The sequence below is a fragment of the Rhizobium sp. GR12 genome, assembly GCF_036596185.1.
Classification (GTDB): Bacteria; Pseudomonadota; Alphaproteobacteria; order Rhizobiales; family Rhizobiaceae; genus Agrobacterium; species Agrobacterium nepotum.
Window position 1 is genome coordinate 1 of the sequence record NZ_JASXTH010000022.1, and the last position, 49,390, is coordinate 49,390.

Below are 49,390 nucleotides of genomic sequence, written 5' to 3' on the forward strand. Positions count from 1 at the left end.
TTTAACAGTGATGCAGATCGCTCAGTCATGCTGAGTATATTAAATGACTCTCAAACCATTTTCAAGTTTGAAAAATACTCCAGATACTCAACCAAACTGAGCAAAAGCGACAGATGGCAATCCTCTCTCTGAGTGAGGCACAGCAACACCTGCTGCGGTAAGCCATCAAAGGGATCCTGTCGGATCTGGTATTGATGCCGGACAACGGCAAGCTCGCGTTGGCAAACGCCGTGGTGTCAAGGTAGACCGCCTCGGTAAGGCGTAGGGACATGGAAGAACAAGACAGGCCATACGACCCAGACCTCGCCAAAGATGCGGCGGGCGCTTTCATGGTTGTTGACGCCGAAGACCCGCAAGTACGCCTCCATTTTTTATCCCTTCACAGCAAGACGCACTCCTGTCCTGCCGCTCACTTCGGCGCTATGGGGAGCGCGTTCCCGTCAGAACAGGCTGGATCACCGCATCGATCGCTGCAGACGTTCATACAGACCCGTTTCCAATTCCTTGGCGATTGGAATTATCAGCCATGATTATTGGAAGTCCACGCCAAAGAGAGCCAAGGGCCTCCGATACAAGGCTGCGATGCCGAAGCCAGACTGCCTGTTTGTCATTCTTCCCTTTAGACTGGGTCGAACAGGCCGGTGCGCCGCGCCAACTCTGTGGCAATCGCCGCCATAGCTCCCTCGCCAAACGGCATGTGATCGAAACCGACACCTGTGGCTCCGGAGATAAACGATACAAACCCCGCGAGACCACCGCCCAGCGAATGTCCCGTGAGGATTGGCTGCGCACCCGTATCGTCAAACGCAGAGTGCCCCATCACCTGCTTGTAAAAGTCCAGCGCCAGGGTTGCCTGCGAGGCTTCTCCATAACCACCCCCGAGTGTCCATCCGTTCCAGAGGTCGCTAGCGCTATCGAAAATTTCGGTATTGTCCGTACCGCGGTAGGAGATTACCGTCTGCCCATTCAGATTGTATGCAACGGCATAAAATCCAGAATTCTGCCAGCGCTGATAATCATCTGCTGTGACACCGATCGCGCTTCGGTCGACTACTTCTGCCGTGCCAACTTTCTCACCGGAAACTAGCATAACGGCGGCATAGTCGCGACTATAGGCATCCATAGACAGTATTGCTAGCATAAGCTCTTGAGGAATGCTCATTTATATAGCTCCGTCGAAAATGAACTTACTGTCAAATACTGCATGTCTGGATCGGTCGCGTCTTTTCTTAGATACGGAGGATTTGGAAGTAGGGTGGGATTCTTTTCACCCTCTTCTTTTAACCACCCGAGCACATCTTCGATTTTCCCTTCCGTCACCTGTTCCCTGGTAATCGACAAGGTGATCGAGGCAAGCGAAGTGCCTGAACCGAAGAATTCTGCGAGATTGTCGGGATTTACTCTCTTCACTGTCTTTGGATCGTTGATATCGGTGAAGGTCACCAACAGCGGATAGTCAGATTTGGTAAGCGTCGCAGTCGCCGGTTTTGACATACGTTCAAATTTCGGAGCAATGTCGACGGGGGCTTCTCCTGGGAAAAAAAGCGCATAGGGTCTCGGCATATCCTTCAACAGCGCGAAAAGGTACTTCCCTGGAAGAACCTCAAGGACAACCGCCTCCCCTTGCAGCTCAAAAAAAGCACCTCTTGCTTCAGGTAGTGCGAAGGGGCCGTCTCGATCTTCCAAACTGGCCTTCATCACACTGGACGCGGATTTGAGCCCCAACGGGGTCTCAACCGTAACCGTCAGCTTTTGATGCCACGACCAACTGTCATCGCAACCGCCCAGCAACAGCAGAACGAATAAAAACGGAATTTTCCATAGAATTCCAAATAGCTGCATCGGATACCAGTTCCGCAGAATAAATGCTGGCCAACGAAACTCGGCCTCCAAGCCAAACTTCAGATCAAAATAAATGTGGCATTCCCGCAGGTTTTAAAGTCGCGTGAGAACACAAAGAGGCATTCAGAAATCAGTTAACGGGCTGCTCGGTTGGGAGCGTGTTTTTGTCATCGGACTTTGCAATAAGACTATGTAAAACGTCGCTATCAACCAGACGTCCTATGACAGGATGAACCTTTATCTGGTTCTGCTTGGCAACTGTGTGGAAATTCGAAAGCACAGAGGTAGCGAGCTCTCGCGTCGGCGCGATAACATCCAGCAACCACACGATTTCACCACTGTTCCAATCGGCAGGCTTTAAGCGTACTGGAAAAACCCCCGCCTTAACCTGCTCAAGATCTTTGCGTCAACATCTGCACTCACGCTTGCCCAAATCGCGATAGCGCTTGGTGCCAAAGCCGCCTGTTCAGCTCCATCTTCCATTTTTTTCGATACAATTACGATACGATCGTGGCTGATCGGATCGATGACCAAGTGACCGAGATCGGCCAGGTTCTGGCTGCGATAGCGGGGAACGGAACTAAGTGCGAATACGACTTGCCCAAAAACAGAAAAAATTTGCCCTTTTGCTTGTAAAAGTTTTTGGATCACATCGTCGTTTACTGCATCGGATGTAGCCTTCTGCTGAGACTCGTCCTCAAAAAAACCGTCATACTGCCCCCGCAATACCGCCCACAAAGCGTTGATACCCTTCACAACTTCGGAAGCTATCAGATCGAATTTCGATTTCAAGTTGTATGTTTATCACCAAACCGGATTGCAATAATGGGTGTTGATTGAGGCGGTCCGAGTATGGAAGCTTGTAAGTATGCGCGCCTTGAAGAAGATCGAACCGCAGACTGGACGTTTCGAGAACTTATATTTCTGAAATCATAATACTATCGGTGAGAACATCGACGTGCCTGAATAGCGGTAACAGCAAGACACTTCGTCGCTTTAACTCTGCAGAGACGGCGGCTAAAGCGTTTAGCCGGTGACGTGATTGGATATCACCCGCGATGCAGCAGTCCGTCCGAACCGTTTAGTCCTCTCGCTGAACCGCAGCAGAGATTGACGTGATGCGGCAACTTGCCAGCACCACGCCCATATTCTTCAACGCTTCATGTTGCCTATAAGCTTTTCCATCATTGAAGTTTCCTCTGACGACAGATCCTGTAAGGGAGAACGAACCGGGCCGGCGTCGAAGCCCTGCAGGCGTACACCTGCCTTGATGGCCGAGACGGCATATCCCTTGGCACGGTTACGGATCGCCATGAACGGATAGAAGAAGTCGATCAGGATCTTCTCGCACTTGGCACGCTCACCTGCACGCAGTGCCTTATAGAACTCCACAGCGAGACCCGGCCGTGGCGGATGCGAATGACGAACAGCTCTCCAGCCTTCCCTTCAATCCGGCCTGTCGAACAATCGGACTGCCCGTCAGTCAGCAATGGTCTCGAATACGCTGGCCCTCGTCACGGTGCCGAACAGCCCGCTCAGCTCGGGCTCCTTTGACTTGACCCTCCGGAAGTCCTCAAGGGTGCGCTTATCAACGAACAGCACGTCGGTGTAAGCCGCCAACACCGCGAGATGCTGGTCGTGGACGTCGCTGCCCGGCCGAGTGGGGCGCTCCTGCCTGCTACGTTCGAGTCGGACAAGCGTGGCCAGCTACGCTTTTTTTAAGGTCATCAATTCTCCTCTAAAACTTGCAATAGTGTAGTTTATAGACTACGGTACATCTCATGATCGAGCTAAAGCAGACGGCGGTTTTCGCCAGATGGAAACCCGTCTAAGGGACAAACGAGCGAGGACTGTCATTGCGGCGCGATTGATGCGGCTGGCTGAAGGCTTGCCGGGAGACGTCGAGCCGGTTGGTGAAGGCGTCAGTGAATTGCGAATACACTATGGCCCCGGCTATCGCGTCTACTTTCAGAGACGGGGCAATGTTCTCATCGTGCTTTTATGCGGTGGCGACAAAGGATCGCAAGCCCGTGATATTGCCGCCGCGCATAAACTCGCCAGGGAATGGAGCGAAAAAGATGACTGAAAAACTGACCACCTATGATCCTGCTGCCGCTTTGGTCGATGATGAAGAAATTGCCGCGTTCATGGCCGACGCCTTCGAAACCGGCGATGCAGCCTATGTTGCAAAGGCGCTCGGCGTCGTCGCGCGTGCTAAAGGGATGACCGAAATCTCGCGCAAAACAGGCCTGTCTCGCGAACAGCTTTACCGATCGTTCAGCGAGCGCGGTAACCCAACGCTCAAAACGACGTTGGCCGTTATGAGAGCACTCGGTGTTGACGTTACCGCCAAGGCCCATGCCGCGCAGTAACACGGTGGTCCGCATACGTGCGGCAAAAACAAGCTACTGACAAAGCATCCGCTCGCCTGATCCTTCCGCATCGAGCGGCAGGACCAGGCGCAAGGGGTTCCCGGAAACCGAAGTCGGAATACGTCCAGTCCTGCGCCGGCAAGCCGTCACACACCGGAGTGTTCGGCAGAGGGATACGCATGACTGTATTTCAAAAATCAGCCCTGCCAAGGATCGACAACGATCGCGCCGGTACCATCGAAATCCCGTACGTTGTGCGTAACAACGGTCAGGTTGTGAACGAGCGCGGTCGAGGCGATCAAGGCATCGGCCTCGTTGCGACGGTCCGGAATATGCAGATGGGCGCATCGTGTTGCCACTGCATCATCGACGGGAAGAATACGGCCCTCGAATTCAGGGCGGACACGGTCATCCATCCATTTCCGCAGGAGAGCTCCCTGGGACCCATCACGGCGCTGAAGGCTCAATATGCCGCGCTCAATCTCAAGGATCGTGATCGCACAAACAAACAGATCACTCGAATCCTGCGCACTGACCCAGCGGATAACATTTGCGTCCGCCTTGCCGTCGCCGACCTTGCGCAGCTCGGAAACAACGTTCGTGTCGAGCAGGTACTTCAAGACAGATCGATCTCGCGGGTTACGATCTCTGTTCTCGGGGTATTCAGTTCAATCGTGGACAGTCCGGTCATTGACAGGGCATCAACCAGATTGCGGCGCTTTCCGGTGAGGCGCTCGAACTCGCTGTATGTCATCAACACATGCGATGGCTTGCCGCGATCGGTAATGATCACAGGCCCCGCCTGGGCGGCTTTCTTCGCCTTGCTGACGTCATGATTGACCTCGCGGCTGGAAAAACTTGTCATACTCATACGAAGCCTCCATGTAGGTACATGCCTACATATAGCCCGCATCCAGTTTGACTGCAACACTCACATCACCAGGGCATCAGGCGCGTCCGGGTGTTGGTCTCCGTTGCTATCCCGTTGACCGTCACCCTCTTATGGGCGGTAGTGCACCGGACTTCGCTTCTGCACGGGACCGCGGTTCACACGGTAATCCCACCAAGCCCGTAGCGCGAACATCGGTGGTCTGACTGCTGAAGACCTCGCCACCAAAGTCTCTACAAGCCCCCCTGCCTGTCAGAGATCGAAAGCGAAAAAACAGCCTCGCCGTTGCGCGAACATCACCCGGTAATTTATCGGGCGCGGTAAACCTCGCTGGACGACCGACGACGCGCAATAAACTCCCGAAGGACGGGGAGAAAAAAAGCTTTGCTAAACCGCCCAATAGGTGGCTCCAGCTGCAGATAGAAAGAATGCCCGATAACGTCGCTGTTATACTCGTCCAGAATGATCCAAAGCCGCATATCTGCATCAAGACCGGCCCGGCGCTTTTCAATCGCTGGAACCTCAATAGCAAAACGATCAGTTTCCGGCTGCTTTGTCGTGATGGGAAAGAAAAGAACCATGTCGCCGTCCGGACGGGCCAGCCTCACCCCGACAACAACGGGTCGACCCTTCCGACCTTCTGTTTCACCGCGGGAAGCCTCCCGACTCCACAGATAAGGGTAGCGGATTACGACTGCAGTCTCGATCTCATCGAAACCGCTCACCGAACCATCTCTTCCGTTTCCGCATAAGCCTCAACTGCCGCCTCAAACTCGTCCAGCAAAGCGTCAGACATGTTATCAATAGTGCCAACCGCACGCAGATCAGACTGCCGCATCAAACGTTCATAATCCTCAATATTAAGAAGGACCAGACGAGGCTTGTTGCGCTGGGTGATCGTCACCGGATGACGAAGTGCCTCAGCGATAATATCACCGGACTTCCTGGAAAGATCACTCGTCGTGTAAGAATTACCTGAGCTTGCCATCGATCGTACTCCCGTCTTGCGTCGCGACGATAGCACAGCCACATAGAGAAATCCATAAAATACAGCAATCCTGTAAATGCTGTATTGATTGTGACCGCCAGTGACGTACGTATCACCGCATTTATTGAATCTCAGCCTGCGGGTAAGCGACACCGGAAAGGCCGCGCGGCGTGCTTCCCACCCCGCATCGTAGTCCAGTCTCCATTCGCCTTCAAAAGTCAGACGGGCGACAGGCAAGGTCTCGTAAAAGCAAGGTCTCGTAAAAGATGGTCGTCATCGATCAGCACCGAACGTCGGCAGGAAGCTGAGGTCATCGTCCAGCGTGGATGGAGCAGCCTGAACGGTCCTGAGATCGCCGATCTCGATGCCGACGGCGCGCGCTCGGTTTGCCGGATTCAAGCTCGACGATGAAGCGTTCACCCGTTCCGGAACGGGCAGCAAGCCCGGTTTGCGTCCAGCCAAGAGCTTTGCGTTTCTCCCTGATAGCAACGCCGAAATCGCGTGCGGACCTGAACATCGTCAACCTCCATCGAATGACTTACCGTACAGGAAGATTTCCAGAGGATCAGCACATTACTTCCCGATCGGTAAGTTTCCGTCCACATTGCATCAAATCATCCTGATCGGGATGTTTTTGGAACCTCGCGCGTCAGGAAACAACGCCATTGAGATCTTCGTACCGCCTGTGGCCCATCGACCTGATATGCAGATCTGAATTCCCGTCGCAAAACACGATTCAACTCAGAGCCCGTTCTGAAACTCGCTCACCATGCCCATTGGTCATAGCTCATGTCTGACAGAATGTTGTCGATGCCATCAGGAACGACCTTTGCCATCGAGCAACTCTGATGTCGGAAGTGGCAAGTCTGGATGTGCCCGGCATAAGCCGAGGAGGTCTTCTCTCGCATCCGGATAATCCTGAAGCGCTGCGCGACGGTACCATTTGAATGCCTCTGTCAGATTGATCTCGCAGCCTACGCCGTGCTCGTTCAATTGCGCCAGCCTGTACTGCGCACCGGCATGATCCTGATCTGCAGCTTCGCGGTACCATCTAACAGCTTCTATTGGATCAATATCGCAGCCGTCACCGTCCTCTTTCAACAAGCCCAATAGATATTGCGCATCGACATTGCCTTGTTCGGCGGCTTGGCGAATTGCGACCATTTTAGCGGCAGTGATATCAGCGTTGTCCTGATTGCTCATCGGTGCCAATTCCCTCATTTTCATTGGAGAGCCAATTCCAAATTTGGTCGGGTGATCGATTTCTGTGTGACTCCAAAGGGTTTTGGCAAACAAACGAGTGCTGATCAAATTCGTTGGGACCCACAAGGAATACGACCAGATCAACCCGGAGACAGTGTAATGGATAATATTCGCGCAATCAGAAATGATAATGACCTCGCATGGGCGATTGCAGAGGTCAGCCAGTACTTCGATAACCCTCCCGAACCTCTCAGCACCGATGGAATGCGCTTCGATATCCTTTCCGATCTGATCGAAGCATACGAAGACAAGTACTACCCCATCGACGCACCAGAGCCGGTCGAGCTTATCAAGGCCCACATGGAGCTGACAGGGCGCAGCCAGGGAGACCTCGCGACGCTGTTCGGATCTCGCCCCCGCGCATCCGAAGTACTGAACAAAAAGCGCGCCCTCACGGTCGATATGATCCACAGGCTGCATAAGGAATGGGGAATTCCTGCCGATTGCCTCGTTGAGCCTTATCATCTTGCTGCGTCGGAACTTAAACACGCCTGACGGGGCCGACGTGTCTCTCACTGGAAATCGCAGAACAATTCTCTTCCACGGAGGGCATCCTGCCGGCCACGCCAGCTTCTGGCCGCTTGGCCACTTTGGAACCAGACAAGCTACCCTGGACCGTATTGGGCGAAATTTTCAGGACCGGCGGCGGCCTGATCAGGAACGATCAACGGGGGTGAATCAATTATAGTACCATTAAAATGGGTTGATTAACTTGAATATTGGTTTTATTGTCCCATCAAAGGGATCAATAAATGCGTTTTACCATTCAAACCCATTTTGACGACGCGTGGCATCAGGCCGCCACACTCGAACTGCGGGAGGACGCAGCCGGTTATCGTGGTGCGTCAATCGTCGATTACGATCTCGACTACTTTGTAGCACACGCATCAATGGACTACGCAGCCGGAAACGCCGTTCGCGATTATCGCGCCCTTTCCGTCCAGTATCCGGTCGATCTCGAAAGTCGGTACAGAACGACCTGGCCACCATTCCTTCTTGATCTGATGCCGCAGGGACATGCACGCAGGAAGCTGGCCGGACACCTCGGCCTGGGCGAAGACGCTCGCGGCTCGGACCTCCCGCTACTTCTGCGATCAGCTACGGGTGGCATAGGCAATATCCGACTTAAGGAAGCTGCTGACGCGGAAGTGGCACGGCTAAAAGGAGTGCAGCGCCAGGGCGTCACTGAAGCCGAAATTCTTGAACGGTCGGACCACTTCATGGAAGTCGCCGACCGCTTCGCGATGCTCGCCTCGGGTTCGAGCGGCCTGCAGGGCGAATGGCCGAAAGTCTCCATGACCCAGGCGGCCGACGGCCTCTATTATCCCGACAGCTTCGTGACCGACGATGAAGCCGTGCGCCATGTCATCGTCAAGCTCGTGCGCAGCAGTGATCCTTCAGACCGGATGATTCTTGAAGGGGAAGCGCTCTATTCGCGGATCGCTCAGGAGATAGGACTGAATGTCGCCGAACCATCGGTCTACGCCGAGGGGGTGCTGATCATCCCCCGCTTTGACCGGAAGCGGAGCGAAACCGGTAAAACCGTGCGACTGGGCCAGGAAAGCCTGGTGGCAACGATCGGTGTCGCGGAATTCGGTTACATCGGCACGCACGAGGCTTACATCGACAGCCTTCGCAGATATTCTGCCGATCCTTTTGCAGATACAGTTGAATATCTGAAGCGTGACATAGCCAGTCTGGCGCTTGGCGACCCCGACAACCATGGCCGGAATTCGGCCCTGAGCAAACATGAAGACGGCACTGTCCGGCTGTCTCCTCTTTTTGACTTTGCACCCATGAGGCTCGCCAAAGAAGGTATTGTCCGCTCTACCCGCTGGGCAATGATGCGGGATGCTGGCCGCGATCATCTGCCTGATTGGAAAAATATCTGCACCGGTCTTTTTCCGGACATCGATGCGCAGCAAACAGTATCCACTGCGCTTTCCGAATTCGCAGAACGTCTCCGGCAGGCACCCCGTATTGCGAAGAGCATGGGAGCGTCGCCCGAAATCGTTGAACGAGCGATGAGCCGCTGCGCGGAAATCACGCAGAGCGTTCAGACCTCCCTGTCACAAAACTGAGCAAGGGCCACGCCATGTCACGGTGGAAAAAACCTGACAAAGAAGAAATACTGCAAAATCGTCGCGACCTTGCCGAGCGTGCACGCCATGGCGAATTACGCCTTCCTGCCGCAGCGGTGGAGATCCGCAAGGGTCTCGGGATGACACAGGAGGAGTTTGCGACCATGTTGTCATTGACCAGGCGCCAGGTTGCCGAAATCGAAACTGGTGCAGCAAACCCGACACTCGAGACGCTCGAAAAAATCGGGCGGTTGTTTGGGTTCAGCGTCGGATTCGTGCCCCGGGCATGATGGAACCTCAGACCCGCGCCTGCATAACTCCTCATGCCGACAATTGCGCCGGCAATCACAGTTGACCTCATCTTAAACTTTCAAAATCAAGCACAGGATTTTGAAAAATAACAGTTTGATATGAAAATAATCATCGAATGGCGGATTTCCACTGATGCGTTGTCCTGATGCACCGGCACCACAGCAGCACCTCAAAAATCCGGCCTTCAACTTCTCTTTGCCGGCCCTGCATTGACGCCCGCCGGCCAACCTGGCAACCTCAGGCCATGACCCTGACGAAGAGTTTCATCGCCGAACTCGTCCGCGACGCCAACCGGCTCGATCACCTCGACGCCTCACAGAAACGGCGTATGCTCGAACGGGCAGTGACGACAATCCGCGACATGCGCGAAACAGTCGGAATTCCATCCGGTCCCGGCCGTGACAGTGTCGTCGACATCCACACCGTCGCCCTGTCGATCGAACGCGGATGGCGCAGCGATGAAGACGTGCGAAACGCTCTGCTGCAGGCAGCCGGCATGATCCGGGATCTGCATATCATCCTCGACAGCAAGACCGAAATCAGCATCGCCGAACCTGCTGGCTGACGCCGGTGCCATCTTCCGACCGTCAACATATCTTCGCCCGCTACGCCTTCGCCTTCGGTGAGCCTGCCAGGCCGAGCAAGACAAGAACCGCCTGATTGAGGCGCACAATATCCTCATCGTCCAGCCTCCCGACCCTTGCCCCAACCCTGGATTTCGGAACAGTCGTAATCTTGTCCCCCATCAGCCGGCACGGCGAATGCAGGCCATTGCGCTCGTTCGGCTCCACCGGCAGACGGAACAGCGGCGCGTCCGTCTCATCCGTGGTGAAGGCGCAGATGGTAATGGAATCCGTGGCGTCAAATGCCTCGTCCTGCACGACGACAACAGGGCGAGGTTTGCCCGCGTAATCCTTGCCGCCCGAAATGGTCCAGATGTCGCCGCGTCTCACGCGTCGTCGCCATTGTCGAAGTCGATGTCGGACACCGCATTGATGAACGCCTGATCGCTCACGGCGTGATCACTTGTTGCCACGGCGAGCGACTGCCGATGCGCTTCCGTCCTGAATGACGATGCGCGGACATCAGGCACCCAGATCTGGATCGGGCGCAAGCCTTGCGCACGCAGGCGTGCGCGGTGCTCACTCACCTTAACGCGCGACGGCTTTGGATTGGAAACAGAGGACATGGCGGGCTCCATCATCAGTAGTTACATGTAACCTGGTACGGACCGACACTGATCGCCAGTCTTTCTGTGGCGGGGAGCGGCATTCGGTTTAGTGTAAACTTTGCAAACCGGCAGATGCCTGGCGGCCTCAGACGGCGCAGCGGACTGCTGCTATCCGTCGTCATTATCATTTTTGATGTCATCAGACGCCTCGTCAATGCTCCAACTTAAAAAGCTCTGCGCCACAAGCTGCCTTATGCCAGGACACCGCTTCAACCGCGCCATCGATGGGCAGGTTTTGCACCCTCAGGCGTCAGGCGGGCGCAGTTCGGCTGAGCAACCATCAACTGCCCCATGTTGCAGACCATGAACCGCCCCTCCCATCTCCTGATCGGCCTCGCCAATGGCCGGTTCGTGAAATCCTCGACGCAATCATCCAGGTGGGATTTGCCTAGCGTTGCATATTCTCATAAATAACTTTTGCAAACCAACTTAAACATCTGATAAGTTTTAATAATGCGCAATTCCATAATCGAAAAAATCCAGCATATGATCCGCTATCCTGATGCACCAGCACCATAGCAGCGCCTCAAAATCCGGCCTTCAACTTCTCTTTGCGGGCCCTGCATTGACGCCCGCCGGCCGACCCGGCAACCTCAGGCCATGACCCTGACGAACAGTTTCATCGCCGAACTCGTCCGCGACGCCAACCGGCTCGATCACCTCGACGCCTCACAGAAACGGCGTATGCTCGAACGGGCAGTGACGACAATCCGCGACATGCGCGAAACAGTCGGAATTCCATCCGGTCCCGGCCGTGACAGTGTCGTCGACATCCACACCGTCGCCCTGTCGATCGAACGCGGATGGCGCAGCGATGAAGACGTGCGAAACGCTCTGCTGCAGGCAGCCGGCATGATCCGGGACCTGCATATCATCCTCGACAGCAAGACCGAAATCAGCATCGCCGAGCCTGCCGGCTGACGCCCGCTACGCGTCTTCCGACCGTCAATGGCACTTCATACCGGCAACATTCGGCCTTCTGGTTTTAAGGTTTCATTAACCGTGCGGGACCACCCTCCTCTCACAGCAACGATGGAGGTGGGTCATGGCTTACGACTGGAACCGCAATCAACGCGTTGGCAGGTTTGATGAACTGGCGGCAGCTCTCATATTCTTCACGATCGTCAGTCTGCTTCTGGCATCCGCATATCTGGTGACGACGTTCGCCAGATAGGCCACCTGTGTAGCTGGGGGTCGTCGCAGGACATTGAAGGCCGATAACGACACCCTGGCACAACAGACCGCTGCCGCGCCCTCAAAGCCTGCGCAGGCATCGCTCACACGGCAATCCTGTCCGCTTCCACCTGCGACAGCGTCTCTCTCGTCTTCGGCCTCAGCAGGCGGATACGCGACTGCGGCTCGATCACCGACCAGTATGGCTGGATCAGCTCGCGCAGCATCCGGCGCAGCTCGGGCCACGGGGTCTCTTCATTGCGAAGCTCCGGATCATACATCACCAGCATGCAGTGAAGCTTGGCGGCGATGTCGTGGATGTAATAGGGCTGCAGCGAAATCAGGACATCATACGGCTGTGGCAGAGGCGGACATGACCGACCTTCACGGTCGTCGTCACCCCGTTGATCAGGACGATCTCGTGGCTCCAGTCGAACTGATAAGCCTCGCCGGGTGCATAGTAGAGCGGAACGTAAGCCTCGGATGTGACCGTTCCACGTGCCTTGGCCCAGGACCTGGCGTAACGACGGACAGTATCGTAGCTACCATCATAGCCAAGCGCCCGGATCTCCCCGTAAATCCGGATCAGCGTCAGCCGTTCGCGAGACGCCTTGCCTTCGTTCGCAATCAGGAACCGCTCGACATCGCCTCTCCAGGCTCCGATCCGGGGCAACGGCTGATGCTCGCGCTTGTAGGTAAACTCGGTGACATCGGAGCGCACAATTTTGCGGACCGTGTTCCGCGAAACATTCAGCTCTCTGGCGATCTTCTTTACCGACCAACCCTGAACATGGAAGGCTCGCCGGACACGCGCAATCGTATCCACTCTCTTCAACTCCCCACTCCATCCGCTCAAAAGCCGGATGGTCTGATGAAATCAGCGAAGGGTCAAAATTGGATAAGTATCACCCCGCCAGTGGGGTCAACATTCGGGTCTGACGCATATTTGATGACGGCTTCCTTCACATTACGCCGATCAATCGAGCCTGGAGAAGATCCAGTTTGGCGCGCCCATACATCTGCCTTTTAACGAGTTTTAGCTTGTTGATTTGTCCTTCAACCTGGCCGTTCGACCAAGGTTCGGTGATTGCGGCAGACACTGCTGCCTTGTCTTTCACGATCCCGTTAGCAAAGGAGGCGAACACACTGTCGCTTGCATCAGCGATCCACGGATCGAGTTCTGTCTTGGCCTTCCTTCGGATCATTGTTTGGAACCGATCAACTAGATTGCGGGCTTCGACTAGGGCGGGAACACCCGCTTCTATGGCCGCGATGATAATTGTATCCGCTTTGCTCAATTGATCGCGAGCAGTTGTCATCAATCGGGCAATCGTTCTCGCGGATGGCACCTTTTGAAGTTGCCGATCGCAGATCTGCTCGGACCGCCGTCGCCTTGCCGCCCACTCTGCGACCACACGAGAACAACCACGAAAGCCTCTGCATTTTAGCTGCCGCCAAAGTTCAGCGCCGTTGCGCTGCCCAGACGTCCAGAGTTGATCTAACAGGGGAAGATGAGCCTCAAGGGAACTTTGTCTGACACGGAACACATCGGATCTGTGGCCGCGGACAATGTGGCGCACGGTTCCACGGCTGTAGCCGGTTCGTCGAACGATTTCCTTTATCGGAACGCCGGCGGCGGCGAGCTTGCTGATCGTCGTATTCACGTCCTCGCGCCTCAGATAACTGTCATATTGCAGCCGTTCAGCGCAGGTGAGTAGTTTAGGGTCGATCGTCGTAGCGCCAATTGCAGTACGGATTGCTCGCATGGATTTGCGCACGACGTCAAGGAACGCCGCGCTGGCGTTCTCCATTAAATGCCAACGATCTGCGACCTGAGCTGCATGGGGTAAGGCCCTTGCGGCAGCTTCACGATAGCCGCCACCTCGATCGCGGGAAATGATAGTTATTTCGGGGTGCTGAGCGAGAAACGTCGAAACTGTTGCGACCTCCCGGTCAGGCAGAAGCTTGATAATCCTTCGCCTCTCAAGATCACATACGACGGTGCCATAGCGGTGATTGCGGCGGAAAGCCCAGTCGTCAACCCCGACGACGCTGAGCGTATCATCCGGCGCAGTGGATTTTCTTCTTACCGCGCGGATGAGCGTGTCATTGCTAACCGGGATCATCAAGCGTTTGGCAAAGGCTGCTGCAGGCCGCCCTCCCAAAGCCAATCCGAGATGATGTACGATGGTGTCAAGCCGAGCAGTTCGACGGCTGCGCTCCGGAACGACAAGCTCGCCAAACCTTTCGACAAAAATCCGGCGGCGGCAGAATGTCATCTTACACACAAAGCGCCTGGCCGATAACCGCAGTTGGACCTTGGTGCCGGCACAAGGCAAATCAGCGATTATTCGAACGTAGCGGCTATGAACACGATCTGACATTCGATTGCATAAGGGGCAGGCACGTCGGTTCGCGGCAGCACGCGCTGAAACAATGATAACCCCGTTGCTCTCGTCGGAACGCTCAACAATCAATCCGGCCGGGATCAGGGACGACAGACGAAATTTGGTCGCCATGGTACTGATTCCTCATTGATGACAGCACCAGCTTCGACCAGGAAATCATCAAATATGAGTCAGACCCGAGTCTGGATGCTGATCCATCTCCGCAGCTCGAATCTGCGGCAGTGCCTGAACGATTTTGTCGTCAATTGGATTTTTGAAAGTTGGGAGCGGCTCGTTCGGGATCAGCGTTTTCGATTAAATTCACCAAGCATCAATGTTCCTCCGATCGAAACATGCCTCGCTCAGAACGACAGAACACTTAGGGGAGCTACCCGATTGATTTTGGCCGCAGCACCAAGCGCTGCGGCTAAAATAGCTCCTGTCCGTGAAGCTCTGATGGAGCTCCTCCATCAGGCCTCAAATGAGAGAAGCGTGTAACAGACTTTTTTCGAGTGAAACTGCCGAAAGGCGACGTCGGGCTATCGAGTGGAACCGGATCAGCTATCGGTAACTCGAGCGACTAAGCAAGCTCGATCTCCTCAAGCATGGTGCCCCTACGATTATTTTGCCAGAACAGGAAGAACCGTGATTTCTGCCCCCTTGCTTCTCAGCAGTGTCTCTGAGCGCCTGGTTTGCGACTTTCGAACAGCGACAAACAGGAACTTTTGGGCCAGAGAGGCGGCGACATACAGTTTTCGCGCCTCCTCCGCTTGAGATTGCTCAGTTCCATTCTCTAGGAACGTCAGAATTTTTCCGAGCGTCTGCGCGGTCGTTACCACGCAAATGGCTGGGAACTCCTGGCCGTTGACCGCGTGAATGGTCTTCGACGGCACACCTAGGTCCCTTGCTGTTGGTTTCCACGCGGAACTGAGCCGGCTCAGTTCTGCGCGGAAACCAACAATCTTCGGTATCGTATGTCGCGCCCTGATAGCCACCCTCAGCGGATTCGTACGACAAACCCGCATTTGCCGGGTCGTCATAATGTTGAAAGACGCAGGACCTCACATGGGCGAGTACGTCGCCGAGGGGCGCCGCCACCGGCTCCTTGGCTGTGACGCGACAAAAATCGCATTTCCTTCGCTGGGCATACCACAGGCAATAGCCGATGAGGCCCTGGTTGCCAAAGCATTTGCCACATACGAAGCCAGGATAAGCGCCGCGGTACGTCACCCACTTACCTCGCTCACGTCAGCGATAATGCACATGCGCGGCTCTCCGTTGTCGTGTTGGGACATAAGTCAAGCCTGATCCACTTCCTTTGCTGGCGGCCGCGCTGGTCAGGGACGTACCCTTGGCAGAGGGTTGGCCAATTTCACGCGAGCACATCGGTGATCCGCCGAAGGGTGTCGACAAAGCTCTGCAGCAGTTGCCGCCCTTGCACGGCGGCGGGTACGGCCTCGTCGACACCAGCGCGCGCTTTTCCGCTTGCGATGCGGCTTGACCCCAGATGCGCATCGGCGAGGCGCAAGTCGTAAATCCCAAACAACGGGGCCATCATGGTCTGCGCCTCGGTGTCCGGGCGCAGTGTCGCAATAAGCTTTTCGAATGCCTTCAGAGACCCCAGCTTCGAGGCCCCCTTCGCCAGTGTTAACTGCGCGGTTATCGCATCCACATCGATCCTTTCGATGAATAGGCGCGTCAGTTCCTTCGATAGTTCGAGTAACCCGTCCGCTTCAGCGGACCGGAAACGGTGTGCGCGGTGGAGCAGTTCCGGAATTGCTTCGTGCGAGCGTAGCAGGGGCAGGCCATATCGGGCCGTAAAGGCAGCATTGATCTCGTCGAGCGCGTCCGGCAACGCCTTTTCGGGCGCGGTCGTCGCGGCCGGCGTCACTTCCATCTGCGCGGCGAATAGCTCGCGCGAAACACCGCCGTCTGGCGTCACATTGTGGGCGCTCCATAAGCGTTGCTCCCAGGATGGCAGTCGTCCGATGTCCTTTGCGAATACGGTGATGAGCCCAAGCGGATTGACTCCGAAATGAATCGTCGAACTCGTGGCGCCAAGGCCACCCGTTTCCTGGCTATGCCAATAGAGTCTGGCGCCTCGATGCCGCAGGAGTGTCGTAACAAGCGCCGGCTCGAAATAGAGCCAGGTCATGGCTCCGGCCAATCGATCCGCGGTAACGCGCGCACCGTCATTGCTCAGTGCGAAGGTGGTGGTGTGCGGGTCTTTGTCACCGCGCACGCGTATACTGGCCTTTCCGGCCTGCACCCACTCGGTTCGCCAGAGCGCACCACGCGTCCAAAAACTATCATCCGGATCGGGGTAGCTTGCGTCGGTTATAATGCCGTCACGGCGATCGCGATGCTCTTCCTCGCTAAATGCATCGTCAGGCCAACTGAAGGCCGGCTTGGCCAAGGTGACCACGATGCGTTCCCGATAGCTCGAGCAATATAGAGCCATGTCGCGGGCTGCGAGGTAGTCGACGAGGAATTCCGTCTTTATCTCCAAAAGGACGGGCATCCCGTCCGCGTCGCGTTTCAGTCTGACGACTTCGATCCAGCCCTCTTCCGGCCGATACCATCCGTCCTCTTCCTGCTGGAGGCGGAGGGCGATGATGAGATCGGGGTGCAGATGCCAGATCTCGCGGCCGGTTTCCTCCACATGCTGGGCAATAACGAGATTGATGCCAAGCACCTCTTCCGTCCAGGTCCGAAACACATCAGCCGACCGGTATCCCCATTGCTCGACGCCGGCGCGGTGCGGGCCGAGGCAAAGGTCGCTCCAGTCGACCTTCTCCGCGTCGGTCTGTTTCGCCGCATGAATTGCCGCCGTCGCGATGCCAACGAAATCTTCGTTGCTGACGATGTCCGGGTCTGCGGGGTCCATCGACGTTTTCGTCGCCTGACGGAGCGGAATCCACGCACGGCCTTGAAGCGACGCGACATCGCGGATTTCGAAGTATTTCTGGTAAAGCGGCATTGCATGATCCAAATTGAAGGGCGTCCGACGGCTGGGCTAGAGCAAATCCTCGAATTCATCGTCGACCGATGGACTAACGGCAAAGAAGTCGTCATCGTCGCCTTCGGCGCTGTTTTCCAGCAATTCAGTCAGGTCCAGCGCGTCTTCCGATGTTTGATAGGTGGCCGCGGTCATTGGCTCCGTTTCCTGGGCGAGCAGGGACTGAAGCAATTTCAACTTTTCCAGCAGTTCATCGAAGGTCAGTACGGTTACGTCTTTATACTGGTGGCGGATGAGTTCGAACGAGGCCTGGCGCGACGGCTCCGTCGGTGTCCGACCGGCTACGATGACGCAGTCAACGGCATGCGCCTCTAGATCCTGGATGCGCGAGCGGTGCTTTAGAGTGGCGATTTCTTCGATAAACAGCCGTCGCTGGTCGAGAACCTGGACGACCGCGCCCGTCAAATGTCGAGATGGGCCGAACACGCCTACGCGATATTCCTCGCCGAGCAGCTCCGTTTTCGGCGTTTTTATTTCAATGAGAGCCGCATTGTGCGTAGTTTGGGTTTTGGCGAGAAAATCAGCTATTTTGTTGCCGTTTCCCTGCAGAGTCATGCCGCCGGCGTGGGCATGGGGCTGTAGCACGGTGATCGGGTAGCCCAGCGTCATCGAAAGAATAAAGGGGTTTCTCTGAAATAGATCCTGCCATTCCTTTTCCGCCTGGCTTCCCGACAAGCGCCTTTCGAAGGCCGCGATCAACTGGTTCAGGTTCAGCAGCTCTATGCCTTGCTGAAGCTGTATCGCGGCGCGCTTTTCGCTCCTGCTGATTTTCCGGGCCTCTGACGACAGAGCGGCAATCATACCGGCCCGGTCGCGGGGGGAGAGCTTAACGCCCGCGCTGCCCTTGCTTCCCAAGAGCTTGAAAACCGTTCCGGCCCGGTATGGTGTTGCCTTTTCGGGGAAGAGATCCGGGTGCGCGCGGTGGAGCGTAGCGTTGTGCGCGAGGATCCTGCGGTCTTCCAAACTCTCGCCTTGGTAATGCCGCGCGACGGTCATCGAGGCGGCGCGCAGCGCGTCGTAGTCCTCGCGCGCCAGATAGAAGGTGTTTTCCCCCAAATGCGTTTCGTTTCGGTCTGATATAACCAGCGTCGTCACGCCCTTGAGTTCCTCGATTGCCGTTATGAGGGGGTGCATCTCTTTCATGATCCCCAACCCGTATAGGGGATCATGAATGAAGCTGGGCGGCGTGTAGACTCTGATAAAGAGTCGAGCCGATGCGTCATCGTGAGGGAGATCGTCGTCACGGAAATGCCCTTCGATCACCACCTCTTCGAGCCGTTTATAGCGCGGCCCCAAAAATCGATGAGGAGGGTTTGGGAGGGTGAACCGGGGGGTTATCGAAAAATAACCCTTGGTGGCGTCCACATGCAGAATCGGCGCAGTGGGAAGCTCTGAAGTCTCAGTGACATTTTCTTGCACCAGAGAGGTGAAGTAGCGCCCTGCCCGCAAATCGATGCCAACTGCACCGGGATGTACCTCATGGACGAGGAAGCTGAAGGTATTGTCGTTTTCGGAAATGCTCACTTCGTCGTCCTGTCGGGCTGCTATTGTTTACACTATGCCACACCAAGTGAGTCTCGCAATCACGAGTTGTCATGTCGGCATTCGCGTCGTAGTGTGGTCTGACTGGGAGGCAAATATTCTTGTATATTTCGGCTGTTAAGATCGAAAACTTCCGCACATTCGGGGAAGGGATTTCGGGGTTCTCGCTTGCTCTTCGACAGGGACTGACTGCGATCGTCGGAGAAAACGACGCCGGTAAGACGGCGTTAATCGACGCGCTGCGGCTAGTGCTGGGGACACGTGATCAGGACACGCTCAAGATCGATGCTACAGACTTCCATCACCCACCGCAAACCGCGCGATCCACAGAAATACGCATCCGGCTGGTGTTCTCCGAGCTCACCTCGACCGACCGGCATGCCTTTGCCGAGTACCTCACCTACGGATCAGCAGCGGGCAGCAAACCTGACCTGATCGTGACCTGGGTTGCGAAGCGCGTTGAGAGCGACGGTGTGGGGCGCCGCTTTACCCCTGTCGAGTGGCGAACCGGCGCTAACGCTGACGGACCGCTGCTCGACGCGGGCGCGCGTTTTCAACTCCAGGTCACCTATCTGAGGCCGTTGCGCGACGCCGAAAGAGCGATGGCGGCCGGACGAGGGTCGCGGCTCGCGCAGATTCTTCAACACACGAAAGAGATCAAGGATCACGGCAAGCGCTTTGATGTCGAAACCCTTGCGACGCTGGACCCCAATTCGCTCAGTATCCTTGGCTTGGGCGACTATACCAATCATCTGATCGAGACCTCCCACGGCATCAAGACGACCCGTCAGAAGCTGAACGATGATTATCTCAAACCCCTGTCTTTTTCGACCGACCCCTTGGCCGCACGGGTTCGCATAAATGGCCATCGGGAAGATACGGTCCGTCTCCGCCAGCTTCTCGAAAAGCTTGAAGTCAGCCTGGCCCACGACGAGCTTGCGGAAGATTCCCACACCCGCGGTCTTGGCTCAAACAATATCCTGTTCATGGCCTGCGAGTTGCTGCTGCTCGGCACTGAGGCGGGCGGTTTTCCGCTCCTGTTGATCGAAGAGCCTGAAGCGCACCTGCACCCTCAGCGCCAGCTCCGGCTCATGGCGTTTTTGCAAGCGCAGGCGGATGTGGTCAGACCTGACGGACAACGCATTCAGATCATTGTGACCACGCACAGCCCCAATCTCGCTTCCGACATCAAGTTGGACAACCTTGTCCTCATTCGGAACGGCCGGGCTTTTTCCATGGCGCAGGGTGAGACCAACCTCACCAAGTCCGACTATCGGTTTCTGCAGCGCTTTCTTGACGTGACCAAATCCAACCTCTTCTTCGCGCGTGGCGTGATGATCGTTGAGGGGGATGCCGAGAACATCCTTCTGCCCGTCATCGCAACGCTCGTTGGTCGCGATTTCGGCGAATATGGCGTCTCAGTCGTCAACGTCGGCGGCGTCGGCTTGAGCCGGTACGGCCGGATCTTTTTGCGCAAACAGCCGCAGGCAGACGGCGAACATGGTATCCGCGTCGCCTGCGTGACCGACATGGACGTCATGCCGGACTGCGCACCTCTGATCCTCGGAAAAATCAAGGACGGTGAAGCCGTGCCTGACATCGGTTCGTCATCGAGACGTTGGCGGGTTGAGGGTGACTACACAGATGCCAGCTACAAAGAAAAGCGCGATGATATCCGCCAGAAGGCACATGGCCCCGGCGTAGAAACGTTTGTCGCCGACAAATGGACGTTGGAATACGATCTCGCCCACGCGGGCCTCGCGAAGGCCGTCTATGTGGCGATCGCTCTTGCCGACGCTGACGATCGCATCTGCGAGGGGAAGGTGACGCAAACGCTAATCGCAGCCCAGGCGTTGAAATCGTTCGACGCATTGCTCGCGAAGGAGATGCCGCAGGACACGCTCTGTACGACAATCTACGAACCACTGACGGGTTCAAACCCCGTCTCCAAGACGATTGTGGCGCAGTATCTGTCTGAAGTCTTGTCGAACTGGTTCACTCCGCCGAAAGGCGGGCCGAGGGAGCTTTGGAAGGCCCTTCCGGACTACATCCGGCGCGCGATCGAGCACGTCACGGCGCCGGTCGCCGAGGCCGAAATAGCTACCATGGCCGCTGTCGCAGACGATCCGTTCCCGGTGCCGGACAATGTGCCTGCAACGGACAGTCGGTGATAATGAATAACGCAACTTCGCCATGGCAGATACCGATATCGGGCGAGGAGGTGGCCTGGGCGTGTCGAACCATGCGCATGCTGCCCGACGCGTTCAGCGGCGCGGACGGCAGCGACCCACGCCTTTCGGCGCTGACATCCCTGCAGACCCTTGATATAGAGGCCTGTCCGGGCAGCGGAAAGACCACCTTGCTGGTGGCGAAACTGGCAATCCTGGCCAACCGATGGACCGCCACAGATCGAGGCATTTGTGTTCTGTCCCATACGAATGCGGCCCGCGACGAAATCGGCGATAAACTTGGCTCATCCAGCGCGGCGCGAAATCTGCTCCACTATCCCCACTTCGTCGGGACGATTCATTCATTCGTCAACGAGTTCCTCGCCCTCCCCTGGCTCCGGTCCAACGGCCGGCCAATCAAGGTAATCGATGATTGGATCGCGCTGAACAATCGCTGGAACCGGCTGCACGTCAGTACCCAGGGGCAGCTAAAGCGGCTCGATCGGAACGCGATCTTCACCGTCACCTATACCAAACCCGATTTCTCGGGCGGCGCCGTACCACCGACCCATAACGTCTACAACAAAGTGGTCACGGCTTGCCGCAACGCGACACAGGCGGGCTTCTATTGTTACGACGATATGTTTGTGTGGGCAGGCCAGCTACTCGATCGACATCCGGATGTCGCCTCAACGCTACGCGACCGCTTTCCGATCGTCTTTATCGACGAAGTGCAGGACAACAGCGAAATCCAATCGGCGTTCCTTCATCGGCTGTTTCTCGCGGGGCCATCGTCTGCCGTGATCCGGCAGCGATTTGGGGACTCGAACCAAGCGATTTACAATCGCGCCGGTGGTGCCGGGGCGACCACGGATCCTTTTCCCGGGCCAAACAAAGTTGATCTGCCCAACAGTTTCCGCTTTGGGCAAAAGATCGCCGATGTCACTGCCGGCTTCGGTGTCCGTCCGCAGCCCCTGGTCGGCCTTGGTCCGTCGAGGGCGCGGGTTCGACACGCGCCGCTTCAAAGCACGTTGCTATTGTTTGATGATAACACGGCGGTTGACGTCCTACCGAGATACGCACGTCTCTTGATAGAAGGCTTTTCAGACGACGCTCGGCGGCACGGCGATTTCACGGCAATCTGCGCCGTCCATCGGTCCGACAAGTCGGACAATCTCCCCCGATTTTTAGGGCACTACTACCCTTCCTACAATCCTGACCTCTCTGGGCGCCAGCCGAAGCCAAAAACGCTGGGGCAATATCTCGCGCGGGCTAGAGGTGAACTGGCCCATACGCAGAATGCTCACCCCATCGTGTCAGGTTACGCGGAAGCCATTCTCCAGTGCCTGCGAACAGTGGGGGCCGACGTGCCTATGATGTTGCGCAAGAGTGCAAACCGCTATTTCCACGACCGAATAGAGGACGAGACGATTGCGGAGATCTATCGGGAACTGCTTGACCATTTAATCGAATGCCGAGGAAGTCCATCCGAGGCGTTTTGGCGGGATCTCCTTGTCCCGGGGACAAAAAGCGTGATCGCGTACGTCCTACAGGCGGAGATCGACGAGAACGAAACCGCGATCTTTTTTGAGTGGGAAGGAACGGTCGATCCCGACAACCAATCAGGCGCATCGCGCAAGTCTGAAAATATCTTCAGATTTCCGATTGCCGATCCGAAAGTCGCAATCAGGCTGGGTTCCATCCACGGGGTGAAGGGCGAAACGCACACCGCGACACTAGTGCTCGAAAGTTTTAACAGAACCCATAACCTCAAGAATCTAAGGAACTGGCTCCTGGGCAAGCGCCCAACGACCGGCACTGACAATCAGGGCGAACAGGCGTCAGTCCGGGATCGATTGAAGTTGCATTACGTTGGCATGACGCGGCCTTCGCATTTTCTGTGTTTAGCCATGCGTCAAGACACCTTCAGTACTGCCGAGATCGAGCAGTTACGGAGACGTGGATGGAGGGTCGAAGTGTGTACGGCCGGTTTAGCACTCCCCTGACGCTCGTCCACGACAGCCAAATGCGGCAACAGGTCCGTGCCGATGGCGGAGACCGTCACGATCGCTCCTACCTAACGCTCGTGGGCGATCTCCGCGAGATCGTTCATGCCTTCTTCGATATAGGCCCACGCCCTGTTTTTGGCTTCATCGATCGAATCGAGCCAACGGTAGAACGGTGGACTGTAATCTTCCGGTCGCGTTCCATTGCGGCAGGATAACGCCCATCGCCCGCGCGATTGCGGACTGATAGATACGTACCAACCGTCGAGCTGCGCCCAATGTTCTCCGTGTTCGTTCATCTGCCACCGCACATGCGCATTTTTGATCCGGAGTTTGCGATGCTGGCGAACCAGCATGGTCACGATCACCATCATTTCGCCGGAAACGCGACTTTCGCCCGACACCATCCGTTGAATACTGCGGATGGTCGCCAAGAAGTCCCGGTGATCGCTGTTCTTTGCCGTGAATTTCGCTAGATCAGTCGGCGTGAGACCAAGCTCCCGTAGAGCAGCATCAACCGTCGTCCGCTGGTGTTCTGCCTTGGGTTTGTCATTGAAAACATCGGCAGATGTCTCGGACATGGGCGGGTCTCCAAAACCCACTCATACACGACAAATTGTCGCATTGATAATATGTCGCTCTCTCGACTCTAAGCACCGAGAATAGTGCCCTCATCGACACCGTACTGCTCAAGCTGCTTGGTGATGCCGTCCAGCCACTCCACCACCACCTCCGGTTCGCCATCGCGAAACCCACACGTACCGTCGAAGATTGGGAATGGCCGGCGACCCATTCAAAAGCATGTTATGCCACAGTTGTCGAACCGCCGGACTTGCCCCCTTCTGCCGTTAGTGCCGCGAATCCACTAGCCACTTGCGCTCGGGCGTATGGCCCTTGCGGACAGCCTCACGGTAATAGTCGACGATGCTCGTGACGGCACGGTGCATGGCGTAGGCAGGATCGTCATCGAAATCCCGACTCGGCCGATAAGGTCCGATTTGAGTCGGCGTGTGGATCGCATGAGAGTGGTGGAAACGCGTGTATCCATTGCCAATGTCCTCAAGGTCGATCTGAACCATCGCGTCGATCCCCGCCAGGCGGAAACGCGCCCGAATGGGATGCATTTCGACAATTTCGACGTCTGCTTGTTCGAACAGCCGCTCAACGAAGCCGACTGAGCGGTCGAGCTCCGGCAATTCGATTTCGTCAGGGACAGTGCAGTCAAAATCGCGCAACCTCTGGCGAAAGGCGGCGTCATCAAACGCCACGTAACGCCCCTCAGCCCCGCTGTTAATATCAGCCAGGAGAGCTGCATTGGTCCTATACCCACAGCCTCGCGCTATCGCTTCCGTGAGCTGCACAGAGCCCGCGCTGCATTGATCACGCAGTTTGCGCTTCATAGATTTCAAATAGGTGTGTTCAAGCTGGATGACGGTCATCGTCGTATCCTCTTCACTGCGGTCGAAGTTCGCCGATTACGCATCGACCTCATTTGAGAGGAGCGACGAGGCAGTCAATTCAGCAGTCCTCTTTGACCCGGCGAAAGGTCTGGCGAGACGGCCACGCAAATGATGTATCACGCCGCATCGGTCCGCGCCAGCTCCCTTTCGAGGTCTAGGTCTGAGATAGGCTGAGACCTCATGGCCGCCGGATTTTTGGTTCAGTCCCTGTCCTGCCAGCGGGATCTCTATGTCCGCAAGCAGGCCAAAGCAGACATCCCGCCATGCCGCGGTGGATTTTGAATTTTCAGCAATATCAGTCTATTGTCGAGGTTTTCGCAAACCCTTTGCAACGCGGTGCGACGAACGCACCCAGGAGCCAATCATGTTGAAAGCGACCGAAGAGGAGATCGAAAAAATACGGGAATATTTTGAATGGCAGGCGCCTGACCTGGAAGTGACCTTTATGCAGAAGGTCTATTCGGAGGCGGTTCTCAACACCCTCCATGACGTGTGGGACATCCACACCAACAAGGATCGCTGGTGGGTCATCACGGGCGGCACAAACCTCTACTCTCAGGAGCAATTTCCAAATATGGACCTTGCTCTGACCTTCCATATTGGCCTGATGCTCCGCATCCCGCGAACCGAAAAACAACAGGAAGACGGTCTACGCATCCTTCCGTTTGGCCCCGTCTTCGAGAAGATGGAAGAAGCTGGCACCGCCGTGACACAGGCGCATAACCTCTCGGACTATCAGGCCGTCGGCGTTCGCAGCCGCGAGGCGCTACTCGAACTGATCGGCGTCGCGCAGGACGTGGCAATGTGGACAAATACACCGCCACAGCGTGCGAACTTCCGCGCGTGGTCGGAGATCATCTGCAACGATCTTCTGCCGGGCGACACCAACAAAGAGCGTCGCGGGGCCCTCAAGAGTGCGCTAGAGTCCGCATGGTCGTTTTCCAACTGGCTTACGCATTCAAAGTCGGCGACCTGGATTGACGCTGAGATGGCGCAGTCGTTGATCCAACACGCTATAGGCATGGCGACATCATTGATCATTCGCGAATTGCGCGGGGTGCCTGATGAATGTCCCAACTGCGGCTCGCCGCATCTCGAACCCGAACATGGCGAGAATGCTGAGGCACCCGGGCTACTCTGGGAACGACCACGATGCGCCGATTGCGGATGGGCCGGCAGGCCCGTTCCAATCCTCGACCTCCAGCATGGACAGCCGATTATCACACGCGAAGGCGAAGAAACTGACGGGTGCAGCATAATGACAGTACCACTACGCGCGATCTTGAAGCCAGGAAATCCTAAGATCGAGCCGTTGAGGAACACAGAGACCGGCCCCCCCGAGCACGTCGTCTATTTTGCCTATGGGTCGAATATGTCGACTGCCCGGCTGCGCGAACGCACGCCGAGCTGCAAACCGCTCGGTATCGCTACCTTGCCGGGTCATGCGCTCCGCTTCCATAAGCGCAGCGTGGACAAGTCGGGAAAGTGCAACGCATTTGCCACTGGCGACGAGAATAGCGTGATCGGCGTCCTGTTCAGCTTCGCTCCCGCAGAGCGTGCAGCGCTCGATAAGGCCGAGGGGGTCGGCAGCGGCTACGAGCCCGTGACGGTCACGGTCGTCAACAGCAAAGGCCGCAGGCGAAAGGTTCTTACCTATCTCGCGACCCCCGACTACATTGACGACAGGCTAAAACCCTATGGCTGGTACAAGGACTTTGTCCTCGCCGGTGGCCGCGAACACGATTTGCCGCCGGAGTATATTGCGGAATACATCGAGTCGGTTGAGGCAGACGTGGATACCGATAAGACACGAGATGAGAAGCAGCGCGCTACGCTCCTAAGTTCCGGACGGTGAGCCTACGGTGTCGGCTTGAGGTACTCGTTTTCTGGAGGTTCTTACCATGTTGGGCCGGTTCCTCTAGCCCGACACGACAAGGGCCTTCGGCTACGCCGGGGGCTTTTGTTTTTCGCTGCAAATGCGCCTTCGATATGCTGCACCATGCCCAGCAGGGCTTTACCAAGTATTGCAAGATCGGCTTCGGTGATATCGCGCTCGTTCCCCTCTTTGTCGCGTCCATAGCGGTGTACGCAGTCGTGCCGGATCGGAAGGAGGCGCATCAGTGTTTTCTTGGTATCTTCATCAGGGAAGATGGTCGAGCCAAGCGCACCCCGGTAGTACATGTCGATCTTCACAAAGTTATGGTACATGAGATCGACCAGCCTCTTTTTCACCCATTCCTTTAGCGCGTTCGGATTCGCTGCGAGTTCGGTGACCGAGATTTTCTCGTCCATCCACTCAATGTTGTTTTTGACGAGCGATGCCAACGCCGCGCCGTCCGAACTGACAAGCCCTATGAGACGATCACTTAGATAGGCTTCAATGGCGGAAAAATACTGGGTGAACAGCATGCGGGGCACCGCCTTGATGGGGTACGTCTGCATCTCTCCTTGGACATGTTCGATATCATAGACGGCAAACTGGAAGACCTGCGCTGGGTCGCTCAGAGCTGGCTCGGGAAATCTGGACAGCGGGGATAAGTGGAATTTCTGCCTGACTTCGGCTTAAATGCCGGGAACAGGAGTGACCATGACGAGACGACCGCGCCGGAACCATAGCCCGGCTTTCAAGGCAAAAGTGGCGCTGGCCGCCATCCGAGGCGAGCAGACGCTGGTGGAATTGTCCCAGCAGTTTGACGTGCATGCCAACCAGATCAAACAGTGGAAAGACCAGCTCCTTGAGGGGGCGACAGGCGTTTTTGGTGATGAAACCAAGGCCGAACCGGCGAGCCCAACCGTCGATGTGAAAACACTGCACGCCAAGATCGGTGAACTGACACTGGAGAACGATTTTTTAGCCGGAGCGCTCGGCAAGGCGGGATTGCTGGGCGGAAAGAAATGATCGACCGCGCACACAAATTGTCGGTCGCACGGCAGGCGAAGCTTCTCGGCTTCAGCCGTGGCAGCGTCTATTATCTGCCTCGTCCAGTGCCCGACGGCGATCTGGCTTTGATGCGCCGGCGGACGAATGCTGCGCATTCGCTCGGGGATCGACGAACTGCATCTCGACTACCCATTCGCCGGAAGTCGGATGTTGCAAGGGCTCTTGAGAGGAGAAGGGCTGAAAACCGGGCGGCTCCACGTCGCCACGCTGATGAAGAAGATGGGCATCGAGGCGATTTATCGCCGCCCGAACACATCCAAACCAGCGCCAGGTCACAAAATCTATCCCTACCTCCTGCGCAAGCTGGAGGTCACCCGACCCAACCAGGTGTGGGCGATGGACTTGACCTACATCCCCATGTCTCGCGGATTTGTTTACCTCTGCGCCGTCGTGGACTGGTTCAGCCGGAGGGTTCTGTCGTGGCGACTGTCGATCACGATGGAAGCAGCCTTCTGCATCGAAGCAGTCGAGGAAGCGCTGGCCCGTTACGGCAAACCCGACATATTCAATACCGACAGTCAGAAGATGATAGCCAGTTCCCGGGCGGTTTGTCTCAAACACCGATCGATCGCTTGGTAGGCTGGCGCTGCAAGGCGTCCAGGTGTGGCTTGACCCACACTCCGATCGACCAGCGTGTCTTTCCCTGGACCTGTCGGCCGCCCGGGAGCGCCTTGCGGTGAGGCTTTGCCTCGGCATTTGCTAGTGACCCAAGAAGGGCCTGACCGCGTTGGTCACATGACTGTCCTGTCCATGCATCTGACCGTGGTTGAGCCGTGCGATATCGGTCAAACTTCGGAGGTTACGGCATGGAACAGAAGGTCAAGCCAGCGCGTCATGTTGTCGGTGGCGTCGATACCCATAAGGATTTACATGTCGCAGCGGTCGTCGATGATTACGACCGCGTTCTTGAGACGCGCAGTTTCCCGACGACCCGTAACGGCTATCGGTTGATGCTTGCCTGGATGCGGACATTCGGAGAGTTGCAGCGCGTCGGTGTCGAGTGCACAGGCAGTTATGGTGCTGGGCTGCTGCGATATATGCAGACCGCGGGCGTGGAGGTCCTTGAAGTTACCACACCAGATCGTCACGACCGTCGAAGACGGGGTAAGAATGATGATCTCGATGCCCAGGCCGCGGCACATGCCGCCTTTGCCGAACGGCAAACCGTCACACCTCGAAGCCGGGACGGCATGGTGGAATCTCTTAGAGTTTTAAAGGCTTGCCGAAAGACGGCAGTCAACGCTCGGCGCATAGCCCTGCAATTAATCCAGAATACGATCATCGCTGCGCCAGACACGTTGCGGGACCAGCTTCGTCGCATGACCCGCATGCAACTGGTTCGATTGCTTGCCGCCTGGCGTCCGGACCTGACAGCCTACCGCGATGTGGAAGCCGCGTATCGGATCACCCTGAAGTCGCTTGGTCGCAGATACCTCGAACTGCATGATGAGATCGCCGATCTCGATATGATGATCGCTGCAATCGTCGAGGACCTGGCTCCGGACCTTATCGAACGTAATTCAATTGGGCACAACAGCGCCGCCCAGCTCTTGCTCACTGCCGGCGACAATCCCGAGCGGTTGCGGTCAGAGGCCAGCTTCGCTGCGCTCTGTGGCGTCAGTCCTGTTCCCGCATCCTCAGGCAAGACCATCAGACACCGACTGAACCGGGGTGGTGACCGACTTGCCAATAGTGCCCTCCATATAATTGCAATTGGCCGTCTCAGGACCGACGAGAAAACCAAACAGTATGTCGCCCGGCGTGTTGCTGCGGGGCATTCCAAGCTCGACGCAATTCGGGCATTGAAACGTTACATCGCTCGGGAAGTCTTCGGCATCATCACGCGCCGCCAGAAACAGATCAATCAAACCAAGATCGTCGCTTGACAAACAGAAGGGCGTCCAGGGATCGCAGTTCACCTCGATGGACTTCACCGCCGTGCTGAAGAAGGCTGAGATTGCCATCTCGATGGATGGCAAGGGTGCGTGGCGGGACAATGTCTTCGTCGAACGGCTCTGGCGTTCGATCAAATACGAGGAAGTCTACCTCCACGCCTACAAAACAGTATCCGAGGCCCGCGTCGGCATCAGCCGATATCTGACCTTCTACAATAGCCGACGCCCACATTCATCCCTTGACCGGCAGACGCCGGATCAGGCCTACTTTAACGCGCTGGCACCAATGATGGTGGCAGCATAATCGAGGCGGAAATCCACTTAGCGAAACGCCCGAAACTGTTCAGACAAACCGAACCACCTCTGTCTTAACAATTGAAAAAAATCTTTAAAAACATATTGGAAAATTATCCAATTACTATTTAATGAAAATTAAAGTTCGATCTACTATCCAAGTGTAAATCGGTGTGACGTTTTAGTTACGGAGATTTAATCACCGGCAATAAAAAGAAATACTCGTGTTTTATGCCGCGACGTCGATTTTGTGCTGCAGATTCGAAGTATCCATTTCTAAAAAATAAAACTTGCCGAGGTCATTTTGGTGACTTCGGGTCAGAATCCGTGACTCCGCACAGACGCATGTTCCACTCTTGCATTCGACATTTTGCGGGTATATACCCGAAATCAATGCCAAACGATAGTTGTCACTGCATTCTGTTGCGCAAAGCATCCCGTAAGGTTTCGTCCTATTATGACGAGGCGCTGGCGCCGCTTGGCGTCAATATCGGTCAATTCAGCCTGTTGCGGAACATTAATCGCGGGGCACCGGTGTCCCTGACTGATCTCGCCGCGCGTGTGGAACTGGATCGCTCCACCGTTGGCCGCAACGCCAGGGTGCTGGTGCGCATGGGGCTGGTGACGATCGGTCATGGCGAAGACCAGCGGGAGGCGATGCTGACCGTAACGGAAAAGGGGCAGGCGATCCTGAAAGCGGGTGCGCCGCTCTGGGACGCCGTGCAGGATGAGATCGAGGCCCGGCTTGGGCCGGAAAAGACGTCGCAATTGCAGGAACTGCTCGCAGCCCTGTGATTTTTTGATGATAAAACGGGTATCTGCCCGCAAAATAGGGTATATACCCGTAAAATTTCGGCCATCGGCCGCTGGAAAGGGATTTTAAACATGCTCTCCACACGCCTTGCCAGCTGGATGGCCGGCAGAAACCTGCATTATGGCTGGCTTGTTGCCGCAACCACCTTTCTGACCATGCTGGCCACCGCCGGTGCGATGGGATCGGCGGGGGTGATGATCCAGCCGCTGCATCAGGAATTCGGCTGGGACATCGCCGATATTTCCTCCGCAATGGCGGTGCGACTGGTGCTTTTCGGTCTGCTCGGACCTTTTGCCGCCGCCTTCATGAATCATTTCGGCATCCGCCAGGTGGTATCGACGGCGCTTGCCATGATCATGGTCGGCATCGTCGCCTCGTTCTTCATGACTGAGGTGTGGCAATTGCTGCTGCTCTGGGGCGTGGTGATCGGGGTCGGCACCGGTATGACGGCGCTGGTTTTGGGCGCGACCGTCGCGTCGCGCTGGTTTTCGAAGCGCCGGGGACTGGTGATTGGCCTGATGACGGCCAGCAACGCCACTGGACAGCTGGTTTTTCTGCCCTTGCTCGCGGCGCTGACGGAAACCTATGGCTGGCGGACCGCGCTGACGCTATCCGTTGCGGTGATTGCTGTCGCCATGATTCTCGTGCTGCTGCTGATGCGTGACCATCCCGCCGATGTCGGCCTGCCGGCCTATGGCGAGACTGTGGTGGCAAAACCGCCGAAGCAGGACCACAAGTTTCTCGCAACGCTGGTATCACCGATACTGACGCTAAAGAGCGTATCCGGTAACCCGATTTTCTGGGTGCTTTTCGGCACCTTCTTCGTCTGCGGCCTTTCGACCAACGGACTTATCCAGACACACTGGATTTCGATCTGTGGCGATTTCGGCATGGCGGCGGTCACAGCGGCCGGCACGCTGGCGGTGATCGGCATTTTCGATTTCTTCGGCACGATCTTCGCCGGCTGGCTCTCCGACCGTTTCGACAACCGCTTCCTGCTCTTCTGGTTTTATGGCCTGCGCGGACTGTCTTTGATCTATCTGTCCCTTTCGGGGTTCAGCTTCGTGGAGCTTTCGGTCTTCGCCGTCTTTTACGGGTTGGACTGGGTGGCGACCGTACCGCCGACGGTGAAGCTCGCCGCTGAAAGTTTCGGTCGTGAAAAAGCGGGCCTCGTTTTCGGCTGGGTGTTTGCGGGCCACCAGCTTGGGGCCGCCACCGCCGCCTTCGGCGCCGGTTTCTTCAAGAGCGACTTCGACACCTACATGCCCGCACTCCAGATTGCCGGCGTGATGTGCATGATTGCGGCGGTCTCGGTGCTGCTGCTCAAAAAGCCTGGTTCGGCAACTCTCGCGCCTCAGGCGGCGTGATGGAGCAATGATGCCGCGGAGGAGACCTGTGAAAGCGGGCCTCCTTCATAATTCCCAGCGTTTGGCGGAGCCGGGAACCGCCCCGTTGCCAATATTTGTTGTTGCGCGATTGTCACAAGGTCCGTCGGTTGACCACCTTGGTGCACCATTGCCACTTCGGTTTGATCCATCTCAATCTACCTCCTTTTCCCTTCTCCATAGTGGCCGCAGCGGTTGCGGCAAGCGAGGATTCGCGGGGGCTTGCCCAGCTGCGGTGCGCTAAAGGAGAGATGGAATGACCGACAGGAACAAAAAAACCACCTTGCTTGCCAGTGTCGCGATCAGTGTTGCGGCGATGCTGATCTCGGCCAATGCCATGGCGGCCGATCTGGCCCCGGCAGCGCCGACGCCCACCGCCGAAGACGCGATTGCGGCGGCGAGCCCGTGGATGCTGCGCGTGCGCGGTCTCGGCGTCATCACCCATGACAGCGGCAGTGTCGACGGTGTGCCGGGTGCGGGTCTGGCCTATTCGGATACTGTGATCCCCGAACTCGACGTCAGCTATTTCTTCACCCCGAACGTCGCCGCTGAACTGATCCTCGGTACTACATATGCCAGTATCAACGGCGAGGGTGTGCTGGCCGGCACGCCGGTAGGCAAGACATGGCTGCTGCCGCCGACGCTGACATTGCAATATCACTTTATGAATTTCGGTGCCTTCAAGCCCTATATCGGCGCAGGCGTGAACTATTCGATGTTCTATAACCAGTCTGAAAAGCCGGGTTTCAGCAACCTCGACGTCAAGAACAAGTTCGGTGCGGCCGTGCAGGTGGGTTTCGACTATATGCTGGACGAGCATTGGGGTGTGAACTTCGACGTGAAGAAGATTTTCCTGAAGACGGACTGGACTGCCGAACTGGGCGGCACGCCGATCAGCGGCAAGGCGAAGATCGATCCCTGGCTGATCGGTGCCGGTATCACCTTTCGCTTCTGACCTAGGCCGGCATCGCCGCCGCCTTTGACGGGCGATGTTTTCTAAGCTATACGGACGGCCACGGGCAGAAGAGCCCCGGCCGTCCGCAGGCGTTTACGCCCCTGGTGAAGCTCTTTTTTAAATAACGTTCATCCCCATGTTTTGCATGTCGTCGATGGCAACGCGGACTCCCTTCGAAAAAATACGGCATGCGCATATTGGAGAACCGTTATGAACGTTTCCAAACCGCTTCCCGCGCTTGAGGGACTGAAAGAACACGCAAAACGGCTGCGCGCCGCCCTTGAGGAACAGGGGCAGGCAATCAGCCATTCGAAGGCGCTGGAACTCATCGCCGCGCAATATGGCTTCCGCGACTGGAATACTCTGCATGCCATGGCTGGAAACCGCCCCGCCTTCAATCCCTATCTTCTGGGGTCGCGGATAGAAGGTCTTTATCTAGGCCAGCCTTTCGTGGCCTCCGTTCTGGGCGTGCAGGCGCTCGGCGGCGACCCGGAACGCTACCGGCTGACCCTGCATCTCGACGATCCCGTGGATGTAGTGACCTTCGAAAGCTTTTCGGCCTTCCGGCAGCGCGTCCATTGCAACGTCGACACAACAGGACGCACGGTGGAGAAAACCTCCAATGGTCGGCCGCAGGTGGAACTGGTCTGGTAGGGCGAGCACCCGCCGAGAGGCGGGTGTCTCCTTATCTGCCGTAAGCCTCAAATCCGCTTGCCCGCCGCATCGAACAGATGGAAATCCTTCGCCTGGGCGGCAATCCGCAGGTTCTCACCGATGCCCAGCTGCGAACGGCCGGGAACGCGGAAGACGATGGTGGTGGCGTCTGCGAAGGAGCCGTGCACATAGCTTTCCGCGCCCACCAGTTCCACGGCGTCCACCTGCACGGTGCCGGTGAAGGCGGCATCGGCTGGCTCTGCTTCCGCCAGCGTGATGTCTTCCGGGCGGATGCCGAGCGTGGCGACGTTTTGCGGCAGCGCACCGGTTCCACTCACCGACCAGCCGGACGCACTGTTGGCTACCGCCGCGCCGTAGGTCAGCAGGTTCATGGATGGCGAGCCGATGAAGGTGGCGACGAAGGTGGTGGCGGGTTTTTCGTAAAGCTCGATCGGTGTGCCCATCTGCTCGATGCGGCCGGCATTCAGCACCACCAGCCGGTCGGCCAGCGTCATGGCCTCCATCTGGTCATGCGTCACGTAGACACTGGTGGTGGCGAGCGAACGTTGCAGACGGCGGATTTCGACGCGCATCTGTACACGCAGCTTGGCATCGAGGTTGGAAAGCGGCTCATCGAACAGGAAAGCGGCAGGCTTGCGCACGATGGCGCGGCCCATGGCAACGCGTTGACGCTGTCCGCCGGAAAGCTGGCGCGGCCTGCGCTCGAGATATTGTTCTATTTCCAGCGCCTTGGCCGCCTCGGTAATACGCCGCTCGATCTCGTCCTTCGGCGTATTTCGGTTCTTCAGGCCATAGGCAAGGTTCTGGCGCACCGTCATATGCGGATAGAGCGCATAGTTCTGGAACACCATGGCGATATCGCGGTCGGAGGGTTCGAGATCGTTGACGACGCGGTCGCCAATGACGATCTCGCCGCCCGATATGCTTTCCAGCCCGGCGATCATGCGCAGCAATGTCGATTTTCCGCAGCCGGAGGGGCCTACCAGTACGATCATCTCGCCATCGGCGATCTCCATCGATACGCCCTTGATGGCGTCGACATTGCCGCCGTAAACCTTGCGGACGTCTTTCAGCGCAATTTTTGCCATTACTTTTCGGTCTCCACCAAACCTTTGACGAACCAGCGCTGCATCAGCACCACAACGATAACGGGGGGGATGATGGCGAGGATCGCCGTCACCATCACATAATTCCAGGGCGTCGAAGCGTCGGTGAAATCCACCATGCGCTTGAGGCCGATGATGATCGTGTTCATCTTGGCGTCGTTGGTCACGAGCAACGGCCAGAGATATTGGGTCCAGCCATAGATGAACAGGATCACGAAGAGAGCGGCGATATTGGTTTTCGACAGCGGCAGCAATATATCGCGCATGAAGCGGAACGGACCGGCATTGTCGATACGCGCCGCCTCAACCATTTCTCCAGGTATCGTCAGGAAGAACTGCCGGAAAAGGAAAGTCGCCGTCGCAGACGCCATCAGCGGCAACGTCAGTCCCGCGTAGGTGTCGATCAGCCCGAGGTCGACGATGACCTTGTAGGTGGGCAGGATGCGCACCTCCACGGGCAGCATGAGGGTGATGAAGATCATCCAGAAGAAGCCCATGCGGAAGGGGAAGCGGAAAAACACGATGGCGAAGGCCGACAGGAACGAAATGACGATCTTGCCGATGGCGATGGCGAGCGCGACGACGAAGCTGTTGAACAGCAGCCGTTCAAGGCTGACGCCAACCACCCTTTCGACGCCGCCGACCATGGCCTCGGTGTAGTTCTCGCTGAGATGGTCGCCGGGCAGCAGCGACATCGGTGGGCGGATGATGTCGTTCGACGTCATGGATGACGCGATGAAGGTGTAATAGATCGGGAAGGCCACGATGATGATGCCGAGCACCAGCATCAGATGGGCGATCACGCGGGCGACCGGGCGATTTTCAATCATCAGGAAATCCTCAGCCGTAATGCACGCGCTTCTCGACGAAGCGGAACTGGAAGGCAGTGAGCGCAATGACGATCACCATCAGGATCACGGATTGCGCGGCGGAAGAGCCGAGGTTCAGGTTTACGAAGCCATCATTATAGACCTTGTAGACAAGTGTTTCCGTCGCCTTGGCGGGGCCGCCGCCGGTCACGGCATGGATGATGCCGAACGTATCGAAGAAGGCGTAAACCGTGTTGACCACCAGCAGGAAGAAGGTTGTCGGCGCAAGCAGCGGGAAAACGATGGTCCAGAAGCGCCGCGCACCGCGCGCACCATCAATGGAGGCCGCCTCCAGCAATGATTTAGGAATTGCCTGTAAGCCTGCGACAAAGAACAGGAAATTGTAGCTGATCTGCTTCCATGCGGCGGCGGCGACTACCAATAACATGGCCTGATCGCCGTTGAGCAGCGGGTCCCACATGATGCCGTTTCGGCGCAGGATGTAGGAGAAGGTTCCCATGGCGGGGTTGAACATGAACAGCCACAACATGCCGGCCACGGCGGGTGCCACCGCATAGGGCATGATCATCATGGTGCGGTAAAAACCCTTGCCGCGCACCACGCGGTCCGCAGCCGTTGCCAGAAGCAGCGCCAGCCCCATGGAGACGAGCGCCGTCAGCACGCTGAAGATGACCGTGACCTGCAGCGAGTTCAGGTAGCTTTCATCCGAAAGCACGGCAGAAAAATTGGCCAGCCCGACGAAATTGCTGCTGAGCCCGAAGGCGTCCTCGCGCATGGTCGACTGGTAGAGCGCCTGGCTTGCGGGCCAGAAGAAAAAGATCACCGTCAGGATGATCTGTGGCGCGACCAGCAGATAGGGCAGAATCTTGTTGGGGAATACGACGCTTTGCACGGCGATCTCCTGATAAAATGGGAACGCCGCCCGCACCTGTTGAGGATGCGGGCGGGGGCAGGGATCGCTTAGTTGCCGGCAGCCTGCTTGATCGCCGCATCACCACGCGTGACAATCTTGTCGAGCGCGGATTTTGCATCCTGCTTGCCGGCCAGCATCGCCTCGAACTCCTCGTTCATGATGTCGCGCACCTGCGGCAGGTTCACGAGGCGCACGCCCTTGGAGTTCTCCGTCGGCGGCTTGCCCATCATCTGCAGAAGCGGGGTCTCGCGGGCGGGGTTCTTGTCATAGAAGCCGGATTTCTTGGTTTCCTCATAGGCCGCGATCGTCACCGGCATATAGCCGGAAACCTGATGTAGACGCGACTGGATCTTGGTCTGTGAGAGGAAATGGAAGAACTCGGCCACACCCTTGTATTCGGCATCGCTCTTGCCGCCGAAGACCCAGAGGCTGGCGCCGCCGGGAATGGTGTTCTGCGGGCCATGGCCTTCATAATAGGGAAGCTGGCCGATGCCGTAGTTCATGCCGGTCTTGACGATGTCGCCAAGGCCGCCCGAAGATTCGGTCAGGATGCCGCATTCGCCCGACATGAACAGCTGCTTGGCCTCGGAGGTGCGGCCGCCGTAACGGAAGACGCCATCTTTCGCAAGATCGGCGATGGCCTGGAAGTGTTCGACGAAGAGCGGCGCGTTGACCGCAAGTTTCACATCGGTACCGCCCAGTCCGTTTTCATTGCTGCCATAGGAAACGTTGTTCCAGGCGGCGAAGTTTTCGGTCTGGATCCAGGTCAGCCACGTCGAGGTGAAGCCGCATTGCGCAGCACCGCTGGTCTTGATCTTTCTGGCGGCTTCGAAAACCTCGGGCCAGGTCTTCGGCGGATTGGCCGGATCGAGGCCTGCCTTCTGGAAGGTATCCTTGTTGTAATAGAGGATCGGCGAGGACGAATTGTAGGGGAAGGACAGCATGGTACCGTCAGGTTTGGAATAGTAGGCGACGATGCCGGCCAGATATTCGTCCTTATTGAAGGTATAACCGCCTTCCTTCAGCACGTCGGCCACCGGTTTGATCGCGCCGGCGGCGCCCATCATCACACCCGAACCGGCATCGAAGACCTGAATGATCGCCGGCGGCTGCTTGGCGCGGAATGCGGCAATGCCGGCATTCAGGGTTTCCGGATAGGTGCCCTTGAAGACGGGCATGATCTTGTAGTCTTTCTGGCTGTCGTTGAACTCTTTCGCAAGCGCGTCCACGACCTCGTTATTGGCGCCGGTCATGGCGTGCCACCATTGGATCTCCGTCACAGCGAATGCATTCGATGTGACAAAAAACGAAAGTGCGGATGCCGCAGCGAGGCGGTAGCTGAGTTTTTTCAAGGTGATTCCTCCCGTTTCAAAAACAGTAAAAGATACATGCCCTTATTGCAGCCTATCCTCCTCGATCCGGCTGCGGGCGACCTTTTCTGCATTAGCGATCTGATTTAAAGCGAACTCTAATGAAAATGCAATAGAACGTGGAACGATTGAAACGAAAGTGAAGGAAACAATTTTATTGTTCCATTTCGCGGGTATTTCGGTTTTCTCGTGTGGTTACGTCCATGGTGCGCGAAATGCGCTGCTCAAGGGCGATATCGTCTAGACGCATCGCTGCGCTTGACGGCAGGCGTCGTCATCCGGCACTTCAGGGGCGACCGCGAGATTCGCGGGAGGTGAAGGATAGGAAATGGCCGGTCTGGCGGTATATGCGGGTTTGTTTCTGACGGCGTTTATCGCGGCAACCATCCTGCCCATGCAGTCGGAGGCCGCACTTGCCGGACTTATCCTTCTGAAATCCCAGCCGGTCTGGCTGCTGGTTCTGGTGGCCAGCGCCGGCAATGTCGCCGGTTCCTTCCTTAACTGGCTGCTCGGCCGCGGTATCGAGCGTTTCCGGCACAGGCGCTGGTTTCCTGTCGGGGAGGCCGCATTGCAAAGGGCGCAGGACTGGTACAGGCGTTACGGCAAATGGTCACTTCTTCTCAGCTGGGCCCCGCTGATCGGTGACCCGCTGACGGTTGCGGCTGGCATCATGAAGGAGCCGCTGCCGGTTTTTCTGCTGCTCGTCACCATCGCCAAGGTGGGACGTTATCTCTTGCTGACGCTGGTGACGCTGAATTTTCTCTGAGACCTTTCCTCGTCATGCCGGACTAGATCCGTCACCCTCACGGCGCGTCTGCGCCGTGAGGGTGACGGAGTACGGGCGTTTCGCCTTATCCGAACAAGACGGCGTCTTTCAATCAAGCCGCCTGCCGGTCCCAGCTGGCGAAGGGGTCGGGCAGGTGCCGCCACGCATCCGGAGTGAAGGTCTCGGTGTCGATCAGGCAGGCATCGAGCTGGGCGCGGATGCGTGCTTCGCTCATTGGATCAGAACCGATGAAGACGATTTCCTGCCTGCGGTCGCCGAAGACCGGGTCGAGATAGGGCTTCATCATGTCGAGGAACTGCTGTTCGCGCGGCCATTGTTCCTTGGGCACAGCCGACCACCACAGACCCATCTTGCCGGTGCGCACCAGCGCGCCCGCCTGGCTGATCTCACCCACATAATCCGGCCGGGTGGCCAGCCAGAAGAACCCCTTGGCGCGCACGACGCCCGGCCAGGCGCGGTCGATGAAGCGCTGGAACAGCACGGGATCGAACGGTTTTTTGACGCGATAGACAAAGGAGCGGATGCCATATTCCTCGGTCTCGGGAATATGGTCCTTGAAACCGTGCAGTTCCTTGAACCACAGGGGATGTTCCTCGGCCTTCGCAAAGTCGAAACGGCCAGTGCCCAGCACTTCTTTCAGCTCCACCTTGCCGAAATCCGCCTCGATGAGTTTCGCATCCGGGTTCAGCCCGACGATGATCTTGCGGGCGGCGTCGCGCTCCTCCGGTGTGGCAATGCCAATCTTGTTGAGGACGACGACATCCGCGAATTCGATCTGTTCCACCAGAAGATCGACAATGGTGCGGTTGTCGCCATCGCCCGCCGTCTCGCCCCGGTCGGCCAGAAAATCGGAGGAGCCGTAGTCGCTAAGAAGGTTGGCGGCATCCACCACCGTCACCATCGTGTCCAGATGTGCGACGTCGGAAAGGCTGCGGCCGTTCTCGTCACGAAAATCGAAGGTTGCGGCCACCGGAAGCGGCTCGGCGATGCCGGTGGATTCGATCAGCAGATAATCGAAACGGCCCTGTTCGGCGAGCGCCCGCACCTCATTCAGAAGGTCGTCGCGCAGCGTGCAACAGATGCAGCCATTGGTCATTTCCACAAGCTGTTCCTCGGTGCGCGAAAGATTGGCGCCACCGTCGCGCACCAGTGCGGCATCGATATTGATCTCGCTCATGTCGTTGACGATCAGCGCGACCCGCAAGCCATCGCGGTTGGCGAGAATATGGTTCAGAAGCGTCGTCTTGCCAGCGCCGAGAAAGCCGGAAAGGACGGTGACGGGAAGTTTTTTCGACATTGGACCTCGTTATCGATGACATCGGGCGCGGACTAGAGAATGGCCTCATTGGCGGAGGGATAATTCCTGGAACGCATCAAATGTAATGTAATAACATAACAAGACATCCATTTGTCAACCGTCCTTTGTTGTGCGGTTTCAGACCCACGAACATGGACGGGATTTAATGTTATTTCATTACGTATTCGTTTGACGAATGTAATAACATTACATATCAAGAGCCAACGAATGAAATCCTGCCCCGGAGGGGTCGATGAGCGATCCGTGCCTTGCCTTTAAAAATCTGACACTTGGATATGCCGGCCGCGCGGCGGTGCATCACCTTGATGGTGATATTGCCAAAGGCTCGCTCACGGCTGTCGTCGGCGCCAACGGGTCGGGAAAATCGACGCTGATGAAGGGCATTGCCGGCATTCTGAAACCGCTCGGCGGTGAATGCCGGGTTAGCCCAAGCGTTTCCGTCGCTTATCTGCCGCAGCAATCGGAGCTCGACCGCTCCTTTCCGGCGCAGGTACGAGATCTGGTTGCGCTCGGTCTCTGGCCGAAACGTGGCCTGCTCGGCCGCCATCGCCAGTCGGACCGGGCAGCGATGGGTGATGTGCTGGAGGCCGTCGGGCTTTCCGGTTTTGAAAAACGCAACATCGATTCACTCTCCGGTGGCCAGATGCAGCGCGCTCTGTTCGCCCGAGCTATGTTGCAGGATGCGCAGCTGATCCTGCTGGATGAACCCTTCAATGCCGTCGATGAGCGCACCGTCGCCGACCTCATGGTGCTGATCAAGACATGGGTTGCGGAGGGGCGCACGGTTCTGGCTGTTCTTCACGATTACGAACTGGTGCGCCAGCATTTCCCGCAAACTCTTCTGCTCGCCAGACGGCTGGTGGGTTTTGGCCCGACGCGGGAAGTTCTGCGGCCCGAAACGTTGCAGCAGGCACAGCGGTTTCACGAGGCATGGGACGGTGACGCCCCTTGGTGCGGACCCACGGAAACGACAGACGACGCCGACCCAGTGGAAACGCTGCAGGATTTCCCCAAACACTCTCAGGCCCATTCGCATATCCATGTCTGATATCTTCATCGAACCATTCATCCAGTATGTCTTCATGCAGCGAGCGCTTGCTGGAGCCTTGATCCTTGCTGTCAGTTGCGGGCCGGTCGGGGTGTTTCTCATGCTGCGCCGCATGAGCCTGACGGGTGATGCCATGGCACACGCCATTTTACCGGGCGCTGCGGTCGGCTTTCTTTTTTATGGACTGGAGATTCTGCCGATGACTATCGGCGGGCTGGTTGTTGGCCTTCTGGTCGCACTCGGGGCGGGCGCGGTGTCGCGCTTCACCATCCAGAAGGAAGACGCCTCGCTTGCCGCCTTTTATCTCATTTCGCTGGCGCTCGGCGTGCTGCTCGTCTCATGGCGCGGCTCCAGTGTCGATCTCATGCATGTACTTTTCGGCACGGTGCTGGCGCTGAACAATGAAGCGCTCGGCCTGATCGGCGGTATCTGCGTTGTCACGCTGGTGGTGATGACGGTGTTCTGGCGGGCGTTGCTGGCGGAATGCCTCGATCCACTGTTTCTGCGCTCCGTCAGCAACTGGGGCAGTCCGGTACACTTCCTCTTCCTCGCCATCGTCGTCCTCAATCTGGTTGGCGGGTTTCAGGCACTCGGTACCCTGCTTTCCGTCGGTCTGATGATGCTGCCCGCCGCTGCCAGCCGCTTCTGGTCCAACCGCGTCGCGCCCATGTGCTTCATCTCGATCGGCATCGGCATGGTCTCGTGCTTTGCGGGCCTGCTTTTATCCTATCACGCGTCGCTGCCATCAGGTCCGGCGATCATCCTTTCGGCAGGCGTCATCTATGTCCTGTCCATCATCGTCGGCACACGTGGTGTGCTTCGCGATCTTCTCGGTTCCGGCCGTCACAGAACGGCCTGAAAACAGCGTTTGAAAAAAGGAGACCCTTTCATGTTCAGAACCATTCGTCTTGCCACCTGCGCAAGCATTCTCTCCCTTTCCCCGGTCCTGATGGCGCAGGCAACGGCTGCCGAACTCAAGGTCGTAGCCAGCTTCTCGATCATCGCCGACTTCGCGAAAAATGTCGGCGGCAACCGCGTCGATATCACGACCATCGTCGGGCCGGATGGCGATGCGCATGTCTACGAGCCGCGCCCGGCCGATGCCGTTGCCGTCAGCAAGGCGGATGTGGTGTTGGTGAACGGCCTTGCGTTCGAAGGCTTCCTGAAGCGGTTGATCGATACCAGCGGCACCAAGGCGCCGGTGGTGGAACTAACCAAGGGCGTGCAGTCGCTCAAGCTTTCCGAAGAACCGGTCGGTCACGCCCATCCGGAAGCCGAGGAAGAGGAAGGCCACGACCACAAGGCGGAAGAGGCCGACCACAGCCATGAAACCGCGGAAGCGCATGACCATGAGGGACACCATCATGGCGAATTCGATCCGCATGCCTGGCAGTCGATCAAGAACGCGGAAATCTACGTGAAGAATATCGCTGGCGCATTTTGCGAGGTCGACAAGGCCGGTTGTGCCACTTACACCGCCAATTCGCAGGCCTATATCGCCAAGCTTGCCACCCTTAACGAAAAGGTGAAAACCGAGATCGCCGCCATTCCTCCGCAAAAGCGCACCATCATCACTTCGCATGATGCCTTCGGTTATTTCGAGCATGCCTATGGTCTCGAATTCCTGGCACCGGAGGGTATCTCGACGGACTCCGAAGCTTCTGCTGCGGATGTCGCCAAGCTGGTGGACCAGATCAGGCACGACAATGCCTCGGCGATCTTCGTCGAAAACATCACCGACAAGCGCTTGATGGACCAGATTGCCAAGGAAACCGGCCTGAAGGTCGGCGGCACGCTTTATTCTGATGCGCTCTCCACGGCCGATGGCCCGGCCGCGACCTATATCGATATGGTCAACCACAATATCGATACCATCAAGGCGGCTGTTCTTACCCAGTAAGACGCGCGGTTTCGTATGAGCTGGAGGAGGGTGACTACGTCACCCTCTTTTTTTGGCGATATCTCTTCTGCTCCTACCCTGTTGACAATCGATTTACCCTTTGAAATGGTAAGATGTCAGACCAATTTAAGGGGGGCGACTTGGACAGATCCAGCCACCGACTGATGCAGCCTATTCCGCCGAGCGACCGCGTGCGCCAGGTCGAGGCTGCACTTTCCGACTATGTCGAGCGGGCGGGACTGAAGGCTGGAGACCGGCTGCCGGCTGAGCGCGAGCTGATGGTAGCGTTGGGTGTCGGCCGTTCCACCATTCGCGAAGTTATCCGCAAGTTTCAGGCGTTGGGCGTCATCGACAGCCGCAAGGGCAGCGGCAATTATCTGCTGAAGCCGATCTCTGCCGCCACCGTGCATATGCCGATCTCTATCGATGCCGAAAGCCTGCGCGACGCGTTGTTGATGACGCTAGAAGTGCGGCGCGGCATCGAGGTGGAGGCCTCCATGGCCGCTGCCCGCCGCCGGACAGTCGAGGATATTGTCACCATGGAAGCGCGGCTCGATGAGATGGAGCGTGTGCATCTGGCCGAAGGAACCTCCGGCAAGGCCGATCTTGCCTTCCATCTTTCGATTTACGACGCCACCCACAATACGCTTTTCAAGCAGCTTCTGGAGCAGATGCGCGAAGGTTTCGAGCGTTTCTGGTCAAAGCCGTTCGACCGTCCGGATTTCGCCGGCCGCTCCTTTCCCTTTCATCGCACGCTGTTCAACGCCATCGCCGCCGGCGATGCGGAGACCGCCCGTGAAGAAACACTGAAAATCCTCGCCGTCGTCGAGGAGGATATCAAGGACATGTCGAAATGAACCAAGGCAACGATCTCTTCGATCCCGCCTCCCTGATCGTCGCGCATGACGAGACCCACGCTTTCGAAGCCGTGGTGCCGCCGCTTGTGCAGACCTCGCTTTTCACCTTTTCCAGCTATGACGAAATGGTGTCCACCTATCGCGGCGAAAAGGTGCGGCCAGTTTATACGCGCGGGCTGAATCCCACAGTTCGCCTGTTCGAGGAGATGCTGGCAAAGCTGGAGGGTGCGGAAGATGCGCTTGGTTTTGCAAGCGGCATGTCCGCCATTTCGTCCACCGTGCTCTCCTTCGTGTCTCCGGGCGACCGCATCGTCGCAGTGCGCCATGTCTATCCCGATGCGTTTCGCCTGTTCGGAACCTTCATGCAGCGGATGAATATCGAGGTGGTCTATGTCGATGGCCGCGACGAGGCGGCGGTTGACAAGGCTATGCCGGGCGCGAAGCTTTTCTATATGGAAAGCCCGACCAGCTGGGTGATGGAGGCCCATGATGTCGGTGCACTCGCTGCGATTGGCAAGCGCCATGGCGCCGTCACCGTCATCGATAATTCGTGGGCAAGCCCGGTCTTCCAGCAGCCGATCTCGCTCGGCGTCGATCTCGTCGTGCATTCGGCGTCGAAATATCTTGGCGGGCACAGCGATGTGGTCTCCGGCGTGGTTGCCGGTTCCAAGGCGACGATCGACCGCATCCGGGCGGAGACCTATCCCTATCTCGGCGGCAAGATGTCACCCTTCGATGCGTGGCTGCTCATCCGTGGCTTGCGCACCCTGCCGCTGCGTATGAAGGCGCATCAGGCATCCGCGCTGGATATCGCAAATCGCCTGCAGGCGCTCGATGTGGTGGAAAAGGTTTGCCATCCGGGGCTGGCGAACCGCCTGCCGCCGGGCCTCAAGGGCACGTCCGGCCTGTTTTCCTTCATTTTCAAGGAAGGGGTGGATGTGCGCGCTTTTGCCGACCACCTCAAGCTTTTCAAACTGGGCGTTTCCTGGGGCGGCCATGAAAGCCTTATCGTTCCCGGTGAAGTGGTGCTTGAACAGAAGGCGCAACCGAACTCTGCCCACACGTTCGGCATCAGCGCGCGTTCAGTGCGCCTGCATGTCGGACTGGAGGGCACCGAGGCACTCTGGAACGATCTCGAACCCGCGATCAAGGCGGCCTCCACCGCCGCCTGACGCGTTTTAAAACCGACGATAAAAAGGGGAGAACGACATGAAAAAACTGGTAGCAGCAGCAATCTTTACCGCCCTTATGACCGGAACGGCGCTGGCGGACACGACCCTGAAACTGGTCGAAGTCATTACAAGTCCCGAGCGGACGGAAACGCTGAAGGGTATCGTCTCGAAGTTCGAAAGCGCCAATCCCGGCACCAAGGTGGAGATCATCTCTCTGCCATGGAGCGAGGCCTTCCAGAAATTCGCAACGATGGTTTCCGCCGGCGATGTGCCTGATGTGATGGAAATGCCCGACACCTGGCTTTCGCTCTACGCCAACAATGGCATGCTTGAAAGCCTCGAGCCTTATCTCGCCAAGTGGGAGTACACCAAGGGTCTGAGCGAGCGCACGCTCGAACTCGGCCGCGATGTGAAGAACACTGCCTATATGCTGCCCTACGGTTTTTATCTGCGGGCCATGTTCTACAACAAGAAGCTACTGGAACAGGCTGGCGTGAGGGAACTGCCGAAGACGCTCGACGAATTCGCCGATGCCTCGGAGAAGGTCGCGGCGCTTCCCGGCAAATACGGCTATTGCCTGCGCGGAGGCCCTGGCGGGCTTAACGGCTGGGTCATGTTCGGCGCGTCCATGGCGGGATCGAACGACTTCTTCGCCAAGGACGGAACGTCCACCTTCGACAGCCCCGGCTGGGTCAAGGGCCTGACCTATGTGGTCGATCTCTACAAGAACGGCTACGCGCCGAAGGACAGCGTCAACTGGGGCTTTAACGAGATCGTCGCGGGATTTTATTCCGGCACCTGCGCCTTTCTCGATCAGGACCCGGACGCCCTTATCGCCATCGCCCAGCGTATGAAGCCGGAAGATTTCGGCGTCATGACCATGCCGAAGGGACCTGATGGCAAGACTTTCCCGACCATCGGTTTCGCCGGCTGGTCGATCATGTCGGCATCCGCCAACAAGGACCTCTCCTGGAAACTGGTCGAGACGCTCGAAGGGCCGGAAGGCAATATCGAGTGGAACAAGAAGACGGGCGCGCTGCCGGTGCACAAGTCGGCGGAGAAGGACCCCTTCTATGCCAGCGAGCAGTTCAAGGGCTGGTTCGACGAACTGGCGGACAAGAACGCCGTGCCGACGAAGATGCCGACCTATCTTGAAGAATTCGCCTTCTTCAAGGATTCGCTTGTTATCAAGACATCGCAGGAAGCGCTCCTTGGCGATATCTCGCCCGAAGACCTCGCCAAGCAATGGGCAGACTACATGACGAAGGCGCAGCAGAAGTTCCTGGCCTCCAAATAAACCGACACGGTCGGCCGCGCGACGTTTGAACCCGCGCGGCCGTTCTTGCGGGCTGTCCCAAACGGCAGGCCCCATTTCAAAACGCGCGGACCGGCTGGCCAGAAGCATTAGAAAAATCTGTCCGCCCCGCCGTCTGATCAGGAGCGATCAATCATGTCCTATGCCCATGGCGCCGGACCCGTGGCCTCGCGCAACCGCGCCGGCAAGCCGGTAATGCGGCGTTTTGCTGACTGGGCCGAACCCTGGCTCTATAGCGCGCCTGTGCTCGTCCTCATCGTTGCCGTCATGCTGGTGCCGCTGGTGCTCGGCCTGTCCTATGCATTTCGCGATGTGCAGCTGCTCAATCCTTTTTCCGGCGGCTTCGCCGGCCTGAAACATTTCGAAGCTTTGTCGCAGGACGCGGCCTTTTACCGCGCACTGAAGAACACGCTGTGGTGGACCGGTGCTTCAGTGTTCCTGCAATTTTTCTTCGGCCTCATTCTGGCGCTGCTGCTGGACAAGCCTTTCGCGGGCAGGGGGCTGGCGCAGGCGCTGGTGTTTCTGCCATGGGCGGTTCCAACCTTTCTCGCCGGTCTCAACTGGGCATGGTTGTTTAATCCGGTCATAGGACCGCTGCCGCACTGGATGGTCTCGCTCGGGCTTCTCTCCGCGCCCAACAATATTCTCGCCGATCCGCATCTTGCCATGTGGGGGCCGATCATCGCCAATGTCTGGTGGGGCATTCCCTTCTTTGCCATCACATTGCTTGCCGCACTTCAGGCGATCCCGCGTGATCTTTATGAGGCCGCTTCCATCGATGGGGCAAACCCGTTGCAGCGCTTCACCTCCATCACCCTGCCATTTCTCGCACCCACCATCGCCATCACCGTTTTGCTGCGCACCGTCTGGATCGCCAATTTTGCCGATCTCATCATCGTCATGACCAATGGCGGACCGGCAGACCGCACCCAGATCGTCGCCAGCTACATCTTCACGCAGGCCTTCCGGCGGCTCGATTTCGGTTATGCCTCGGCCATCGCGCTGGTGCTTCTGGTGCTACTTCTGGCCTATTCCATGCTCATCGTGCTCCTGCGCCAACGCCTTATCGAGAAGGACTGACCGATGACATCAAGGATATTCCTCACCCTTGCCCATCGCCTCGCGATCCTTGCCTATATCGTCTTTGCGCTGTTTCCACTGTTCTGGCTGCTCAAGGTCTCGGTTACGCCGAATGACCTGCTTTATAGCGAGGGCGTGCGGATGTGGCCGTCGCACGCGACGCTGGATCATTATCGGTACGTCATAGAAAACAGTGCCTTCCCCACGTTTTTTAAGAACAGCGTCATCGTGGCCGGCTCTACGGCACTTGCCGTCACGGTACTCTCGTCGCTGTCAGGTTATGCGCTGTCGCGCTTCCGCTTCAAGGGCAAATACTGGATCGTGGCGCTGATGCTGATTACCCAGATGTTTCCGCTGGTCATGCTGGTTGCGCCGATCTTCAAGATGCTGTCACCGCTCGGCCTCACCAACAGCCTGACCGGTCTCGTCATCGTCTACACCGCCTTCAACGTGCCGTTTGCCACTTTCCTAATGCAGTCCTTCTTTGACGGTATTCCGAAGGATTTGGAAGAGGCAGCGATGATCGACGGGGCAAGCCGCTTCACGGCCTTCCGCCAGATCATCCTGCCGCTGACACTGCCGGGTATCGCTGCAACGCTCGGCTTCGTCTTCACCGCCGCGTGGAGTGAGCTACTTTTTGCGCTGATGCTGATTTCGGGCAACCAGAGCGCCACCTTCCCGGTCGGGCTGTTGACCTTCGTTTCCAAATTTTCCGTCGATTTCGGGCAGATGATGGCCGCAGGCGTTCTGGCGCTCATTCCGGCCTGCCTCTTCTTCCTGCTCATTCAACGTTATCTCGTGCAGGGCCTGACGGCCGGCGCGGTGAAAGGATAATTCCATGGCTTCCATCGAGCTGAAGAATGTCGGCAAGACCTATGGCGACCTTGCGGTCCTTCACGGGGTCGATCTGAAGATCGAGGACGGCGAATTCATCGTCCTCGTCGGTCCGTCCGGCTGCGGAAAATCGACGCTTTTGCGCATGATCGCCGGTCTGGAAGAGATTTCAGCGGGCGAATTGACCATCGACGGCGAGCGCGTCAACGACCGCAAGCCCAAGGACCGGGATATCGCCATGGTGTTCCAGTCCTATGCGCTTTATCCGCATATGAGCGTCGCCGACAATATGAGCTACAGCCTGCGCTTGCGCCGCAGCACCAAGGAAACAATAGCGGCGGCCGTGGCCGGTGCTTCGGCGAAACTCGGTCTCGATCCCTATCTGGCGCGCCGCCCGAAAGCGCTTTCCGGCGGCCAGCGCCAGCGCGTCGCCATGGGCCGCGCCATCGTGCGCCAGCCTAAGGCCTTTCTGTTCGACGAACCGCTCTCCAACCTCGATGCGCGGCTTCGCGAGCAGATGCGGGCCGAAATCAAGCGCATGCATGCCGATCTTGGCGCCACCTCCGTTTACGTTACCCATGACCAGATCGAGGCAATGACGCTTGCATCCCGCATCGTTGCGATGAATGCCGGCCACGTGCAACAGATCGGCGCGCCGCTTGAGCTTTACGATCGCCCCGCCAATCTGTTCGTCGCCGGTTTCATCGGTTCGCCAGGCATGAATTTTCTGGAAGGACGGTTCGGACGGGAGAATGGCGGCAGTTCCGTTGTGCTCGGCGATGGCACGCGCCTCGAACTCGGCCGCGATGTGAAGCTCGCCGATGGCGAACCGGTGACACTCGGTATCCGGCCGGAACATGTCACCGTTTCGCCTGCGGACGGAGCTGTCGAGGCGACCGTCGATCTCGTCGAGCCGACGGGTCTCGGCATCATCCTGCATCTGACCGTGCATGGATTGCCCTTCAAGCTGTTTTCGTCTGATCGGGCACTGTTGCAGCCGGGCAAGTCCCTGCGGGTCGGTTTCCCGCAGGAACGGCTTCATGTCTTTAACAGAAACGGTGTCAGGATCGGCGAGGCCTGAACTTAAGGCCTCATATCGCGATGCCCTTATCATCGAACCTGTGGATTTTGGTATCATCCGGTGTGATGAAGACGGTATCGCCGTGTC

Annotated in this window: 50 protein-coding genes and 6 pseudogenes; 28 read left to right on the plus strand and 28 right to left on the minus strand. The window is 57.3% G+C overall.

Translation table 11 applies throughout. The annotated features are described in order from the left end of the window. Positions 1-619: 619 nt before the first annotated feature. From QSK43_RS25580 to QSK43_RS25595, 4 genes and pseudogenes are all read right to left on the minus strand, one after another. Entirely contained in the window at positions 620-1,162 is a 543-nt protein-coding gene (locus QSK43_RS25580) for a hypothetical protein (RefSeq protein WP_332305820.1), read from the minus strand. After that, positions 1,159-1,893 carry a hypothetical protein gene (locus tag QSK43_RS25585; RefSeq protein ID WP_332305821.1) on the minus strand — a complete coding sequence of 245 codons (735 nt, stop codon included), beginning with the start codon at positions 1,891-1,893 and terminating at the stop codon, positions 1,159-1,161. The genes QSK43_RS25580 and QSK43_RS25585 overlap by 4 nt, the downstream gene beginning before the upstream one ends. Positions 1,894-2,199: 306 nt before the next feature. Then, the gene (locus QSK43_RS25590; protein WP_332305822.1) at positions 2,200-2,634 is read right to left on the minus strand and encodes a hypothetical protein; all 435 of its coding nucleotides are present in this window, start codon (positions 2,632-2,634) and stop codon (positions 2,200-2,202) included. Positions 2,635-2,994: 360 nt separating this feature from the next. Next, positions 2,995-3,246 (minus strand): annotated as a pseudogene (locus tag QSK43_RS25595) (dihydrodipicolinate synthase family protein); the annotation flags it as partial. Positions 3,247-3,623: 377 nt separating this feature from the next. On the opposite strand from QSK43_RS25595, the pseudogene QSK43_RS25600 reads away from it, so the two are divergent. Then, positions 3,624-3,928 (plus strand): annotated as a pseudogene (locus QSK43_RS25600) (type II toxin-antitoxin system RelE/ParE family toxin). Further along, the gene (locus tag QSK43_RS25605) at positions 3,921-4,214 is read left to right on the plus strand and encodes an addiction module antidote protein (RefSeq protein ID WP_045025177.1); all 294 of its coding nucleotides are present in this window, start codon (positions 3,921-3,923) and stop codon (positions 4,212-4,214) included. The pseudogene QSK43_RS25600 and the gene QSK43_RS25605 overlap by 8 nt, the downstream one beginning before the upstream one ends. Before the next feature lie 197 nt (positions 4,215-4,411). Here the strand turns inward: QSK43_RS25605 and QSK43_RS25610 are convergent, their stop codons facing one another. The 6 genes and pseudogenes from QSK43_RS25610 to QSK43_RS25635 all read right to left on the minus strand — a co-directional run bounded on the left by QSK43_RS25610 (position 4,412) and on the right by QSK43_RS25635 (position 7,294). Beyond that, positions 4,412-4,834, minus strand: a complete 423-nt coding sequence (locus tag QSK43_RS25610) for a type II toxin-antitoxin system VapC family toxin (protein ID WP_332305823.1) — start codon at positions 4,832-4,834, stop codon at positions 4,412-4,414. Further along, complete coding sequence (locus QSK43_RS25615) at positions 4,831-5,085, minus strand: type II toxin-antitoxin system Phd/YefM family antitoxin (protein WP_332305824.1); 255 nt, start codon at positions 5,083-5,085, stop codon at positions 4,831-4,833. Before QSK43_RS25615 ends, QSK43_RS25610 begins: the two co-directional genes overlap by 4 nt. A 326-nt stretch (positions 5,086-5,411) precedes the next feature. After that, entirely contained in the window at positions 5,412-5,828 is a 417-nt protein-coding gene (locus QSK43_RS25620; protein ID WP_332305825.1) for a hypothetical protein, read from the minus strand. Next, positions 5,825-6,091, minus strand: a complete 267-nt coding sequence (locus tag QSK43_RS25625; RefSeq protein WP_013760952.1) for a type II toxin-antitoxin system prevent-host-death family antitoxin — start codon at positions 6,089-6,091, stop codon at positions 5,825-5,827. The genes QSK43_RS25620 and QSK43_RS25625 overlap by 4 nt, the downstream gene beginning before the upstream one ends. 273 nt (positions 6,092-6,364) lie before the next feature. Beyond that, positions 6,365-6,608: pseudogene (locus QSK43_RS25630) on the minus strand (helix-turn-helix domain-containing protein). 299 nt (positions 6,609-6,907) lie between these two features. Further along, the gene (locus tag QSK43_RS25635; protein ID WP_332305826.1) at positions 6,908-7,294 is read right to left on the minus strand and encodes a tetratricopeptide repeat protein; all 387 of its coding nucleotides are present in this window, start codon (positions 7,292-7,294) and stop codon (positions 6,908-6,910) included. A 159-nt stretch (positions 7,295-7,453) separates the two neighbouring features. Here QSK43_RS25635 and QSK43_RS25640 point away from each other — a divergent pair, with 159 nt between their 5' ends. The 4 genes from QSK43_RS25640 to QSK43_RS25655 all read left to right on the plus strand — a co-directional run bounded on the left by QSK43_RS25640 (position 7,454) and on the right by QSK43_RS25655 (position 10,312). Then, on the plus strand, positions 7,454-7,849 hold the full coding sequence (locus QSK43_RS25640; protein ID WP_332305827.1) for a helix-turn-helix domain-containing protein: 396 nt from the start codon (positions 7,454-7,456) through the stop codon (positions 7,847-7,849). A gap of 257 nt (positions 7,850-8,106) precedes the next feature. Then, positions 8,107-9,435, plus strand: a complete 1,329-nt coding sequence (locus QSK43_RS25645; protein WP_332305828.1) for a type II toxin-antitoxin system HipA family toxin — start codon at positions 8,107-8,109, stop codon at positions 9,433-9,435. Positions 9,436-9,449: 14 nt separating this feature from the next. Further along, the gene (locus QSK43_RS25650; protein ID WP_332305829.1) at positions 9,450-9,725 is read left to right on the plus strand and encodes a helix-turn-helix transcriptional regulator; all 276 of its coding nucleotides are present in this window, start codon (positions 9,450-9,452) and stop codon (positions 9,723-9,725) included. Between the two features lie 266 nt (positions 9,726-9,991). Further along, positions 9,992-10,312, plus strand: coding sequence for a hypothetical protein (locus tag QSK43_RS25655; protein WP_332305830.1), 321 nt, complete (start codon positions 9,992-9,994; stop codon positions 10,310-10,312). A 40-nt stretch (positions 10,313-10,352) separates the two neighbouring features. Here the strand turns inward: QSK43_RS25655 and QSK43_RS25660 are convergent, their stop codons facing one another. After that, on the minus strand, positions 10,353-10,700 hold the full coding sequence (locus QSK43_RS25660) for a type II toxin-antitoxin system PemK/MazF family toxin (RefSeq protein WP_332305831.1): 348 nt from the start codon (positions 10,698-10,700) through the stop codon (positions 10,353-10,355). After that, positions 10,697-10,936: an antitoxin MazE family protein gene (locus QSK43_RS25665; protein WP_332305832.1), complete on the minus strand. Its 240-nt coding sequence runs from the start codon at positions 10,934-10,936 to the stop codon at positions 10,697-10,699. Before QSK43_RS25665 ends, QSK43_RS25660 begins: the two co-directional genes overlap by 4 nt. A 642-nt stretch (positions 10,937-11,578) precedes the next feature. On the opposite strand from QSK43_RS25665, the gene QSK43_RS25670 reads away from it, so the two are divergent. Together QSK43_RS25670 and QSK43_RS25675 are read left to right on the plus strand one after the other, a co-directional pair. Next, positions 11,579-11,899 (plus strand): hypothetical protein, encoded by a 321-nt coding sequence (locus QSK43_RS25670; protein WP_332305833.1) that lies wholly within the window; start codon positions 11,579-11,581, stop codon positions 11,897-11,899. A gap of 124 nt (positions 11,900-12,023) precedes the next feature. Continuing rightward, positions 12,024-12,152, plus strand: coding sequence for a hypothetical protein (locus QSK43_RS25675; RefSeq protein WP_332303192.1), 129 nt, complete (start codon positions 12,024-12,026; stop codon positions 12,150-12,152). A gap of 103 nt (positions 12,153-12,255) precedes the next feature. On the opposite strand, the gene QSK43_RS25680 is transcribed toward QSK43_RS25675, so the two are convergent. The 7 genes and pseudogenes from QSK43_RS25680 to QSK43_RS25705 all read right to left on the minus strand — a co-directional run bounded on the left by QSK43_RS25680 (position 12,256) and on the right by QSK43_RS25705 (position 19,081). Further along, entirely contained in the window at positions 12,256-12,441 is a 186-nt protein-coding gene (locus QSK43_RS25680) for a hypothetical protein (RefSeq protein ID WP_332305834.1), read from the minus strand. Positions 12,442-12,497: 56 nt separating this feature from the next. Next, positions 12,498-12,986, minus strand: a pseudogene (locus tag QSK43_RS25685) (helix-turn-helix domain-containing protein); the annotation flags it as partial. 127 nt (positions 12,987-13,113) lie between these two features. Further along, positions 13,114-14,670: an ISL3 family transposase gene (locus tag QSK43_RS25690; protein WP_332305835.1), complete on the minus strand. Its 1,557-nt coding sequence runs from the start codon at positions 14,668-14,670 to the stop codon at positions 13,114-13,116. Between the two features lie 488 nt (positions 14,671-15,158). After that, positions 15,159-15,431 carry a 3'-5' exonuclease gene (locus QSK43_RS25695; RefSeq protein WP_332305836.1) on the minus strand — a complete coding sequence of 91 codons (273 nt, stop codon included), beginning with the start codon at positions 15,429-15,431 and terminating at the stop codon, positions 15,159-15,161. Continuing rightward, the gene (locus tag QSK43_RS27235; RefSeq protein WP_442967889.1) at positions 15,319-15,768 is read right to left on the minus strand and encodes a HEPN-associated N-terminal domain-containing protein; all 450 of its coding nucleotides are present in this window, start codon (positions 15,766-15,768) and stop codon (positions 15,319-15,321) included. The genes QSK43_RS25695 and QSK43_RS27235 overlap by 113 nt, the downstream gene beginning before the upstream one ends. 142 nt (positions 15,769-15,910) lie before the next feature. Then, positions 15,911-17,518 (minus strand): hypothetical protein, encoded by a 1,608-nt coding sequence (locus QSK43_RS25700; protein ID WP_332305837.1) that lies wholly within the window; start codon positions 17,516-17,518, stop codon positions 15,911-15,913. Between the two features lie 36 nt (positions 17,519-17,554). After that, entirely contained in the window at positions 17,555-19,081 is a 1,527-nt protein-coding gene (locus QSK43_RS25705) for a Shedu immune nuclease family protein (protein WP_332305838.1), read from the minus strand. 119 nt (positions 19,082-19,200) lie between these two features. On the opposite strand from QSK43_RS25705, the gene QSK43_RS25710 reads away from it, so the two are divergent. Next, on the plus strand, positions 19,201-21,270 hold the full coding sequence (locus QSK43_RS25710; protein WP_332305839.1) for an ATP-dependent nuclease: 2,070 nt from the start codon (positions 19,201-19,203) through the stop codon (positions 21,268-21,270). A gap of 77 nt (positions 21,271-21,347) precedes the next feature. Continuing rightward, positions 21,348-23,273 carry a UvrD-helicase domain-containing protein gene (locus tag QSK43_RS25715; protein ID WP_332305840.1) on the plus strand — a complete coding sequence of 642 codons (1,926 nt, stop codon included), beginning with the start codon at positions 21,348-21,350 and terminating at the stop codon, positions 23,271-23,273. 71 nt (positions 23,274-23,344) lie between these two features. On the opposite strand, the gene QSK43_RS25720 is transcribed toward QSK43_RS25715, so the two are convergent. From QSK43_RS25720 to QSK43_RS25730, 3 genes are all read right to left on the minus strand, one after another. Further along, positions 23,345-23,854, minus strand: a complete 510-nt coding sequence (locus tag QSK43_RS25720) for a hypothetical protein (RefSeq protein ID WP_332305841.1) — start codon at positions 23,852-23,854, stop codon at positions 23,345-23,347. A 68-nt stretch (positions 23,855-23,922) separates the two neighbouring features. Then, the gene (locus QSK43_RS25725) at positions 23,923-24,066 is read right to left on the minus strand and encodes a hypothetical protein (RefSeq protein WP_332305842.1); all 144 of its coding nucleotides are present in this window, start codon (positions 24,064-24,066) and stop codon (positions 23,923-23,925) included. A 55-nt stretch (positions 24,067-24,121) separates the two neighbouring features. Then, positions 24,122-24,712: a hypothetical protein gene (locus QSK43_RS25730; RefSeq protein ID WP_332305843.1), complete on the minus strand. Its 591-nt coding sequence runs from the start codon at positions 24,710-24,712 to the stop codon at positions 24,122-24,124. Between the two features lie 385 nt (positions 24,713-25,097). Here QSK43_RS25730 and QSK43_RS25735 point away from each other — a divergent pair, with 385 nt between their 5' ends. Next, positions 25,098-26,588 (plus strand): gamma-glutamylcyclotransferase, encoded by a 1,491-nt coding sequence (locus QSK43_RS25735; RefSeq protein WP_332305844.1) that lies wholly within the window; start codon positions 25,098-25,100, stop codon positions 26,586-26,588. Between the two features lie 41 nt (positions 26,589-26,629). On the opposite strand, the gene QSK43_RS25740 is transcribed toward QSK43_RS25735, so the two are convergent. After that, positions 26,630-27,142, minus strand: coding sequence for a hypothetical protein (locus QSK43_RS25740; protein ID WP_332305845.1), 513 nt, complete (start codon positions 27,140-27,142; stop codon positions 26,630-26,632). Between the two features lie 178 nt (positions 27,143-27,320). Here QSK43_RS25740 and QSK43_RS25745 point away from each other — a divergent pair. From QSK43_RS25745 to QSK43_RS25775, 7 genes and pseudogenes are all read left to right on the plus strand, one after another. Next, positions 27,321-28,211: pseudogene (locus QSK43_RS25745) on the plus strand (IS3 family transposase); the annotation flags it as partial. 269 nt (positions 28,212-28,480) lie between these two features. After that, positions 28,481-29,560, plus strand: a complete 1,080-nt coding sequence (locus tag QSK43_RS25750) for an IS110 family transposase (RefSeq protein ID WP_332305846.1) — start codon at positions 28,481-28,483, stop codon at positions 29,558-29,560. 16 nt (positions 29,561-29,576) lie between these two features. Next, positions 29,577-29,873 (plus strand): annotated as a pseudogene (locus QSK43_RS25755) (transposase); the annotation flags it as partial. 383 nt (positions 29,874-30,256) lie between these two features. Then, a complete protein-coding gene (locus QSK43_RS25760) occupies positions 30,257-30,658 on the plus strand; it encodes a MarR family winged helix-turn-helix transcriptional regulator (protein WP_332305847.1) in 402 nt (133 codons plus the stop codon). Positions 30,659-30,748: 90 nt separating this feature from the next. Continuing rightward, positions 30,749-32,044: an MFS transporter gene (locus tag QSK43_RS25765; protein WP_332305848.1), complete on the plus strand. Its 1,296-nt coding sequence runs from the start codon at positions 30,749-30,751 to the stop codon at positions 32,042-32,044. Between the two features lie 274 nt (positions 32,045-32,318). Next, positions 32,319-33,017 carry an OmpW/AlkL family protein gene (locus QSK43_RS25770; protein WP_332305849.1) on the plus strand — a complete coding sequence of 233 codons (699 nt, stop codon included), beginning with the start codon at positions 32,319-32,321 and terminating at the stop codon, positions 33,015-33,017. Between the two features lie 210 nt (positions 33,018-33,227). Then, on the plus strand, positions 33,228-33,671 hold the full coding sequence (locus QSK43_RS25775) for a glyoxalase superfamily protein (protein ID WP_332305850.1): 444 nt from the start codon (positions 33,228-33,230) through the stop codon (positions 33,669-33,671). A gap of 47 nt (positions 33,672-33,718) precedes the next feature. Here the strand turns inward: QSK43_RS25775 and QSK43_RS25780 are convergent, their stop codons facing one another. The 4 genes from QSK43_RS25780 to ugpB form a co-directional block, all read right to left on the minus strand. Then, positions 33,719-34,780, minus strand: coding sequence for a sn-glycerol-3-phosphate import ATP-binding protein UgpC (locus QSK43_RS25780; protein ID WP_332305851.1), 1,062 nt, complete (start codon positions 34,778-34,780; stop codon positions 33,719-33,721). Further along, positions 34,780-35,628 (minus strand): sn-glycerol-3-phosphate ABC transporter permease UgpE, encoded by an 849-nt coding sequence (ugpE, locus tag QSK43_RS25785; RefSeq protein ID WP_332305852.1) that lies wholly within the window; start codon positions 35,626-35,628, stop codon positions 34,780-34,782. Before ugpE ends, QSK43_RS25780 begins: the two co-directional genes overlap by 1 nt. Positions 35,629-35,638: 10 nt before the next feature. Then, complete coding sequence (gene ugpA / locus QSK43_RS25790) at positions 35,639-36,520, minus strand: sn-glycerol-3-phosphate ABC transporter permease UgpA (RefSeq protein ID WP_332305853.1); 882 nt, start codon at positions 36,518-36,520, stop codon at positions 35,639-35,641. Between the two features lie 68 nt (positions 36,521-36,588). Further along, positions 36,589-37,899: a sn-glycerol-3-phosphate ABC transporter substrate-binding protein UgpB gene (ugpB, locus tag QSK43_RS25795; protein WP_332305862.1), complete on the minus strand. Its 1,311-nt coding sequence runs from the start codon at positions 37,897-37,899 to the stop codon at positions 36,589-36,591. A 340-nt stretch (positions 37,900-38,239) separates the two neighbouring features. Here ugpB and QSK43_RS25800 point away from each other — a divergent pair, with 340 nt between their 5' ends. Further along, the gene (locus QSK43_RS25800) at positions 38,240-38,677 is read left to right on the plus strand and encodes a YqaA family protein (protein ID WP_332305854.1); all 438 of its coding nucleotides are present in this window, start codon (positions 38,240-38,242) and stop codon (positions 38,675-38,677) included. A gap of 112 nt (positions 38,678-38,789) precedes the next feature. On the opposite strand, the gene zigA is transcribed toward QSK43_RS25800, so the two are convergent. Further along, a complete protein-coding gene (gene zigA, locus QSK43_RS25805; protein WP_332305855.1) occupies positions 38,790-39,995 on the minus strand; it encodes a zinc metallochaperone GTPase ZigA in 1,206 nt (401 codons plus the stop codon). A gap of 253 nt (positions 39,996-40,248) precedes the next feature. Between zigA and aztA the strand changes: the two genes are divergently transcribed. The 9 genes from aztA (at position 40,249) to QSK43_RS25850 (ending at position 49,303) form a co-directional block, all read left to right on the plus strand. Then, entirely contained in the window at positions 40,249-41,064 is an 816-nt protein-coding gene (gene aztA / locus QSK43_RS25810; RefSeq protein ID WP_332305856.1) for a zinc ABC transporter ATP-binding protein AztA, read from the plus strand. After that, on the plus strand, positions 41,057-41,923 hold the full coding sequence (aztB, locus tag QSK43_RS25815; protein ID WP_045021817.1) for a zinc ABC transporter permease AztB: 867 nt from the start codon (positions 41,057-41,059) through the stop codon (positions 41,921-41,923). Before aztA ends, aztB begins: the two co-directional genes overlap by 8 nt. Before the next feature lie 30 nt (positions 41,924-41,953). Further along, positions 41,954-42,964 carry a metal ABC transporter substrate-binding protein gene (locus QSK43_RS25820; RefSeq protein WP_332305857.1) on the plus strand — a complete coding sequence of 337 codons (1,011 nt, stop codon included), beginning with the start codon at positions 41,954-41,956 and terminating at the stop codon, positions 42,962-42,964. A gap of 164 nt (positions 42,965-43,128) precedes the next feature. Beyond that, the gene (locus QSK43_RS25825) at positions 43,129-43,821 is read left to right on the plus strand and encodes a FadR/GntR family transcriptional regulator (protein ID WP_332305863.1); all 693 of its coding nucleotides are present in this window, start codon (positions 43,129-43,131) and stop codon (positions 43,819-43,821) included. Continuing rightward, positions 43,818-44,993 (plus strand): PLP-dependent transferase, encoded by a 1,176-nt coding sequence (locus tag QSK43_RS25830; protein ID WP_332305858.1) that lies wholly within the window; start codon positions 43,818-43,820, stop codon positions 44,991-44,993. The genes QSK43_RS25825 and QSK43_RS25830 overlap by 4 nt, the downstream gene beginning before the upstream one ends. 37 nt (positions 44,994-45,030) lie before the next feature. Next, positions 45,031-46,290 carry an ABC transporter substrate-binding protein gene (locus QSK43_RS25835; RefSeq protein WP_332305859.1) on the plus strand — a complete coding sequence of 420 codons (1,260 nt, stop codon included), beginning with the start codon at positions 45,031-45,033 and terminating at the stop codon, positions 46,288-46,290. A 153-nt stretch (positions 46,291-46,443) separates the two neighbouring features. Beyond that, on the plus strand, positions 46,444-47,388 hold the full coding sequence (locus QSK43_RS25840; protein ID WP_332305860.1) for a carbohydrate ABC transporter permease: 945 nt from the start codon (positions 46,444-46,446) through the stop codon (positions 47,386-47,388). Between the two features lie 3 nt (positions 47,389-47,391). Next, a complete protein-coding gene (locus QSK43_RS25845) occupies positions 47,392-48,222 on the plus strand; it encodes a carbohydrate ABC transporter permease (RefSeq protein WP_003510396.1) in 831 nt (276 codons plus the stop codon). 4 nt (positions 48,223-48,226) lie between these two features. Continuing rightward, entirely contained in the window at positions 48,227-49,303 is a 1,077-nt protein-coding gene (locus tag QSK43_RS25850) for an ABC transporter ATP-binding protein (RefSeq protein ID WP_332305861.1), read from the plus strand. Positions 49,304-49,390 lie beyond the last annotated feature (87 nt).

Coding starts and splice junctions, on each gene's coding strand:
- QSK43_RS25580 (WP_332305820.1), bottom strand. CDS start 1,162: ATGAGCATTCCTCAAGAGCTTATGCTAGCAATACTGTCTATGGATGCC.
- QSK43_RS25605 (WP_045025177.1), top strand. CDS start 3,921: ATGACTGAAAAACTGACCACCTATGATCCTGCTGCCGCTTTGGTCGAT.
- QSK43_RS25615 (WP_332305824.1), bottom strand. CDS start 5,085: ATGAGTATGACAAGTTTTTCCAGCCGCGAGGTCAATCATGACGTCAGC.
- QSK43_RS25625 (WP_013760952.1), bottom strand. CDS start 6,091: ATGGCAAGCTCAGGTAATTCTTACACGACGAGTGATCTTTCCAGGAAG.
- QSK43_RS25635 (WP_332305826.1), bottom strand. CDS start 7,294: ATGAGCAATCAGGACAACGCTGATATCACTGCCGCTAAAATGGTCGCA.
- QSK43_RS25640 (WP_332305827.1), top strand. CDS start 7,454: ATGGATAATATTCGCGCAATCAGAAATGATAATGACCTCGCATGGGCG.
- QSK43_RS25645 (WP_332305828.1), top strand. CDS start 8,107: ATGCGTTTTACCATTCAAACCCATTTTGACGACGCGTGGCATCAGGCC.
- QSK43_RS25650 (WP_332305829.1), top strand. CDS start 9,450: ATGTCACGGTGGAAAAAACCTGACAAAGAAGAAATACTGCAAAATCGT.
- QSK43_RS25655 (WP_332305830.1), top strand. CDS start 9,992: ATGACCCTGACGAAGAGTTTCATCGCCGAACTCGTCCGCGACGCCAAC.
- QSK43_RS25665 (WP_332305832.1), bottom strand. CDS start 10,936: ATGTCCTCTGTTTCCAATCCAAAGCCGTCGCGCGTTAAGGTGAGTGAG.
- QSK43_RS25670 (WP_332305833.1), top strand. CDS start 11,579: ATGACCCTGACGAACAGTTTCATCGCCGAACTCGTCCGCGACGCCAAC.
- QSK43_RS25675 (WP_332303192.1), top strand. CDS start 12,024: ATGGCTTACGACTGGAACCGCAATCAACGCGTTGGCAGGTTTGATGAA.
- QSK43_RS25680 (WP_332305834.1), bottom strand. CDS start 12,441: ATGCTGGTGATGTATGATCCGGAGCTTCGCAATGAAGAGACCCCGTGG.
- QSK43_RS25690 (WP_332305835.1), bottom strand. CDS start 14,670: ATGGCGACCAAATTTCGTCTGTCGTCCCTGATCCCGGCCGGATTGATT.
- QSK43_RS25700 (WP_332305837.1), bottom strand. CDS start 17,518: ATGCCGCTTTACCAGAAATACTTCGAAATCCGCGATGTCGCGTCGCTT.
- QSK43_RS25715 (WP_332305840.1), top strand. CDS start 21,348: ATGCTGCCCGACGCGTTCAGCGGCGCGGACGGCAGCGACCCACGCCTT.
- QSK43_RS25720 (WP_332305841.1), bottom strand. CDS start 23,854: ATGTCCGAGACATCTGCCGATGTTTTCAATGACAAACCCAAGGCAGAA.
- QSK43_RS25725 (WP_332305842.1), bottom strand. CDS start 24,066: ATGGGTCGCCGGCCATTCCCAATCTTCGACGGTACGTGTGGGTTTCGC.
- QSK43_RS25730 (WP_332305843.1), bottom strand. CDS start 24,712: ATGACCGTCATCCAGCTTGAACACACCTATTTGAAATCTATGAAGCGC.
- QSK43_RS25735 (WP_332305844.1), top strand. CDS start 25,098: ATGTTGAAAGCGACCGAAGAGGAGATCGAAAAAATACGGGAATATTTT.
- QSK43_RS25740 (WP_332305845.1), bottom strand. CDS start 27,142: ATGCTGTTCACCCAGTATTTTTCCGCCATTGAAGCCTATCTAAGTGAT.
- QSK43_RS25750 (WP_332305846.1), top strand. CDS start 28,481: ATGGAACAGAAGGTCAAGCCAGCGCGTCATGTTGTCGGTGGCGTCGAT.
- QSK43_RS25760 (WP_332305847.1), top strand. CDS start 30,257: ATGCCAAACGATAGTTGTCACTGCATTCTGTTGCGCAAAGCATCCCGT.
- QSK43_RS25765 (WP_332305848.1), top strand. CDS start 30,749: ATGCTCTCCACACGCCTTGCCAGCTGGATGGCCGGCAGAAACCTGCAT.
- QSK43_RS25770 (WP_332305849.1), top strand. CDS start 32,319: ATGACCGACAGGAACAAAAAAACCACCTTGCTTGCCAGTGTCGCGATC.
- QSK43_RS25775 (WP_332305850.1), top strand. CDS start 33,228: ATGAACGTTTCCAAACCGCTTCCCGCGCTTGAGGGACTGAAAGAACAC.
- QSK43_RS25780 (WP_332305851.1), bottom strand. CDS start 34,780: ATGGCAAAAATTGCGCTGAAAGACGTCCGCAAGGTTTACGGCGGCAAT.
- ugpE (WP_332305852.1), bottom strand. CDS start 35,628: ATGATTGAAAATCGCCCGGTCGCCCGCGTGATCGCCCATCTGATGCTG.
- QSK43_RS25800 (WP_332305854.1), top strand. CDS start 38,240: ATGGCCGGTCTGGCGGTATATGCGGGTTTGTTTCTGACGGCGTTTATC.
- zigA (WP_332305855.1), bottom strand. CDS start 39,995: ATGTCGAAAAAACTTCCCGTCACCGTCCTTTCCGGCTTTCTCGGCGCT.
- aztA (WP_332305856.1), top strand. CDS start 40,249: ATGAGCGATCCGTGCCTTGCCTTTAAAAATCTGACACTTGGATATGCC.
- aztB (WP_045021817.1), top strand. CDS start 41,057: ATGTCTGATATCTTCATCGAACCATTCATCCAGTATGTCTTCATGCAG.
- QSK43_RS25820 (WP_332305857.1), top strand. CDS start 41,954: ATGTTCAGAACCATTCGTCTTGCCACCTGCGCAAGCATTCTCTCCCTT.
- QSK43_RS25825 (WP_332305863.1), top strand. CDS start 43,129: ATGCAGCCTATTCCGCCGAGCGACCGCGTGCGCCAGGTCGAGGCTGCA.
- QSK43_RS25830 (WP_332305858.1), top strand. CDS start 43,818: ATGAACCAAGGCAACGATCTCTTCGATCCCGCCTCCCTGATCGTCGCG.
- QSK43_RS25835 (WP_332305859.1), top strand. CDS start 45,031: ATGAAAAAACTGGTAGCAGCAGCAATCTTTACCGCCCTTATGACCGGA.
- QSK43_RS25840 (WP_332305860.1), top strand. CDS start 46,444: ATGTCCTATGCCCATGGCGCCGGACCCGTGGCCTCGCGCAACCGCGCC.
- QSK43_RS25845 (WP_003510396.1), top strand. CDS start 47,392: ATGACATCAAGGATATTCCTCACCCTTGCCCATCGCCTCGCGATCCTT.
- QSK43_RS25850 (WP_332305861.1), top strand. CDS start 48,227: ATGGCTTCCATCGAGCTGAAGAATGTCGGCAAGACCTATGGCGACCTT.